Genomic DNA, 56,710 nt, shown 5'->3' on the forward strand with positions numbered 1-56,710 from the left:
CTGGCGCACGAAGCTCGCGGCGGCTACCTGGTAGGTCCGCGCCAGTAGGGCATGGAGCTCTGCGCGCTCGGCTTCGGGACCGTGGCGTACGGCGGCTTCGAGTTGCGGCAGCACCTTGGAGAGCCGGTCGCTCAGTGCCGCGTAGCTCGCCGCATGGGCGAGGTCCCACAGCTCGTCGACGTGCCGGTGGAAGTCGTCGAGCGAGGGCTCCGGGCAAGCCGTGATCTGCCCGAAGAGGCTTCCCAGCGTGGGGTGTCCGGTCAGCGCGACGCGCAGCGGGTCGAGGTCGTTGCTCTGCGGCTCCTGCTCGGGCTCGGGTTCGGGCGCGATCTCGGCTTCCGGGCGTAGTTCACGCACTGGCACGCCGAGGGCATCGGCCAGGGCCTGGAGCACGGACAGGCGCTCGATCGGCTGGATGCCGCGCTCGACTTGGGAGACGCAGCTTTCGGAGCGGCCCATCTCGGCCGCCAGGTCGCGCTGGGACATGGCTCTCTTGCGGCGCAGCTCGGCGACGCGCTGGCCCGCGGTGCGGTTGTCGGCGTCACTCACTGGGGGATCCGGTCGGGTACTTGCCGGCGTACGGGGCCATGAAGTCGACCTCGGTGTGCGCCACGTACTTGTCGCGCTCGGACAGGAAGTGCTTCGTGTGGGCCACCATGGCCCGGGACAAGGTGAAGCGCAACGTCGTGGAGCTGTGCTCGGTGCCCAAGGGACAACCCGGCCGGCCGTCCAAGGCGCTCACCCTCGCCCAGGCCGAGGCGGTGCTGACCGCTGCGGAACACACCTCGATGCACGCCTACATCGTGGTGGCGCTCCTCACTGGAGCGCGTACCGAGGAGATGCGGGCGCTCACCTGGGACCACGTCTTCCTGCGCGGCGACCCCACGACCGACCCGCCGACCCCGCCCTACATGGCGGTGTGGCGCTCGGTACGCTCCGGGGGCGACACGAAGACCAGGAAGTCACGCCGTACGCTCGCACGCCCCGTCCGGTGCGTAGAGGTGCTGTGGCAGCACTGGGAGGACCAAGGGTGGGACCGCCTGGCGGCCGGCGACGCCTGGGAGGAACACGGACTCGTCTTCAGCTCCGCTGTGGGCAAGGAAGCCGATGCCTCCCACGTCCGCCGGGCCTTCCGCGCGGCCCTCAAGAATGCGAACGGCGTGAACGCCGCTGAGTGGACGCCCCGGGAGCTGCGGCACAGCTTCGTCTCGCTGCTGTCGGACCGCGGGGTCCCGCTGGAGGAGATCTCGCGCCTGGTCGGCCACTCCGGTACGGCCGTCACCGAAGAGGTCTACCGGAAGCAGATCCGCCCAGTGATCCAGACGGGGGCGGTCGTGATGGACGGCATCTTCAAGCGCGATCCGAAGCCGTAGACACTCACTTAGACACTCAACAGCAAGCAGGGCCGGTTTCCTCAATAAGGAAACCGGCCCTGACCTGCACTTACGAAGTCGGGGTGGCGGGATTTGAACCCACGGCCTCTTCGTCCCGAACGAAGCGCGCTACCAAGCTGCGCCACACCCCGGTGTTGCGTCGTGGCCCTGCAGCCCGGCGCAACGAGGATTACTCTAGCGGACCGGCCGCTGGAGACGAAATCCGGTTTTCCGGGTGGCTCAGCCGGCCGGGACGAGGGTGAGGAGCGTGGCCTCCGGGGGGCAGGCGAAACGGACCGGGGTGTAGCGGTTCGTGCCGCAGCCGGCGGAGACGTGGAGGTGGGAGCGGTGGCCGCCGGCCTCGTGGGAGGACAGCCCCTTGACGCGTTCCGGGTCGATGTCGCAGTTGGTGACCAGGGCCCCGTAGAAGGGGACGCAGAGCTGCCCGCCGTGGGTGTGGCCGGCGAGGATCAGGGGGTAGCGATCGGCGGTGAAGGCGTCGAGGACCCGCAGGTAGGGCGCGTGGACGACGGCGAGGGAGAGGTCGGCGCCGGTGTCGGGGCCGCCCGCGACCTCGGTGTAGCGGTCGCGCCGGATGTGGGGGTCGTCCAGGCCGGTGAAGGCGATCTCGATGCCGTCGTCGAGCTTGAGGCGCCCGCGGGAGTTGTTGACCCCGACCCAGCCGGCCATGTCGAAGGCGTCGCGGATGTCCTCCCACGGGTTGCGGTCGACGTTGACCGCCGGGTCGGCCTTGCCGTTGAGGCCGTGGACGCCGCGGACCCGCTCGACCAGGTAGCGGGCGGGGTTCCGCAGCTTGGGGGCGTAGTAGTCGTTGGAGCCGAAGACGTAGACGCCGGGGAAGTCCAGCAGCGGGCCGAGGGCGTCGAGGAGCTCGGGGACGCCGTGCGGGTCGGAGAGGTTGTCGCCGGTGTTGACGACGAAGTCCGGCCGCAGCCCGGCCAGCGACTGCAGCCAGCGGCGCTTCTTGTTCTGTCCGCTGACCATGTGGATGTCCGAGAGCTGCAGGACGCGGACGGGCCGCATGCCGGCCGGCAGCACGGGCACCTGCACCCTGCGCAGGCGGAACGACCGTGCCTCGATGCCGGCCGCGTATGCCACGCAGGCGGCGCCGGCGGCGGTGATGCCCAGGGGTACTCCGTATAGCGCGCGCATGCCCCCATGGTGGCAGACGGCTCGTCAGCGATAAATCTCCGGTCCTCCCGGCGGGGACCTGGCAGACTCGACATATGACCACCACGCTCAAGCAGCGTCTGCACGACGACCTCACGGCTGCCATCAAGGGACGGGACGAGCTCGTCACGTCCACCCTGCGCCTGACCCTGACCGCGATCACCAAGGAGGAGGTCGCGGGCAAGGAGGCGCGCGAGCTGTCCGACGACGAGGTGCTCCAGGTGATCGGCCGCGAGGCCAAGAAGCGCCGGGAGGCGGCCGAGGCCTTCGAGCAGGGCGGCCGCAAGGAGTCCGCGGAGCGCGAGCTCGCGGAGGGCGAGGTGCTCGCCGGCTACCTGCCCAAGCAGCTGGACGACGCCGAGCTGGCCGGGATCGTCTCCGCGGCGATCAAGGAGTCGGGCGCCGAGGGGCCGCGGGCCATGGGCGCGGTCATGAAGATCGTCAACCCGAAGGTGACCGGCCTCGCCGAGGGCGGCCGGGTCGCCGCCGAGGTGAAGCGGCAGCTCGCGGCCGGCTGAGCGGCCGGCCGACCTCGCGGGGGTACGCCCGCCGCGCGCACGCCAACAAGGGGCGCCCCGGACCGATGCGGTCCGGGGCGCCCTTCGTGTGCGTGACGTGCGTGACGTCGTGGCCGGGTGGTGTCAGCCCGTGCCGCCGTTGCCGGGGGTGACGGCACCGCCGTCCGTGGTGCCGACGTCGCTGCCGCCGCCCGGGCCTCCGTCGGCCGGGCCGGTGCCGCCGTTGCCGCCGCCGTTGCCGTTCGCCCCGCCGTTGGCGCCGCCGATCAGACCGCCGAAGAAGCCTCCGTCGCCCCCGTTGTCGCCCTGGCCGCCGTTGTCGTTGCCGCCGTTGTCGCCGCCCCGGACATCACCGTGGCCGTCGCCGTCACCGTGGTCGTCGGGCTTGGGCTTCTCCGGCTCGCGGATCGCGACCGTCGGCAGGCTGTCGGAGGTCGTTCCGGAGAGGGCGCCGCTCATGGCGTCCTTCCAGATCGGGCCCGGGGTGTCGGCACCGAAGACCTTGTCGTGCCAGACGCCGCCGATGGTGATCTTGGTCATCTGGCGCTTGTGGGTGGGGTCACCGACCCAGACCGCGCCGGCCAGGTCCGAGGTGTAGCCGACGAACCAGGCCGCGTAGCGGAAGTCGGTCGTACCGGTCTTGCCCGCGCTGTCCCGGTCGGTCAGGCCCGCCTGCTGGCCGGTGCCGTCCTCGACCACGCCCTTGAGGAGGGTGTTGAGAGTGGCGGCCGTCTGCTCGGACATGGCCCGCTTGCACTCGCTCTTCGGCACGGGCAGCTTCTTGCCGGTCGCGTCGGTGATCGACTCGATGGCGACCGGGGAGCAGTAGACGCCCTTGTTGGCGAAGGTCGCGTAGGCGTTCGCCATGGTCAGCGGCGAGACCTCCTGGGTGCCCAGGGTGATGGAGGGCACCTGGTCGAGCGCCTTGCCGTTGGCACGCTCTATCCCCATGGCCTTGGCCATGTCCGTGACCGGGCACACACCGATGTTGCTGATCAGCTGCACGTAGTAGGTGTTGACCGACTTGGCGGTGGCTTCCTTCATCGAGTACGGGCCCTTCTCGGACTCGTTCTCGTTCTCCACCGTCGCGCCCTCGGTGTTGACCCAGTTGCCGCGGCACGTCGTGACCGGGCTCGGGTAGTCCATCTTGTACGGCGCCGGCAGCACGGTGGCCGGGTCGGTGCCCTGCTCGATGGCCGCGGCCGCGGTGATCGCCTTGAACGTGGAGCCGGGCTGGTAGCCGGCGCCGCCGCCCATGGCCTGGTTGACCGAGAGGTTGATCTGCGTCTGGTTCTTCTTGAAGCCGTACGGGCGCGACTGCCCCATCGCGACGATCTTGCCGGTACCGGGCTTGACCAGCGTCACCGCGGAGGCGACCTCGTCGCTCTGGTAGACGTGATCGCTTATCGAGGCCTGGACGGCCTGCTGGGCCTTCGGGTCCAGCGTGGTGCGGACGACGAGGCCGCCCTGGTTCCAGCGCTTGGCGCGGTCGGACTTGGTCTTGCCGAAGGTCGGGTCGGTGAGGAAGACCTCGCGCACGTAGTCGCAGAAGAAGCCGGCGCCGCTGACGGCGGTGATGCAGCCGTTCTTGGGCTGGCTGACCTTGAGGCCGAGCGGCTTCTTCTTCGCGGCGTCGGCCTCCGCCTGCGTGACGTCCTTCAGGTCGGCCATCCGCTGCAGCACGACGTTGCGGCGCTTGGTGGCTTCCTGGGGGTCGTTGACGGGGTCGTAGCGGCTGGGCGACTGGACGATGCCGGCCAGCAGGGCGGACTCGGTCAGCGACAGGTCCTTGGCGGACTTGCTGAAGTAGCGCCTGGCGGCCGACTCGACGCCGTACGCCTGCTCGCCGAAGAAGGTGATGTTGAGATAGTTCTCGAGGATCTTCTGCTTCCCCAGCTCCTCCTCGAGCTGGATGGCGTACTTCATCTCCTTGATCTTGCGACCCACGGTCTGCTGGGTGGCCTGGGCGACCTTGGTCGGGTCGTCGCCGGCCTCCTCGATGAAGACGTTCTTCACGAACTGCTGGGTCAGCGTGGAGGCACCCTCGGAGACTCCGCCGTCCTGGGCGTTCTTGTTGAGGGCGCGCAGGATGCCCTTGACGTCGATCGCTCCGTGCTCGTAGAAGCGGGAGTCCTCGATGGCGACGATGGCCTGCTGCATGGTCTTGCTCATCTGCGTGATGGGCACGACCTTGCGGTCCCGGGAGTAGACGGTCGCGATCAGACCGCCCTTGGAGTCCAGGATCTGGGTGCTCTGCGAGAGCGGCGGACGCTTCAGCTCGCCGGGCAGTGAGTCGAAGCCGGCGGCGGTGCCCTTGGCGCTCAGCCCGAGCGCTCCTGCCGCGGGCAGCGCGATGCCGGCCAGCACGACGCCGGACAGGACACTGATACCCAGGAACTTGGCGGCCTGCTGGGCGGTGCTGATGCCCCCGCCGCGGGTGCCGCCCGATCGCTTGTGACCCATGAGGTGCAGCTTACGTTGCGATTCCTAAGACGTGGGCATGCTTGTTCGCCTAGTCTGTAACAGACAGGCGCCAAAGATGCGCACGCGTCTGTCTTCCAACCTCACTCTTGTGGGTGATGAGAACTGCCCGAAATCCTGTCATATGCCAGCCATATGGCGTGGTTCTCGGGGAACCAGGCGGGCGATCTGACCGTTTATGCGCGGTTCGTCCGTTTTGCCGTCGACTCACTCCCCAGGGTGATCTACCGCTGACCCATAGTCCGTTCGGGCCATTCAAGATTGGGCCTGAAAGGGCTGTTGCGTCGTGCCCACCTTCCGTAACGTCCTCAACTGGCAACGGTGAATATGCCGCTTGCCGCCGTGGGGGAGCCTCGAATCGGGAGAGGACGGCGCCAGCATGAGCAGCTGGGTTACGGACTGGAGTACGCAGGCCGCGTGCCGCACGACGGATCCGGACGAGCTTTTCGTCCAGGGAGCGGCCCAGAACAGGGCCAAGGCGGTGTGCACGGGGTGCCCGGTACGCACGGAGTGCCTGGCCGACGCCTTGGACAACCGGGTGGAGTTCGGTGTCTGGGGCGGGATGACCGAGCGCGAGCGCAGGGCACTGCTGCGCCGGCGCCCCACGGTCACCTCGTGGCGCAGGCTGCTGGAGACCGCGCGTACGGAGTACGAGCAGAGCACCGGCGTGCACCTGGGCGACGACGACTACGACGGTGAGTACGACGACTACGCGGCCGTCGGCTGACCCTGCGCGAGGCGTTCGCCGATCTCGCGCAAGCCCTCCAGGTCGTGCACGTCGCCCGGCAGGGCGGCCACGTCGACCATGGGTACTTCGGGGTGCACGGAGACGAAGCGGTCGCGGGTGCGTCGTTCACGCGCGACCAGCTGCATCCGCTCGGCGTGCAGGCGCAGCAGTCCGGCGGCGAGATGGTCGGCGCTCCACGGATCCGCGTCCGGATCGGTGGGGTCGGAAGTGCTGTGGTCCGTGCTGAGGGTCCCTTCGGTGCCGTCGGCCGTACGGAGTCCAGCCTTCCCGCCGGGCTGATCCACAATGCCGCCGTTTTGAAGATTTTCTGCGGATTCGTCAAACTCCCTGGTCAGCCGGGGAGTTGACGAATGTCCCGGGTCGGAGGGATCCGCCTCGGCGGTCATGGCGCCGCTGTCGGCCGCATGGACGGCTGCTTCATCGGACTCGGCCGCTTCGTCGGCGCTGTCGCCGAGTGCCTCCGCCGCGGCCAGCGCCCGCTCGGCCGTGAGCTGCGCCGCACCGCTGCCGTGCACCCGGTTCAGCACCAGGCCGGCCAGCGGCATGTCCTCCGCGGCCAGCCGCTCCACGAAGTACGACGCCTCGCGCAGCGCGTCCCGCTCCGGCGCCGCGACCACCAGGAACGCGGTGCCGCTGGCCTGGAGCAGCTTGTAGGTCGCGTCCGCCCGGGAGCGGAAGCCGCCGAACATCGAGTCCATGGCCGCCACGAACGTCTGGACGTCCTTGAGCAGATGGGCGCCCATGACCTTGCTGAGCACGCCGGTCATCATCGACATCCCGACGTTCAGGAACTTCACCCCGGCCCTGCCGCCGACCTTCGCCGGGGCCATGAGCAGCCGGATGAAGCGGCCGTCCAGGAAGGACCCGAGCCGTTTGGGCGCGTCCAGGAAGTCCAGCGCGGACCGGCTCGGGGGCGTGTCGACCACGATCAGGTCCCAGGCCTCCAGCGCCCGCAGCTGGCCCAGCTTCTCCATCGCCATGTACTCCTGCGTGCCGGCGAAGCCCGCGGAGAGCGACTGGTAGAAGGGGTTGTCGATGATCGCGCGGGCCCGTTCCGGGTCGCTGTGCTGCACCACGACCTCGTCGAAGGTCCGCTTCATGTCGAGCATCATCGCGTGCAGTTCACCACCCGCGGACTCGTCGATGCCCGCGACCTTGCGAGGGGTGTTGTCCAGCTCCGTGAGCCCCATCGACTGGGCCAGCCGGCGCGCCGGGTCGATGGTCAGCACGACCGCCTTGCGGCCCCGCTCGGCCGCGCGCACGCCCAGGGCGGCGGCGGTGGTGGTCTTGCCGACCCCGCCGGAACCGCAGCAGACGACGATCCGGGTCCTCGCATCGTCCAGCAGCGCGTCGATGTCCAATACCGGACTGTCCAGACTCATGCGACCCCCAGCCCCTGTTTCCGCAGATTTTCTGCCAATCTGTACAACCCGCCGAGATCGACGCCGTCGGCCAGCTGTCCCAGTTCGTAGCTGGGCAGGCCGAGCCCGGCCAGTTCCTCGCGCTGGGCGCGCTCCAGCGCGACCCGTTCGGCGTGCTCGTGCGCCTGCGCCAGCAGCGGGTCGACCAGCCGCTCGGCCAGCCCGCCGCGGCGGGCGCCCCCGAGACCGGCCTGGGACAGCGCCTTGGCGAGCGCGGTGCGCCGTCCGGTGCTCGCGGCGGCGACGGCGTCGGCGTCCATCACCACGGGGCGCACCATGTTGATGATCACGGCGCCGGTGGGCAGACCAGCCGCGTGCAGCTCCGCCACACCGTCCACGGTCTCCTGCACCGGCATCTCCTCCAGGAGGGTGACCAGGTGCACCGCGGTGTCGGGGGACTTCATGACCCGCATCACGGCCTGCGCCTGATTGTGTATCGGACCGAACCGGGCCAGCCCCGCGACCTCGTCGTTGACGTTCAGGAAGCGGGTGATCCGGCCGGTCGGCGGCGCGTCGAGGACGACCGCGTCGTACGTCCGCCAGCCCGCGCGGTCCTTGCGGCGCACGGCCTCGACCACCTTGCCGGTGAGCAGCACGTCCCGCACGCCCGGGGCGACGGTGGTCGCGAAGTCGATGGCGCCGAGCTTCTTCAGGGCCCGGCCGGCGCGGCCGAGCTTGTAGAACATGTCGAGGTAGTCCAGGAGCGCCTGTTCGGCGTCGATGGCCAGCGCGTGCACCTCGCCGCCGCCCGGGGCGACGGCGATCTTCCGCTCCTCGTACGGCAGTGCGTCCGTCTCGAAGAGCTGCGCGATGCCCTGGCGCCCCTCCACCTCGGCCAGCAGGGTGCGCCGTCCCTCGGCGGCCAGTGCCAGCGCCAGCGCGGCGGCGACGGTCGTCTTACCCGTCCCGCCCTTGCCCGTCACGATGTGGAGCCTCACGTCTTCGAGCCTAACCAGTGGAGGGCGGGGCTACTCGGGGGCTGGGCTGTGCGAGGCATTACAGTCCCCTCATGACCAAGTGGGAATACGCGACCGTGCCGCTGCTGGTGCACGCGACGAAGCAGATTCTGGACACCTGGGGCGAGGACGGCTGGGAGCTCGTCCAGGTCGTTCCCGGCCCCAACAACCCCGAGCAGTTGGTGGCGTACCTCAAGCGGGAGAAGGGCGCGTGAGCGCCGTCGAGCAGCGGCTCGTCGACCTCGGGCTGACGCTGCCCGAGGTGGCGGCGCCCCTGGCGGCGTACGTGCCCGCGGTGCTGTCCGGGTCGTACGTCTTCACGGCGGGCCAGCTCCCGCTGGTCGACGGCAAGCTGACGACCTGCGGCAAGGTCGGCGCCGAGGTCACCCCCGAGCAGGCCAGGGAACTCGCGCGCACCTGCGCGCTCAACGCCCTGGCGGCGGTCAAGTCCGTGGCCGGCGACCTCGACCGGGTGAAGCGGGTCGTCAAGGTCGTCGGTTTCGTCGCCTCCGCCCCCGACTTCACCGGGCAGCCCGGGGTCGTCAACGGTGCGAGCGAGCTGCTGGGCCAGGTGCTCGGCGACGCCGGCGTCCACGCGCGCAGCGCGGTCGGCGTGGCGGTGCTCCCGCTGGACGCCCCCGTCGAGGTGGAGATCCAGGTCGAGCTGGAGCCCGCGGGCTGACGGCTCGCGGCCACCTGCCGGCGGTCCAGGGGGAGCGACCCCCCTGGACCCGGGGCGCCCCGGCGGGGGCGCCCTATCGAACATCCCCGCGTGAGCGCATAGCATCCGCCCCATGACCACCACGAACGGCCAGTGGTTCCCGCCGAGCTGGCCCGAGCGGATCCGGGCGCTCACCGAGGGCAGGCTGGAGCCCGTCGAACCCCGCCGGGCGGCCACCGTGCTGCTGCTGCGCGACACGGCGCGCGGCCCCGCGGTCCACATGCTGCGCAGGCGCGCCTCCATGGCGTTCGCCGCCGGCGCGTACGCGTACCCCGGGGGCGGTGTGGACCGGCGCGACGAACGCCCGGTCGCGTGGGCGGGACCGGCGCCGGAGCAGTGGGCGGGACGCCTGGGCGAGGGCCTGGGGCCGGCCGAGGCGCAGGCGATCGTGTGCGCCGCGGTGCGCGAGACGTTCGAGGAGTCGGGCGTGCTGCTGGCCGGCCCGGACGAGGGCTCGGTCGTCGACGACACCACCGGCGAGGAGTGGGAGGCGGACCGCCGCGCCCTGGTCTCCCGCGAGCTGTCCTTCGCGGACTTCCTGGCCCGCCGCTCCCTGGTGCTCCGCTCCGATCTGCTCGGCCCGTGGGCGCGCTGGATCACCCCGGAGTTCGAGGAGCGCCGCTACGACACCTGGTTCTTCCTCACCGCGCTGCCGCCCGGTCAGCGGACCCGCGACGTGTCGGGGGAGGCCGACCGCACGGCATGGCTGCGGCCCGAGGAGGCCGTCGCCGGCTACGACCGGGGCGAGATGGTCATGCTGCCGCCGACGATCGCGACCCTGCGCGGGCTGCTGCCGTACGACTCCGCCGAGGCGGCCCTCGCGGCGGCGGGGGAGGGCCGCCGGGACCTGGCACCGGTGCTGGCGCGGGCCGAACTCGTGGGCGGCGAGATCGTACTGAGCTGGCCCGGCCACGAGGAGTTCACCAAGCGCATGGGAGCGGGCGAATGACCTCGGCGCTGCCTCCGGGCAACCCCCGCGGCGCGGTCGGCGGCCGGGCCACCGAGCGGGCGCTGTGCGTGCTGGCCCCGAACCCCTCGCCGATGACCCTGGACGGCACCAACACCTGGATCGTCGCCGAGCCGGACTCCGACCTCGCCGTCGTCATCGACCCGGGCCCGCTCGACGAGGGGCACCTGAACGCGGTCGTCTCCACGGCCCACTCCCTCGGCAAGCGGATCGGCCTGACCCTGCTCACCCACGGCCACCCGGACCACGCCGAGGGCGCGGCCCGCTTCGCCGAGCTGACCGGCACGGCCGTGCGCGCCCTGGACCCGGCGCTGCGCCTGGGGGACGAGGGCCTGGGCGCGGGGGACGTCGTCACCACCGGCGGCCTGGAACTGCGCGTCGTGCCCACCCCCGGGCACACCGCGGACTCGCTGTCCTTCCACCTGCCGGCCGACCGGGCGGTGCTCACCGGCGACACCGTCCTCGGCCGCGGCACGACCGTCGTCGCCCACCCCGACGGCCGCCTCGGCGACTACCTCGACTCGCTGCGCCGGCTCCAGGCACTGGCCATGGACGGCGGTGTCACCACCGTCCTGCCCGGCCACGGGCCGGTGCTGGCCGACGCGCGCGGCGCGGTCGAGTTCTACCTCGCCCACCGCGCCCACCGCCTCGCCCAGGTCGAGACGGCCGTCGAAGGGGGGCGCACCACCCCGTCCGAGGTCGTCGCGCACGTGTACGCGGACGTGGACCGGGCGCTGTGGCCCGCGGCCGAGCTGTCGGTGCGCGCGCAGATGGACTACCTGCTGGAGCACGGGCTGATCTGACGCCGGTTGCCGCCGCTGCCCCCGCCGGCCCCGGTCAGCGCCAGTCGTACGCCTTGACCGGCGCGGTGGCCGCGGTGCTCGACGTGCTGACCCACAGCAGCCGCCTGCCGTGCACATGCAGCGTGTACGGCTCGTCCGACCCGGTGCGGCGGATGGAGCGGCGTGCCACCTCGCGCCCGGTCGCCGCGTCGAGCACGTAGGCCTGGGAGGAGAAACTCTCGTCGTAGTGGCGCACCATGACCACATGGCCCCGGTGGGGCGCGAGAGCGACGATGCCCCAGTGGTCCGAGGTCCACAGGTGGCGGCCCGTGGACAGGGAGAAGCCGGCGGGCCGGACGAGCGTCTCCTCCGGCGAGGGCTCGACGAACGCCAGCAGCGTGTCGCCGACGGCCGTGAACCGCCGGCGGCCGTCGTTGACGCCCCAGGGGGCCGTCCTGATCGTGCCGTGGCCGCCCGTCATCGGGATCTCGACGGCGGTGCCGCCGTCCTCGTCCAGACGCAGGAGACGGTGCGGGCCTCGGCGGCCCTCGCCCTCGACGGCCAGCAGCAGCGGATCCGCGCCGAGCAGGCCGACGGCGCCGACCGGGCCGTCGACGGGGAGCGGCTTCTTCCACAGCACCGCGCCGTCGGCCAGTGCGACCGTCAGGACGGTCGTGGTGTCCGAGTTCTCCGTCACCACGACGAGCCGCCCCCCTCCGGCCGCGATCCGCACCCCGTGGTCCTCCTCGTGCGGCACCGACCACATGTGCCGGCCCGTACGGGCGTCGTGGGCGACGACCTTCTCGCCCGTGGTGACCAGCGCGCACTCCCCCGACAGGGCGACGGTGCCGACGCGGAGCCCCGAGTCGTGGTGAGAGAGCCCGGAGAGGTTCAGCCGGGCCGACCACAGCCCCTTGCCGGAGGCGGTGTCCAGGGCGGTGACGCCGGCCTTCTCCGGACCTTCGGACGTGTCCGGCCAGTGGGCCAGGAGCACGACACCGCCGGTCGCCTCGTCGGCCACGGCGGACAGCACGTCGCGGCCGGGCACCTCCCAGGCCCAGCGCTGCTCGCCGGTGTCCGCGTCGAAGGCCCGCACCCGGTCGAAGGCGGCCCTGAGGACCAGTCCGCTGCCGCTGTCCAGCAGGCTTGCCAGCGCGCCGGCGTCGGCGCGGCCGTCGTGCGCCGCCTGCCACACCGGTTTCAGCGCGCGCAGTCGTTTCGCGGGCTTCCAGACGGTCTGCGGCGCCCTGTCCTCGTCCATGTGTCTCCCCACCCCGGCAGGCACAGCGGAACCCACCCCGGGGAAGCGTAAGGGGCGCCCACCATGGGTGGGCGCCCCTTACGGATGTACGGGTGTACGCGTCAGCGGGAGCGCTTGGCCAGCCGCTCGACGTCCAGCAGGATGACCGCGCGGGCCTCCAGGCGCAGCCAGCCGCGGCCCGCGAAGTCGGCGAGTGCCTTGTTCACGGTCTCCCGGGAGGCGCCGACCAGTTGGGCCAGCTCTTCCTGCGTCAGGTCGTGGACGACGTGGATGCCCTCCTCGGACTGCACGCCGAAGCGGCGCGACAGGTCCAGCAGCGCCTTGGCCACGCGGCCGGGCACGTCGGAGAAGACCAGGTCCGACATCACGTCGTTGGTGCGGCGCAGGCGGCGCGCGACGGCGCGCAGCAGGGCGGTGGAGACCTCGGGGCGGGCGTTGAGCCAGGGCTGCAGGTCGCCGTGGCCGAGACCCAGCAGCTTGACCTCGGTCAGCGCCGTGGCGGTGGCGGTGCGCGGGCCGGGGTCGAAGAGCGACAGCTCGCCGATCAGCTCGCCGGGGCCCACGACGGCGAGCATGTTCTCGCGGCCGTCGGGGGAGGTGCGGTGCAGCTTCACCTTGCCCTCGGTGACGACGTACAGCCGGTCGCCGGGTTCACCCTCATGGAACAGCGAGTCGCCGCGCGCGAGCGTGACCTCCGCCATCGAGGCGCGCAGTTCAGCGGCCTGCTCATCGTCGAGCGCCGCGAAAAGCGGTGCGCGCCGCAGAACGTCGTCCACGTGCTCTCTCCTTGTCGACATCGCTGGGTCGGTCCCCATCATGCCCGACAGTAAAACAGTGCGATCAATCACAAGTCTGTCTTATGTGCTCGCGGGAGAGCGCCCCGGGGGTCCTTTCGGGGGCCGGATCGCGGCAGTCCGGGGCGATTGTCGGTGCCGAGGCTTAGGCTGGCCGGGTGTCTGATACGCCGAGCGTGCGCAGGAAACAGCAGGGTGGAGGGGCCGGGAGGGTGAAGCCGGGCGTCGATTCAGCTCTGAGCGAACAGGCGCCCGTGAAGCCCGCCGGCGGCCGCGCGCGGGGTGCCCGCAAGCCCGAGTCGCGCCTGGCGATGGTGCGCCGGGCCCGCCGCATCAACCGCGAGCTCGCCGAGCTGTATCCCTACGCCCACCCCGAGCTCGACTTCGAGAACCCGTTCCAGCTCCTGGTGGCCACGGTGCTCTCGGCGCAGACCACCGACCTGAGGGTCAACCAGACCACCCCGCGGCTCTTCGGGACGTACCCGACGCCGGAGGACCTGGCGGCGGCCGACCCGGAGGAACTGGAGCAGCTGATCCGGCCCACAGGGTTCTTCCGTGCCAAGGCACGCTCGCTGCTCGGCCTGTCCGCGGCTCTGCGGGACCGCTTCGGCGGCGAGGTCCCCGGCCGGCTGGAGGACCTGGTCACCCTGCCCGGTGTCGGCCGCAAGACGGCCAACGTCGTCCTGGGCAACGCCTTCGGCGTCCCCGGCCTCACCGTCGACACCCACTTCGGCCGGCTCGCCCGCCGCTTCGGCTGGACCGCCTCCGAGGACCCGGAGAAGGTCGAGCAGGACGTCATGGCGATCTTCCCGAAGAGCGAGTGGACGATGGTGTCCCACCGGCTGATCTTCCACGGCCGCCGGATGTGCCACGCCCGCCGCCCGGCCTGCGGGGCCTGCCCGATCGCCCCGCTGTGCCCGTCGTACGGGGAGGGCGAGACCGACCCGGAGAAGGCGAAGAAGCTGCTGAAGTACGAGATGGGCGGTGCCCCGGGCCAGCGGCTGAAGCCGCCCCCCGGTTTCCCGGGCAAGGCGGCGCCCCCGCTGGAGGTGGAGTGACCGGAGCACGGCACGGCGTGAACGGCAGGGACGGGGTCGAGGACACCAGCGGCGTCAGCGGCGTCAACGGCGTAGAGGTGCGGCGCGACGGCCTGCCCGAGTGGCTGCAGCCGGTGGCCCGCGCGGCCGACGCGGTGCGGCCGGAGCAACTGAGCCGCTTCCTGCCGCCGGCCACCGGTGGCCGGGCCTCCGCCGTCCTCGTGCTCTTCGGCGAGGGGGCCGCGGGGGGACGCCCCGAACTGCTCCTGATGGAACGCGCCGCCTCCCTGCGCTCGCACGCCGGGCAGCCGTCCTTCCCCGGCGGTGCGCTCGACCCCGAGGACGGCGACCCGGAGGGCGCGGGACCGCTGCGGGCCGCGCTGCGCGAGGCGTGGGAGGAGACCGGCCTCGACCCGTCCGGAGTGCAGCTGTTCGGCGTGCTGCCGCGCCTGTACATCCCGGTGAGCGGCTTCGTGGTGACACCGGTGCTGGGCTGGTGGCACACCCCCAGCCCGGTGGGCGCGGTCGACCTGGCGGAGACCGCGCGGGTGTTCGCGGTGCCGGTCGACGAGCTGACCGACCCCGGCAACCGCGTCACGGTCAGGCACCCCAGCGGGTACCGCGGTCCGGCGTTCCAGGTCGGGGGCGCCCTGGTGTGGGGCTTCACGGCGGGCCTGATCGACCGGATTCTCCACTTCGCGGGCTGGGAGCGGCCTTGGGATCGGGCAAAGACGGTCCCGCTGGGTTGAGTGGCCATGAGACGGTGTGCGGGTGAATGTGCTGGACATCGTGCTGTTGCTGGCCGCCGTGTGGTTCGCGATCGTGGGCTACCGCCAGGGATTCATCGTCGGCGTGATGTCGGTGATCGGCTTCCTCGGCGGTGGACTGGTCGCGATCTACGTGCTGCCCGCGATCTGGAACGAGGTCACCGACAATTCCGCCCCGGGCACGGTCGCGGTGGTCGCCGCGGTGGTCCTGGTCATCGTGTGCGCCTCGGTCGGCCAGGCGTTCACCACACACCTGGGCAACAAGGTCCGCACCCACGTCAGCTGGTCCCCGGCGCGCGCCGTCGACGCCGTCGGCGGGGCCCTGGTCAACGTCCTGGCCATGCTGCTGGTCGCCTGGCTCATCGGCTCCGCCCTGGCCACGACCACCACGCTGCCGACCCTGGGCCGCGAGGTCCGCTCGTCCAAGGTGCTGCTGGGAGTGGCGCGGATCGTGCCGCAGGAGGCCAACACCTGGTTCGCCGACTTCAGTTCCGCCCTCGCGCAGAACGGACTCCCCCAGGTCTTCTCGCCGTTCGGCACCGAACCGATCACCGACGTTCCCGCGCCGGATCCCGCCCTCGCCGGGAGCCGGGTCGTCGGCGAGGCCCGGCGCAGCATCGTGAAGGTCGTGGGCACCGCGCCCAGCTGCGGCAAGGTACTGGAGGGCACCGGCTTCGTCTTCGCGCCGCACCGGGTGATGACCAACGCCCATGTCGTCGGCGGCGTCGACAACCCCACCGTGCAGATCGGCGGCGAGGGCCGGGTGTACGACGGAAAGGTCGTGCTCTACGACTGGCAGCGCGACATCGCCGTCATCGACGTCCCCGGGCTGGCGGCGCCTCCGCTCACCTTCACCGGCGGCGACGCCAAGTCCCGCGACGGCGCGATCGTGGCCGGCTTCCCGGAGAACGGCGGCTTCGACGTCCGGGCCGCCCGGGTGCGCGGCCGTATCTCGGCGACCGGCCCGGACATCTACCACCGCGGCACGGTCCACCGCGATGTCTACTCGCTGTTCACCCTCGTCCGGCAGGGCAACTCCGGTGGACCGCTGCTGACTCCCGACGGGCGGGTGTACGGCGTCGTGTTCGCCAAGTCGCTGGACGACGCGGACACCGGCTACGCCCTGACGGCCGACGAGGTCCGTGCCGACGTCCAGGCCGGACGTACGGCGGACCGGCAGGTCGACACGCAGGCGTGTGCCCTGTGAGAGTCCGTGCGGGCGGGGTGCGTCCGCCGGCGGCGGGGGAGTTCGTCAGCCGCTGCGGGTGTGCCGCAGGCGGGCGCCGACCCACCGGGCCCGTCGCCTGAGGATGTGGGGGATGCCGAGCCCCGAGTGGCCCGGCCGGTGGTCCGGGGCCGTGGTCCCGGTGATGATGCGCGCTCCGTTGGCGCGGCGATCGCGTGACACGTCACGGTAGTCGTGCGTCCAGCCCATACCGAGCTGTCTGCCCGGGGTCCAAGGTCCGTAATCGCCCGTGGGTCCATCAATTGGCCTATGCGCCCGGCATTTGGCTGATGGTCATATGGGATTAACGGTCGTGGATCAACGGTGCCGGATCAACGCTGCGGGATCAACGATCGGGCTCGGGGTCCTTGAGCCAGTTGATGAGCTCCGCGGAGAACGCCGCCGGGTCCTCCTCGTGCGGGAAGTGCCCGAGGCCGTCGAACAGCCGCCAGCGGTAGGGCGCCTCGACGTACTCGCCGCTGCCGGCGGCGTGCCGCGCGCGCATCGCCGGGTCGAGCGAGCCGTGCAGATGCAGTGTGGGCACCCGTACCGGGCGCTTCATCCGGCGGTTGAACTGGAAGCCGTCCACCCGGGCCAGCGAGCGCACCATCCAGCGGTAGGGCTCGATCGAGCAGTGCGCCGTGGACGGGATGCTCATCGCGCGCCGGTAGACCTCGACGACCTCGTCGTCCGGCACCCGCGGCCCGGACCAGTCCCTCAGCAACTGCCCCACGAGCGCGGCGTCGTCCGCGACCAGCCGGCGCTCGGGGATCCACGGCCGCTGGAAGCCCCACACGTACGCCCCCGCCGCGCTGTGCCGCAGGTCCGACAGCATCGCCGTGCGCCAGCGCCGCGGATGGGGCATCGAGCTGACGGCCAGTCGGCGCACCAGCTTGGGCCGCATCGCCGCCGCCGTCCACGCCAGGTAACCGCCGAGGTCGTGGCCGACCAGCGCGGCGTCCGGCTCGCCGAGCGAGCGGATCACGCCGGTCACGTCGAGCGCCAGGTTCGCCGGGTCGTAGCCGCGCGGGGTGCGGTCGCTGCCGCCCACTCCGCGCAGGTCCATCGCGACCGCGCGGAAACCCGCGTCGGCCAGGGCGGTCAACTGGTCCCGCCAGGTCCACCAGAACTGCGGGAAGCCGTGCAGGAGCAGCACCAGCGGTCCGTCGCCGGCCTCGGCGATGTGGAAGCGCGCTCCGTTCGCCGCGACATCCCGGTGGGTCCAGGGCCCGTCGATCCGTACCACCGAGGAACTGTCAGCGACCGTCATGCCCTGAGCGTGTCATACCTTGACCGCCGGCGTGTCCTCCGTTTCCGAAGGCCGCGGGTGCGGCTTGACGTTCTGGAGCACGGCCGCGGTCTCCTTGGCGGAGGCGATGCTGCGTTCCGGCTTCTTGATCTTCTTGAACTTCTGCATCGCCAGCAGGCCCAGCAGCCCGGCCAGCACCAGGAAGGCGCCGCCGACGATCAGGAACGACCAGGCGAGGCCCAGGCCCAGGTTGTGGATGCCGTAGGCGGCCGCGAAGCTCAGCACGGGCAGCGCGAACAGCGCGAGGACGCCGGCGGCCCCGACGGCGCCGCCGCCGATGCCGGCGCGCTTGGCGTCCTGCCGGAGTTCGGCCTTGGCGAGGGCGATCTCCTCGTGGATCAGCTCCGAGAGATCCGCCGTGGCCGCGGCGAAGAGCTGGCCGAGACTGCGGCCGCCGTTCGCGGTCACCGTCACCGCCACGGGCTTGTCCACGTCCGCTGGGCTCATCGCGTCCTCCGTCGTTCGTCGCTTTGTCGTGAAGTCATAACGGGCAACTGGGTTACACGGCTACCCCCTGATCATGCCCGACTCATCCTCGTCCGTGCCGCCGGAGCGCGCCACTTCCGCGAGCCTGCGGTGCTCGGCCGCCTTCGCCTCGTGGATCGCCGCCATGCGCAGATGGAACTCCGGGTTGCCCCATTCGTAGATGTCGGGGATGCCGTCCAGGTCGGTGTCGCGCTCCTCGTCCTCGCACATGCGGCGGTACTTGTTGTCGCGCAGCTTCAGCAGGACGGCGGCGGACGCGGCCGCTGTGCACGAGCCCACCAGGACCGCCGCCTTGACCTCCGGCATCAGCACCTCGTTGCCCGCGAAGGCCAGCTCGCCGATGAGCAGCGAGACCGTGAAGCCGATCCCGGCGAGCGCGGCCACGGCCAGCACGTCGGCCCATGCGAGGTCGGGATTGAGCTCGGCTCTCGTGAAACGCGCCGCCAGCCAGGTGCCGCCGAAGACGCCCACGGTCTTGCCGACGACCAGGCCGAGCACCACCCCCAGCGTCTCCGGACGGGTGAAGACCTGCCCGAGCGCTCCCCCGGTGACCGGCACCCCGGCCGAGAAGAGCGCGAACAGCGGCACCGCGAGCCCGGCCGACACCGGCCGCACCAGGTGCTCGATCCGCTCTCCCGGCGACACCTTCTCGCCCTCGCGGTGGTGGCAGCGCAGCATCAGGCCCATCGCCACGCCCGCGACGGTGGCGTGCACCCCACTGGCGTGCATCAGCCCCCAGTTGACCAGGGCCAGCGGTACGTAGACGTACCAGCCGCGGACCTCCTTGCGCAGCAGCAGCCAGAACAGGACAAGACCGGCGAAGGCCAGGCCCAGCGCCGCGAAGTCGATGCCGCTGGTGAAGAAGACCGCGATGATCAGGATCGCGAGGAGGTCGTCCACGACGGCGAGCGTGAGCAGGAAGGCGCGCAGCGCCGAGGGCAGCGAGGTGCCGAGCACCGCCAGCACGGCGAGCGCGAAGGCGATGTCCGTCGCCGTCGGCACCGCCCAGCCCTGCAGCGAGCCCCCGCCCGCCGTGTTGACCACGGCGTACACGGCCGCGGGCACCGCCATCCCGCAGACGGCGGCGATCACGGGCAGCGCCGCGGCGGAAGGGGTCCGCAGCTCACCCACGACCAGTTCGCGCTTGAGCTCGATGCCCGCGACGAAGAAGAAGACCGCCAGCAGCCCGTCCGCCGCCCAGTGGGATACCGACAGGTCCAGGTGCAGCGCGGCGGGGCCGAAGTGGTGGCCGACGGTTGCGGTGTACGAGGCGCTCACCGGGCTGTTCGCCCAGACCAGTGCCGCCACGGCGGCCAGGAGCAGCAGCATGCCGCCGACGGTCTCCGCGCGCAGCGCGTCGGCGACGTAGTTCCGCTCCAGGAGCGGCACACGCCCCAGGAAGACGGAGCGGCGGCGGGTGGACGCGTTCACGGGTGGACCTCCGGTCGGGTGCGGCAACGGCTGTTCACCTCGCCGACCAGACTTCCCGGCACGCCCTGTTCTCTGTCGCGGTTCCAACGCCCTCCACCGTAACGGGCGGGGCGGCCGGGTCGTTCGGGCCCTTTTCACCTTACGGACACAGCGGCGGGGGCGCAGGACGCGCCCGGACGGACGAAAGGCCCCCGAAGGGGCCCGTCGTCCGTGCCGCGGGGTGTGCTCAGTCCTCGCCGGGGGCGGAGGGGAGCTTGGCCTGGATGAGGTCCATGACCGTGGAGTCCGTCAGCGTCGTCACGTCCCCGAGCCGGCGGTTCTCGGCGACGTCCCGCAGCAGACGGCGCATGATCTTGCCGGAGCGGGTCTTCGGCAGCTCCGCCACCGTGAGGATCCGCTTCGGCTTGGCGATAGGGCCGAGCGTCCTGGCCACGTGGTCGCGCAGCTGGGCGATCAGCTCGTCGCCGTCGTCGCCCAGGGCGGCGCCGCGCAGGATCACGAACGCGACGATCGCCTGGCCGGTGGTGTCGTCGGCGGCGCCGACGACGGCGGCCTCGGCGACCTTCGGGTGCGAGACGAGCGCCGACTCGACCTCGGTGGTGGAGATGTTGTGGCCGGACACCAGCATCACGTCGTCGACCCGGCCCAGCAGCCAGATGTCGCCGTCGTCGTCCTTCTTGGCGCCGTCGCCGGCGAAGTAGCGGCCCTCGAAGCGGGACCAGTAGGTGTCCAGGTAGCGCTGGTCGTCACCCCAGATGGTGCGGAGCATCGACGGCCACGGCTCGGTCAGGACGAGGTAGCCGCCGGAGCCGTTGGGCACCTCGTTGGCCTCGTCGTCCACGACGGTGGCGGAGATGCCGGGCAGGGCGCGCTGCGCGGAGCCGGGCTTGGTCTCGGTCACGCCGGGGAGCGGGGAGATCATCATGGCGCCGGTCTCGGTCTGCCACCAGGTGTCCACGATCGGGCAGCGGCCGCCGCCGATGTGCTCGCGGTACCAGATCCACGCCTCGGGGTTGATCGGCTCGCCGACGCTGCCCAGCACCCGCAGCGACGACAGGTCGAACTTGGCGGGGATGTCGTCGCCCCACTTCATGAAGGTGCGGATCGCGGTGGGCGCCGTGTAGAGGATCGACACCCCGTACTTCTGGACGATCTCCCAGAAGCGGCCCTGGTGCGGCGTGTCGGGGGTGCCCTCGTACAGCACCTGGGTGGCGCCGTTGGCCAGCGGCCCGTACACGATGTACGAGTGGCCGGTCACCCAGCCGACATCGGCCGTGCACCAGTAGACGTCGGTCTCCGGCTTGAGGTCGAACACCGCGTGGTGGGTGTAGGCGGCCTGGGTCAGGTAGCCGCCGGAGGTGTGCAGGATGCCCTTCGGCTTCCCGGTCGTGCCGGAGGTGTAGAGGATGAACAGCGGGTGCTCGGCCTCGAAGGCCTCCGGGGTGTGCTCGGTGCTCTGCGCCTCCAGGGCCTCGTGCCACCACACGTCGCGGCCCTCGTTCCAGGCCACCTCCTGGCCGGTGCGGCGCACGACCAGCACCTTGCTCACGCTCTCGGTGCGGTCGACGGCGTCGTCCACGGCGGGCTTGAGCGCCGAGGGCTTGCCGCGGCGGTAACCGCCGTCGGCGGTGATGACCAGCTTCGCGTCCGCGTCCTGGATACGGGCGGCCAGGGCGTCGGCCGAGAAGCCGCCGAAGACCACCGAGTGCGCGGCGCCGATGCGGGCGCACGCCAGCATCGCCACGACGGTCTCGGGGATCATCGGCATGTAGACCGCCACCCGGTCGCCGGACCGGACGCCGAGCTCGGTGAGGGCGTTGGCCGCCCGGCTGACCTCGTCCTTCAGTTCGGCGTAGGTGACGGCCCGGGTGTCGCCGGGCTCGCCCTCGAAGTGGAGGGCGACGCGGTCGCCGTTGCCGGCCTCCACGTGCCGGTCGACGCAGTTGTACGCCACGTTCAGCGTGCCGTCGGCGAACCACTTGGCGAACGGCGGGTTCGACCAGTCCAGCGTCTCGGTCGGCTCCTTCGCCCAGGCCAGCCGGCGGGCCTGCGCCGCCCAGAAGCCGAGCCGGTCCTCGCCCGCCTGCCGGTAGGCCTCCGCGGTGACATTGGCGCCGGCCGCCAGGCCGGCGGGCGGAGCGAACCGGCGCTCCTCCTTCAAAAGGTTGGCCAGGCTCTCGTTGCTCACGCCGTGCTCCTTCGCAGGGGTCCTCGTGTGTCCCAGGCCATAGCTCACCAGCACAGGGGCGGGATGACAAGGGTTCGCGGCGAATATTGGTTTAGACCTGTCATCGCGACGGCTCGACGGCCGGCACGGTCCGCGCGCACCCCGGCCCGCCGGCGGGCGGCCGGCGGGCCGGGGGACAGTGGGTGCGGCGGGGTCAGCGGACCGGGGCCGGTTCCTCCGGCCGTACGGCGGCGAACGTGCCGGTCCCGGCGTCGAGGACGTACGCCTGGGCCTCCGCGACGTGGAAGTACATCCCGTGCAGCTGCAGCGACCCCTCGGCCACCCTGCGGGCGACGCAGGCGTGCGCCATCAGGTGGTCGAGCTGCTGGACGACATTGACCAGGGAGAGCCGTTCGAGGTCGTCCGTCACCGGGCGGTCGGCGACCGCGACCTCGCCGCGCCCCAGCCGGCCGATCCGTTCCATCCGGGCCAGGCTCGGCCGTCCGTGCCGCAGCCAGCGCGCCAGCGGGGTCTGCGCGCCCGGATCCCGGCCCGCCCCGCCGAGCAGCGCCTGCATCGCGCCGCAGCCGGAGTGGCCGCACACGGTGATGCTGCCGACCTTCAGCACCTCCACCGCATATTCGATGGCCGCGCCGACCGAGTCGCACGAGGCGTCGTCACCGGGCGGCGGCATGAGGTTGCCCACGTTGCGCACGGTGAACAGGTCGCCGGGGCCACTGGAGGTGATCATGCTGGTGACCAGGCGGGAGTCGGCACAGGTGAGGAAGAGCTGGGTGGGCCGCTGCCCCTCCCGGGCGAGCCGCGCCAGCTCCTCCCTGACCAGCGGGGCCGTGTTGCGCTGGAAGGCGCTGAGCCCGCCGACCAGCTGCCCGGCCCCTCCCGTCCCGGCGCCCGGCTTGGTGCAGTGGTGGTTGCGCCACGGGGTCCACGGGCGGCACGCGTGCGTCGTCGCCGGGACCGTGATCGGCGCGCCGGTGCGGCCGGTCAGCGTCGCCCAACCGCCGCGTGCCCGGTGCGCCTCGCACCAGTGGTGCAGGCTCTCGTACGCGGCGTGGTCCATGAAGGAGCCGTCCAGCGTGACCACCGCGTTTGCCCCGTCCGGCACCTCCGCCAGCGCCCGGGTCAGCCGGGGCACCGCCAGGAACGTCAACTGACCCCGTACGTGGACCCGGTGGATACCGGACTCCTCCAGGACCGTGATCCGGGTGTGGGTCAGCCGCCGCAGCGACAGGAAGACCGCCACCACGATGCCGGTCGTGACGCCCGCGAGGACGCCGAAGGCGACGACCGCGACCAGCGTGGCCGCGTACGCCGGGAACTCCCGGTGCCGCTGCACATGCCTGATGTGCGCGAAGCTCACCATCTTCACGCCGACCACCATCACCAGCGCGGCGAGCGCGGCCAGCGGGATCAGCTCCAGCACCCCGGCCAGCAGACCGGCGCACACCAGGACCCACACGCCGTGCAGCACCGTGGCCCGGCGGGTGCGCGCGCCCGCGGCGACGTTCGCCGAGCCGCGGATCGCCCCGCCGGCGATCGGCAGCCCGCCGAGCAGTCCGGAGACGACGTTCGAGGCGCCCTGACCGAGCAGTTCGCGGTTCAGGTCGGCGCGGCCGCCGGTGCCGTCGCCCGGTTCGCCGCGGCCCGTGCGCAGCTTGTCGATCGCCACGGCGGACAGCAGCGACTCCATGCTGGCCACCAGCGTGACCGTCAGGACGGCGGCGGCGATGCCGGCGACGGGCCCGTGCGGGAGGCCCGGCAGTGCCACCGCGTGCAGCGCGGGGAGCTCCACCCGCGGCAGCGCGATCGGCACGCCGACCGCCGTCGCCGCCGCGATGGCGGCCAGCGGCGCCGGAAGGGCCGAACGCAGCGCCCGTCCCGGCCTGCCCGGCAGCCGTGGCCACAGGACGAGGACGGCCACGGTCACCGCCCCGACGAGCAGCGCCCCGAGGTGCGGCGCGGCCAACTGCCGTGGAAGCGCGGCCAGATTGGCCAGGGCCGAGCTGTCCGGTTGCCCGCCGAGGGCGACATGGAGCTGGGCGATGGCGATGGCGGCGCCGATGCCGGCCAGCATCCCGTGCACGATCGCGGGGCTGACGGCGAGTGCCGCGCGGGCCACGCGCACCGCCCCGAGAGCGAGTTGGCAGACGCCGGCGAGCACGGTGATGGCGCAGGTGGTGCGCCAGCCGTAGCGGTGGACGAGGTCGGCGGTGACCACGACCAGGCTGGTGGCGGCGCCACTGACCTGGAGCGGGGCGCCGCCGAGCAGGCCGGCGACGATGCCGCCCACCGCCGCCGCGACCAGTCCGGCCTGGAGCGGGGCGCCGGTGGCCAGGGCGATGCCCAGCGACAGCGGGACGGCGATCAGGAAGACGGCGACCGAGGCGGACAGATCGTGCCGCCACGCGGCGGGACCGCCGTCACGGCCCCCCGGCGGCTGGGGGTGCGGCCCGGGGGCTCGCGGTGGTTCCTTCCCGGAGCCCTGCGGGCGGCGGGGACGGCCGGGCGGCTGGGCTTTCGGCTGGTGTGTGGGGTGCATGTTCCCGTCTCCTCCGGGGCGGCGCGGCTGCGTGCGGCATGCGCGTACGCGGTCGTGGTCACGGCTGTGCGGCGGGTGCTGCGCACTGTGGTGCGCGGTGGTCCTGCTGCCGAACCCCGGGGTAACGGTGTCGACGGAATGTGACGGTCTCGTTACTCCCAAGAGTCGGTAAATGGAGAGTAATCCACACAAAAGGGCTTTGGATGAAGATTCGCCCGCATGGGTGAGCGATTACCTCGTGAGGGTGAGCCGTTCGTCCAGGACGAAGGCCGGGTCGACCTGCGCGGCCAGGTCGGTGCCGGTGCGCTCGTTGCCCCAGCTCTCGGCGTTCTTCAGGTGGAAGTGCACCATCTGGCGGGTGTAGCGCTCCCAGTCCCGCGACGCGTACGCGGCGTCCGCGGCCTCGTGCATGACCCTCAACGCGCGGCGGTTGGGCTCCTCCAGCGCCGCGAAGTACGGCGGACGGCCCTTCTCCAGGGCGCGCACCCAGTCGGAGTGGCCCACCGTCACCAGCAGGTCGTCGCCGGTCTCCGCCCGCAGGAACTCCAGGTCGTCCGGCCCCTGCACCTTGTTGCCGACGACCCGCAGCGCGACGCCGAAGTCGCGGGCGTACTCCTTGTACTGGCGGTAGACGGCGACGCCCTTGCGGGTCGGTTCGGCCACCAGGAAGGTCATGTCGAAGCGGGTGAACATCCCGGAGGCGAAGGAGTCGCTGCCGGCCGTCATGTCGACGACCACGTACTCGTCGCGGCCGTCCACCAGGTGGTTGAGGAACAGCTCCACCGCGCCGACCTTGGAGTGGTAGCAGGCCACGCCGAGGTCGGACTCGCTGAACGGGCCGGTGACCATCAGGCGCGCCTCGCCGCCTTCCAGTGACAGCGGGCGGGCGCAGGCGCCGTAGACCGGGTTGTCCTCGGTGACCCGCAGGAGACGCGAGCCGTGCCCCGGCGGCGTGGTCTTGATCATCGTCTGCGCGGAGGCGATCCGCGGATTGGCGCCGCGCAGGTACTCCTTGATCTCCGGCAGGTGCGCGCCCATCGCGGGGAAGGCGGCGGCCTCCTCCTCGTCGAGCCCGAGCGCCGGGCCGAGGTGCTGGTTGATGTCCGCGTCGACGGCGACCACGGGGACGCCGGCGGCGGAGAGGTGGCGGATGAAGAGGGAGGACAGGGTCGTCTTGCCACTGCCGCCCTTTCCGACGAAAGCGATCTTCATGTTCGATAAGCGTAGTGGCGGCCCTGCCGCGTTCCCGTGCGTTTCCCGTGTGTCACGCCGGGAGTTCACCCGTCGGTGGACGTGGCGGTTCCATGGAGGGGCCCCTCCGGGGACGCTCCGCGCATCCTTCGCATCCGCCGGGAGGCCTCCTGGCGATCTCCCGGCGGTCTCTCGGCGGTCTCTCGGCGGCCTCTGGGCGCCTCTCCCGGCGCGGGTGACGAACCCCACTCGCGCGCCGGTGCGCCGACCGGGGTGCGTAGGGTCGTACTCATGGGTACGACAGCTGATCCGCTCGCCGTTCTCGGCTCGCTCCCCGGAGTCGCCGATTCCGTGGCCCTCGTGCGCAAGGCCGTGGACCAGGCCTACGGGCACCGGGTGATGCGCCGCCGCTCCGACGAGGTGGCCTCCGAGGCCGCACTGCGCGGGGCCCGCGGCTCGGCCGCGCTCGCCGGTGCCGACTGGGCGCTGGAAGAGGTCCGCCGGCGCAGCGACTTCTCGATCGACGGCGAATCGCGCACCGTCGGCGCCGCGCTGCGGCTGACCGCCGAGTCCGGCCAACTGCTCGGCGTCTGGCGGCAGTCGCCGCTGCAGGCGCTGGCCCGGCTGCACCTCGTCGCGGCCGGAGGCGCCGTCCCGGACGAGACCGTCGGCAGGCCGCGGCTGGCCGGGGAACCGGTCGACGAGCCCCTGCTGCAGGCGGCGGAGTTCCCGTTGCCCGATTCCTCCGAGGTCGTGGCCCGGCTCGACGGCCTCGCCGAACTGCTGCTCGCGGGCAGCGAGGCGCCCGCGCTCGTCGTCGCGGCCGTCGTGCACGGCGAGCTGCTCTGCCTGCGCCCCTTCGGCACCTGCAACGGGCCGCTGGCGCGCGCCGCACAGCGCGTCGTGCTGGTCGGCAGCGGTCTCGACCCCAAGTCGATCTGCCCCGCCGAGGTCGGCCACGCCGAGCTGGGCCGCGCCGAGTACCTCAAGGCGCTGCGCGGCTACCTCTCCGGCACCCCCGACGGCATGGCCGCGTGGATCGCGCACTGCGGCCAGGCGCTGGGGCTGGGTGTCCGGGAGAGCGTGGCCGTCTGCGAGGCGCTGCAGCGCGGCGCGGCCTGACCGGGACGCCGAGAACGAAGTTGCGGCGGCACCCTGAGGTGCCGCCGCTGGCATGATCGTCGAGTTACCAAGCGTGCACGATGTCTGCCCATCAGGTCGGGGTCTTTGCCCGTCACCTGGTGCGGCCGGCCCGGTCAGCGGGTCTGCGTCGCGTGGGTACCCGGTGGTCATGCTCGGTCCGTGGGGCCTGATACGACGGGGTTCCTCTCGGATGTCCGTGGTCACGCGGGCCTTACGACCTTTTTACTGCACCCGCGGAGGAACCGGAAGTCCTCACCGCACTTCTTTGCATACCGGGACGACCGGGGTGATCCATGCCAAACGGGCAGGTGGTGGGGGTGGGGCCGCGGGGCTCGGTGGTGCGCGGGCGCGGGCGGTGCCCGCATGTCGGCGTGGCTGCTCGGCGGCGTGCCGACGGGCGGGGGTCAGGCCGTACGGCGGCGCCGGGTGGCGTACCAGACCAGGCCGGCGGTCGCCGCGGCCGCGCCCACCGCGGCGAGCGCCAGGGCGGGGCCGGTCGGGATCGCCAGCGACGGCACCCTCTGGTGCAGGCGCACCGGGCGGCTGAAGGTGAGGACCGGCCACTCGCGCGACACCGCCTCGCGGCGCAGACCGCGGTCGGGGTTGACGGCGTAGGGGTGCCCCACCGTCTCCAGCATGGGGATGTCGGTGACGGAGTCGCTGTAGGCGAAGGACCGCTCCAGGTCGTAACCCTCGGACTCGGCCAGCCGGGCGATCGCCTCCGCCTTGGCCGGGCCGTAGACGTAGTGGTCGATCCGGCCGGTGTAGCGGCCGTCCTCCACCGTCATCCGGGTCGCGACCACGTGGTCGGCGCCCAGCATCTCGCCGATCGGTTCGACGACCTCGGCGCCCGAGGCGCTGACGATGACGACGTCGCGGCCGGCGAGGTGGTGCTCCTCGATGAGGGAGGCCGCCTCGTCGTAGATGATCGGGTCGATGAGGTCGTGGAGGGTTTCGGCCACGATCTCCCGGACCTGCTGCACATTCCAGCCACGGCAGAGGTCGGAGAGGTACTTTCGCATCCCCTCCATCTGGTCGTGGTCCGCGCCGCCGAGCAGATACACGAACTGGGCGTACGCGGTCCGCAGCACGGCGCGCCGGTTGATGAGGCCGCCTTGATAGAAGGGCCTGCTGAACGCCAAGGTGCTCGACTTGGCGATCACCGTCTTGTCGAGGTCGAAGAACGCGGCGGTACGCGGCGACAGGTGGTTTTCCACGAGGACGAGCATAGGGACCCACCATTCGGCGTAAGCTCGAGCGCGTGGGTTTGCCTGAGAAGGCCTTCGGGTACACCATGGAAGTCACGGATCGTTCGCGACCGTGCTAACCCGGTCTGGCTCCTCCCCCCCCCGAGTCGGACCGTGGGGACGACCCCCGCTCTCCCCCCCGGCGGGGGTCGTCGCATGTCCGGGGACACTTTCAGCGCTGAGGCCCGGGTGGCCCCGCTCCGTTTTCCGCACTCCACCGCCGTCGGCGGGCGGATCCCTTCATGCTGCGTGATCGTCACTTTGCGTGACGCATTGTCATCGCTGCGAATCCGGTGCGCCGTCCAGGGGAAGTGGCCGAACTCACCCGCACGGGTGGCGGAGATATCCACAACCCCTGAGTTATCCACCGATTCCGATCAAGATCAACAACTTTCGCCAACTCGCGCGACTCTGGCCGTAAATGGTGCGCCGGAGATGTGCTCGGCGCTTATGCCCGGTGCCGTTGAGGCGGGCCGGAACGAGCGAGGAGTGCGGGTAGGTCATGGTCGATTCAATCAAAGCTGGGACAAAGGGAACGCGGGACGATAATCGGGCGAACGGAAGGCTGTCAGCAAGGCCACCCGGAGCGCCTCCGGGCCCGGCGCCCGGAACGCGACGGGGGGCGAGGGCGGGCGGCGCGCCTCCCGGTGAGCCGGGGCACGGCAGCCCTCGGCCGCCCACCGGGCCGGGCGACGGCACAGGGCCGCTGATCGTCACCGAGGACGGCGAGCTGCTGGACGACCTGCTGCGGCTGTGCGCGGCGGCGGGCGCCGAGCCCGAGGTGGTCTTCGGCGCGCCGCCGGGGCCGCGGAGCTGGGAGCGTGCTCCGCTGGTGCTGGTGGGTACCGCCGACACCCGGCGGCTGTCGGGCACGGTCCGGCGTCGCGGTGTGCTCCTGGTGGGACGCGATCTCGACGACCCCGATGTCTGGCGGCGCGCGGTGGACGTGGGCGCCGACCACGTCGCCTTCCTGCCCGACGCCGAGTCCTGGCTGACCGACCGGATCGCCGACGCGGCGGAGGGCGTCGGCGACCCGGCCCTCACGATCGGGGTCGTCGGCGGCAGCGGAGGCGCCGGAGCCAGCACGCTGGCGTGCGCGATGGCCGTCACGGCGGCGCGCACCGGGCGGCGCACGGTGCTCGTCGACGCCGACCCGCTCGGCGGCGGTCTGGACGTGCTGCTCGGTGCGGAGAGGGTGGCCGGTCTGCGCTGGCCGGACCTCGCCGAGTCCCGGGGCCGGGTCAACAGCGGCGCTCTGGAGGAGGCACTGCCGCGGGCGCACGCCCTGAGCGTGCTGAGCTGGGACCGCGGGGACACGGTGGTCGTTCCGCCGCAGGCGATGCGGTCGGTCATGGGCGCCGCCCGGCGGCGTGGCGGAGTGGTCGTGGTGGATCTGCCGCGGCGCATGGACGAGGCCGTGACCGAGGCGCTGGCGCAGACGGACGTGGGCCTGCTGGTCGTGCCCGCGGAGCTGCGGGCCGTGGCGGCGGCGGGCCGGGTCGCCTCCCGGACGGGCATGGTGCTGCGGGACCTGAGGGTCGTCGTCCGCGGACCGTTCTCCTCCGGGCTGACCGACGAGGCCGTCGCCGACCTGGTGGGCCTGCCCCTGGCGGGTGAGCTGCCGGCCGAGCCCGGGCTGCCCGCGTCCCTGGACGGGGGCGAACCGCCCGGGGGCGGCGTGCGCGGACCGCTCGCCCGTTTCTGCACCGCGTTCCTCGCGGCCGCCCTGCCGAGCGGCGGGAGTGTGACCGCGTGAGCGCCGGGATGATGGCCCCCGGACTGCTGGACGCCGTGCGGCTGCGGCTCGCCGCCGCCGGGGACGAACCGACCCCGGCAGGCGTGGCCGCCGCCCTGCGGGCGCAGGGCCGGTTGCTCGGGGACACCGAAGTCCTCGACGTGGTGGCCGCGTTGCGCTCGGAGATGGTCGGGGCCGGTCCGCTGGAGTCACTGCTCGCCGAGCCCGATGTCACCGATGTGCTGGTCAACGGACCGGACGAGGTCTGGGTCGACCGCGGCGCGGGACTGGAGCGCACGGGCGTGCGTTTCGCGGACGCGCTCGCGGTGCGCCGGCTGGCGCAGCGCCTCGCCACCGCCGCGGGGCGCCGGCTGGACGACGCCCGCCCCTGGGTGGACGCCCGGCTGCCGGACGGCACCCGGCTGCACGCCGTACTGCCGCCGGTGGTGGTCGGTGCTCCCTGTCTGTCGCTGCGCGTCGTGCGCACCCGCGCCTTCGCCCTGGAGGAACTCGTGGCCGCGGGCAGCATGGACCGCGGCACGGCGGCACTGCTGCGGGCGGTGCTCGACGCCCGCCTGTCCTTCCTCGTCTCCGGGGGCACCGGTTCGGGCAAGACGACTCTGCTGAGCTGCCTGCTCGGCCTGGTCGACCCGGCTGAACGCGTCGTCCTCGCCGAGGACTCGGCCGAGCTGCGGCCACGGCATCCGCACGTCGTACGGCTGGAGACCAGGCCCGCCAACCAGGAGGGCGCCGGGCTGGTCACGCTGCGGGACCTGGTTCGGCAGGCCCTGCGGATGCGGCCGGACCGGCTGGTCGTGGGTGAGGTGCGCGGGCCCGAAGTGCTCGATCTGCTCAGCGCGTTGAACACCGGGCACGAAGGAGGCTGCGGCACAGTCCACGCCAACGCCGCCTGCGACGTCCCGGCGCGGCTGGAGGCGCTGGGCGCCGTGGCCGGACTGGACCGGGCCGCGCTGCACAGCCAGTTGGCCGCCGCCTTGTCGGTGGTCGTGCATCTGGTCCGGGACCGCTCGGGGCGGCGCAGGGTCGCCGAGGTCCATGTGCTGGAGCGCGGCGCGGACGGCATCGTCGGCACCGTTCCCGCCCTCCGGGACGGCGAACGAGGCCCCGGCTGGGCGCGGTTGGCGACGCTGTGCGAGCGGGGTGCGGCATGAACGCCGTGGTGTTCGGCGCCGTGCTGTGCGCGGGCGTGGCGGCGTGGGTGCTCTGCGCGCGGGACGAGGCGGTGCGCCGGGCGCGAACGCTCCTGGTGGGCCCCTGGGGGCCGCCGGGGCCGGGGTGCGGGGTTCCGGGGCTGCGGAGGCTGGACGTGCGCGTCCAGGCCCTTCTGGAGCCGTTCCGGGTCCGTTTCGGATGGCGGCTCGGGCGTGAACTGCTGTGCCTACCAGCGGGGTTGGTGCTCTCGGTGCCCGCCCACTCGGCGGTGCCCGCGGTGCTGGCGGCCGGCGCGGTGCCTCTCGTGGGGCGGTGGTTGCGCGGGCGGGAGTCGCGGGCGTTGGCGGAGGAGCGGGCGCTGGCCGCAGGGGCGTTGTGCTCGGCCGTCGCCGGCGATCTGCGGGCCGGGCTGGCGCCGCAGGGCGCGCTGGCCGGGGCGCTGCTGCGGGAGGGCTGGCCGGGCAGGCCCGCCCTCGCCGACGCCGCGTTGCCGTTGCTGGCCGCCGCGCGCTTCGGTGGTGATGTGCCGGCGGCACTGCGGACGGCCGCCCGTCTCGACGGCGCACAGGGGCTGGCCGGGGTGGCCGCGTGCTGGCAGGTCGCGGTGGACGGCGGCGCGGGCCTCGCGGACGGCTTGGACCGGATTGCCGCGGCCCTGCGCTCGGAGCGCGACCAACGGGAGGATCTGCGAACCCAGTTGGCCGCGCCCCGCTCCACGGTGCTGATGCTCGCGCTGCTGCCGTTGTTCGGGCTGGTGCTGGGCGCCGGGCTGGGCGCGGACCCGGTGGGAACGCTGCTGCGCACCCCGTTCGGGCTGGGCTGCCTCGCCGCGGGCGGATTGCTGGAGTGGGCCGGGCTGGCCTGGACCGCGCGGATCGTGCGGACGGCGGAGGCGTCATGAACGGCGAGCTCGTCCACAGGCTGGGGATCGTCGGGGCGCTCGTGGCCGCCGCCCTGTGCACGGCGGGGGCACTGGCCGCGTCCCGCCGCGAGAGAGCGGCCCGGCGCCGGGGCCGGCAGCTCCTGGGCGCCCCTGCCCGCCATGCCCGCACCCGGGCACGGCCGCGGCTGAGCGCCGTGCGTGCGTGGGGGCCGGTCGCCGGTGTCGCCTTGGGCTCCTTCGCACTGGTCGGCGGCCTGCCTGGCTGCCTTGCCGGGCTCGCCGCGGCGTACGGGATGCGGCGGTGGCAGCGCCGGCCGCGTGCCGGCGGCGACGCGGACCCGCGCCGTGCGGAACGGCAGCTTCCGCTGGCCGCCGATCTGCTCGCCGCCTGCGTGGCGGCCGGGGCCGGTCCACGCGAGGCCGCCGAGGCGGTCGGGCCGTCCCTGGGCGGACCCCTCGGCGAGGCCTTGACCCGGGCCGCCGCCGAACTCCGGCTGGGCGGCGACCCGGCCGAGTGCTGGGCCCGGCTGGACCGGCTCGGCTGCCGGGAACTGGCGCGCTGCATGGAGCGTGCCGCGACGACGGGCGTGCCTCCGGTCGAGGAGATCTCGCGGCTCGCCGCCGGCTGCCGCGCCGCGCACGCCCGCTCGGGGCTCGCCCGGGCACGGCGCGCCGGAGTGCTGATCACAGCCCCGCTGGGGCTGTGCTTCCTGCCGGCCTTCCTCCTCGTGGGGGTCGCGCCGGTGGTCATGGGACTGGCGGGGGCGATCCTCGCCGACGCAACGATCTGAGGGGGAGTCATGCGACTTCTGAGGAAGCTGGCAGGCCGGTGCAGGACCGGCGAGAGCGGGATGACGACAGCCGAGTACGCGGTCGGCACCCTGGCCGCGTGCGGCTTCGCCGCCGTGCTCTACAAGGTGGTCACCTCCGGCGCGGTGAGCTCCGCGCTCGGCGGCCTGATCAAGCGGGCCCTCGATGTGGCGTTCTAGGCGGCCCCGGGACGGCGGTTATGTCACCGCCGAGGCCGCCGTCGTCATCCCGTCGCTGGTGCTCCTGACGGCGATGCTGCTGTGGGGGCTCGCGGCCGCCGCCGCGCAGATCCGGTGCGTGGACGCCGCGCGGGCCGGGGCCCGCGCGGCGGCCCGCGACGAACCGGAGGGCGCCGTGCTGGCGGCCGTCCGCTCCGCGGCACCCGCCGGGGCCGGCGTCGCGGTCCGGCGAGTCGACGGCCTGGTCCGGGTGACCGTCGAGGCCCGTTCGCTCTCCCTGACCCTCCACGGCGAGGCGGTCGCCGCCGTGGAGGGTCAGGGAGAGCAGGAAGGCCAGGAGGGGCAGCAGGAGACCGCCCCGCGGCCGGGGGAGGCGTCGTGAGTCCCCGGGGCGACCGGGGCTCGGCCACGGTGTGGGCGGCGCTGCTGGGCGCCGTCCTGGTCCTCGCGGCCTGCGCGGTGCTCGCCGTCGGGGCCGCGATCACCGCCCGGCACCGTGCCGGGGCCGCCGCGGACCTCGCCGCCCTCGCCGCGGCCGACCACGCCCTGCACGGCGGCGAGGCGGCCTGCGCGCTGGCCGGGAAGGTGGCCGCGGCGCAGCACGCCCGGCTGGTGCGCTGCGCGGTGACCGGCGAGATCGCCGACGTCACGGCGGCCGTGGGGCCCGCCGAGGTCCGTTCCCGGGCCGGGCCTCAGGACCCGGCGGGCGGCTCTTCGCCGGCGTCGCGGCCGTCGTCGGGGGCGGTGGCCAGGAGCACGTCCAGGACGCGCACCGCGGCCGCCTTGTCCAGGGGCTCGTTGCCGTTGCCGCATTTAGGTGACTGCACGCACGAGGGGCAGCCGAACTCGCACTCGCAGGACGCGATCGCCTCACGGGTCGCGGTCAGCCAGGTCCGGGCGGTGTGGAAGGCGCGTTCGGCGAAGCCCGCGCCGCCGGGGTGGCCGTCGTAGACGAAGACGGTGGGCAGCCCGGTGTCCGGGTGCAGCGGTACGGAGACACCCCCGATGTCCCAGCGGTCGCAGGTGGCGAAGAGCGGCAGCAGACCGATCGAGGCGTGCTCGGCGGCGTGCAGGGCGCCGGGCAGCTCCTCGGGGTGGACGGCGGCCGCGTCCAGCTGATCGTCGGTGAGGGTCCACCACACGGCGCGGGTGCGCAGTGTCCGGGGCGGCAGGTCGAGCTTGTTCTCGCCCATGACCTCGCCGGTGATCAGCCGGCGGCGGAGGAAGGAGACCACCTGATGGGTGACCTCGACGGAGCCGAAGTGGAGGCGGGCCTCGCCCCACTCCTCCACCAGGTCCTCGTCGAGCACGGAGATCGAGGTGGTGTCACGGGCCATCGTCGAATAAGGCGGGTCGGCCTGCTGCACCAGCGCGACCGACTCCTCCAGGTCCAGTTCGCGGACCAGGTAGGTGCGGCCCTGGTGCAGGTGCACCGCGCCCTGGTGGACGGTGGTGTGCGCGGCGCCCGCGTCGACCGTGCCCAGCAGGCGCCCGGTGCCGTCCTCGACGACCTGGACGGGCTTGCCGCCCTCGCCCCGGATGTCGGTGAGGTCCACGGCCCGCTCCCGGCGCGTCCAGTACCACCCGCCGGCCCGGCGCCGCAGCAGCCCGCGGCGCTCCAGCTGGGGCAGCAGCACGGCCGCCTCGGGGCCGAAGAGTTCCAGGTCGGCCTCGGTCAGCGGGAGCTCCGCGGCGGCGGCGCACAGGTGCGGGGCCAGGACGTAGGGGTTGTCCGGGTCGAGCACGGTCGATTCCACCGGACGGCGGAAGAGGGCGTCCGGGTGGTGGACCAGATACGTGTCCAGGGGGTCGTCACGGGCGATCAGCACCGCCAGGGCGCCCTGGCCGGCGCGCCCCGCCCGGCCCGCCTGCTGCCACAGGGACGCCCGCGTACCGGGGTACCCGGCCAGGAGCACGGCGTCGAGCCCGGAGACGTCCACACCCAGCTCCAGGGCCGAGGTGGACGCCAGTCCGAGCAGCCGTCCGGAGTGCAGCTCGCGTTCCAGGGCGCGCCGCTCGTGCGGCAGATATCCGCCGCGGTAGGCCGCGACACGCCGGGGCAGGGCGCGGTCGATCTCGGCGAGCCGTTCCTGGGCGATCACGGCGATCAGCTCGGCGGCGCGCCGGGAGCGGACGAAGGCCACCGTGCGCGTGCCGTCCAGCACGAGGTCGGTCAGCAGGTCGGCGGCCTCGGCGGTCGCCGTGCGCCGCACCGGCGCGCCGTGCTCGCCGCTCAGTTCGGTGAGCGGCGGCTCCCACAGCGCGAAGGCCAGTTCGCCGCGCGGTGACGCGTCCTCGGTGACCTCGGCCACCGGGACGCCGGTCAGCCGGGTGGCGGTCGCCCCGGGGTCGGCGGCGGTCGCCGACGCCAGGAGGAAGACCGGATCCGCCCCGTAGCGGGCGCAGACACGCCGGAGCCGGCGTATGACCTGGGCGACGTGCGAACCGAAGACGCCGCGGTAGGTGTGGCACTCGTCGATCACCACGTAGCGCAGCTGCTTGAGGAAGGAGGCCCAGCGGGAGTGGCCCGGGAGTATCCCCAGATGGAGCATGTCGGGGTTGGTCAGTACGTAGGTCGCGTACTGGCGGACCCACTCGCGTTCCTCGAAGGGCGTGTCGCCGTCGTAGACGGCCGCCCGGACGGCCTTGCTCAGCGGGGCCGCCAGATCGGCCACGGCGCGCCGCTGATCGGCCGCGAGGGCCTTGGTGGGGGCCAGGTAGAGCGCGGTGGCCCCGCGACCGTTCGGCGCCTCGGAGCCGTCCAGGAGGGCGCTGAGGACCGGCACGAGGTACGCCAGCGACTTCCCGGAGGCGGTCCCGGTGGACACCACGGCCGACCTGCCCGCGAGGGCGTGCGCGGCGACCTGGGCCTGGTGCTCCCAGGGCCGGGCGATGCCGGCCAGACGCACGGCGTCGATCACTTCCCCGCGGATCTGATCAGGCCAATCGGCATGGCGACCGACCCGCGGGGGCAAGTGCTCCGTATGGGTGATGCGCGCGGCTCTGCCCACCCCCGAGGCCAACCGCTCCAGGAGGGCGTGGGGGGAGGTCCGGCCGTGCGCCGACTGCGGAAGATGATCCTGAGCCATCGGCACTCAGTGTGTCACTGGCATGACGGACAATCGCCGTAAGGCGTCGTGCATGCCCGCTGGTAAGTGATTGAATGCCATCGCGGCTGCCGATCCATGGGGGGCGACCGCTCGATGCAAGGTGCTGGAGGATCCGTGGACCTGTCCCTGTCGACTCGAACCGTCGGCGACCGTACGGTCGTCGAGGTCGGCGGCGAGATTGATGTGTACACCGCACCCAAGCTGCGCGAGCAGCTGGTGGAACTCGTGAACGACGGTAGCTACCACCTGGTCGTGGACATGGAAGGCGTGGACTTCCTGGACTCGACCGGACTCGGTGTACTCGTCGGCGGGCTCAAGCGGGTTCGCGCGCATGAAGGCTCGCTGCGCCTGGTGTGCAACCAGGAGCGCATTCTCAAGATTTTCCGTATCACCGGTCTGACCAAGGTGTTTCCCATCCACACCTCGGTCGACGAGGCCGTCGCGGCCACCGATTGACGGCCGACGCCGGACCGCGGGGCACCGGGCGACGCCGACGCCCGGGCCCCAGTGTTGCTTGCCCACAGGCACGAGGGGGAGGCCATGCCCACCGTTGAACTGCTCTTCAGCGCACTGCCGGAGCACGTCCGCACCGCACGACTGGTGGCGGCTGCGGTGGCCCGCAGGGCAGGGGTGGACGAGGCCGTCCTCGACGAGGTCCGGCTCGCCGTCGGTGAGGCGTGCAGCCGGGCCGTCGGCCTGCACCGCAGCAGCGGTGAGGACCGGCCCGTGCACGTGCGGCTGACCGAGGAGGAGAAGAAGTTCACCATCGAGGTCGGTGACAACGGTCCCGATCCCTCGGCCACCGGTAAGGACGCCTCCGGCGCCTCCGTTCCCGCGGCCCGCACCGACGGGCCCGCCGAACACCCGGCGCCGCATCCGGACGCCGCCGATTCCTCCGAGACGTCGGAGGCCGACGACGAGAGCCAGATGGGTCTCGCCGTCATCAGCGGCCTCGTCGACGACGTCGAGGTCGTCTCCGGCGAGTACGGCGACGTCATTCGGATGAGCTGGCCGCTCAATCCCGTCGCGCTCTAGCGTCCCTGCCGCGGGCCGCCCCGACGCGGGCCCCACGGCATTCCGGCACCGCCGTACATGTGTTCCGAACGGGCGTTCCGTGTCGCATCCGGAAACGCCGGCCCATGACTGCCCGAACGCCTCCGCCGCAGGTCAGTGCGGCGAGCTCGGCACGGCCCCGGTTCACTCTTCCTGTTGATCCACTTACACGCGGACTGTTCACCTTTTCCGGTGATATCTGCAGGTGGAGTGCTTTGCTATTCCCTGATGGCGGCGAAATTCGGTTCCTGCGCCCTGTTTTGATCTAGTTGCGCTCCCTACAATCCGTCCATCTTTGCTCAGCTCACAAGCCTGAGCGTCGCGGCTGCGAAGTCGCCCGAGCCGCGCGCCCACGTGCCAAACGTCAAGGAGGACGAATGGCGGGGCCACTTACCCCTCACCTGCAGGACATCGCTCAACCACTGGCCGCAACGCCCGTACTGACCGACGGCAACCGCAATCTGGTGCTCGTCATCGCGGTGGTCGCCCTGGCCGCACTGGGCCTCGCCGTGGTGCTGGTCCGTCAAGTGCTCAGTGCCGACGAGGGCACCGACAGCATGAAGAAGATCGCCGCAGCCGTGCAGGAGGGGGCCAACGCCTATCTCGCACGGCAGTTCCGCACCCTGGGCGTCTTCGCGGTCGCCGCGTTCTTCCTGCTGATGCTGCTGCCCGCGGACAACCTGTCGCAGCGCATCGGACGCAGTGTGTTCTTCCTGGTGGGCGCCGTGTTCTCGGCGATCACCGGCTACATCGGCATGTGGCTCGCGGTACGCAGCAACGTCCGTGTGGCGGCGGCCGCCCGCGCCGCCACCCCGGCGGAGGGTGAGCCCGCGGCTGATCTGACGACGGTCTCCCACCGCGCCATGAAGATCGCCTTCCGCACCGGTGGTGTGGTCGGCATGTTCACGGTGGGCCTCGGCCTGCTGGGCGCCTCCGCCGTCGTGCTGCTCTACAAGGCCGACGCCCCCAAGGTGCTGGAGGGCTTCGGCTTCGGCGCCGCGCTGCTCGCGATGTTCATGCGGGTCGGCGGCGGCATCTTCACCAAGGCCGCGGACGTCGGCGCCGACCTGGTCGGCAAGGTGGAGCAGGGCATCCCCGAGGACGACCCCCGCAACGCCGCGACCATCGCGGACAACGTCGGCGACAACGTCGGCGACTGCGCCGGCATGGCCGCCGACCTGTTCGAGTCGTACGCCGTCACCCTGGTGGCCGCGCTCATCCTCGGCAAGGTCGCCTTCGGTGACTCGGGCCTGGCCTTCCCGCTGCTGATCCCGGCGATCGGTGTGCTCACCGCCATGATCGGCATCTTCGCGGTGGCCCCCCGCCGCAAGGACCGCAGCGGCATGACCGCCATCAACCGCGGCTTCTTCGTGTCCGCCGTCATCTCGCTGGTGATGGTGGCCGTGGCGGCGTTCGCGTACCTGCCCTCGACGTACGCGGACCTGAAGAACGTGCCCGGCGACATCGCCTCGCACTCCGGTGACCCGCGCATCCTCGCGCTGGTCGCGGTCGCCATCGGCATCGTGCTGGCCGCGCTCATCCAGCAGCTGACGGGCTACTTCACCGAGACCAGCCGGCGGCCCGTGCGCGACATCGTCAAGACCTCGCTCACCGGCCCGGCCACCGTCGTCCTGTCCGGCATCTCGGTCGGTCTCGAGTCGGCGGTCTACTCCGCCGTGCTCATCGGCCTGTCGGTGTACGGCGCCTTCCTGCTGGGCGGCGCCTCGGTGTGGCTGGCGCTGTTCGCGGTGGCGCTGGCCGGTACCGGCCTGCTGACCACTGTCGGCGTCATCGTGGCGATGGACACCTTCGGTCCGGTCTCGGACAACGCCCAGGGCATCGCCGAGATGTCCGGTGACGTCCACGGCGCGGGCGCTCAGGTCCTCACCGACCTCGACGCGGTGGGCAACACCACCAAGGCCATCACCAAGGGAATCGCGATCGCGACCGCCGTCCTCGCGGCGACCGCGCTCTTCGGTTCCTTCAAGGAGGCCGTGGACACCGCCGTCCGGGACGCCAACATCTCCGCCGGCGACCTGCGGTGGCTGGACCTGGACATCTCCCAGCCGAACAACCTGGTCGGGCTGCTGCTCGGCGCGGCCGTCGTCTTCCTCTTCTCCGGACTGGCCATCAACGCCGTGTCCCGGTCGGCGGGTTCGGTGGTATTCGAGGTGCGCCGGCAGTTCCGGGAGCGGCCCGGGATCATGGACTACACCGAGCAGCCCGAGTACGGGCGCGTGGTCGACATCTGCACCAAGGACGCGCTGCGCGAGCTGGCCACGCCGGGTCTGCTCGCGGTGCTCGCCCCGGTCGCGGTCGGCTTCTGCTTCGGCGTGGGCTCGCTCGGCGCGTACCTGGCCGGTGCGATCGCGGCCGGCACCTTGATGGCGGTGTTCCTCGCCAACTCCGGTGGTGCCTGGGACAACGCCAAGAAGATGGTCGAGGACGGCCACTACGGCGGCAAGGGCAGCGAGGCCCATGCCGCGACCGTCATCGGCGACACCGTCGGCGACCCCTTCAAGGACACCGCGGGCCCGGCGATCAACCCGCTGCTCAAGGTCATGAACCTGGTGGCGCTGCTGATCGCCCCGGCCGTCGTCAAGTTCTCCTACGGCGACGACGCCAACCTCGGCGTGCGCATCGGCGTCGCCGCGGTGTCGCTGCTGGTCATCGTCGGCGCCGTCTACATGTCCAAGCGCCGCGGTATCGCGGTCGGGGACGACGACGGCGACGACAAAGGCGGAGATTCCGGGGCCGACAAGCGATCAGCCGACCCGTCGGCAACGGCGGTCGTCTGACGCCGGGTGAGCTGAATCCGGCACGAACCGTGCGGGCGCGGCGGGCGTCATCCACAAGGATGGCGCCCGCCGCCCGCGTTTGCGTCAGATCCCTCACCCTCTTTTTGGTTCATATGGGGTATTGATCTCCATATCGTGCGGAGCGGATATGGCCGTCGGGCACCGGCCGTGTAGGTTCCGGGGCCGTGAAGAAGAAACTCGCGACCGCACTGCCCGCTACGGCTCTGATCCTGGCGACGGGGACGCTGACGGGCTGCGGGGACAACGGCAACGAAGAGCTCGACAGCTGGGCGAAGACGGTCTGCACCCAGGCCGCCGCCCAGGTGAAGCAGATCAACGGCGCGAACACGAAGATCAGCAACACCCCGAGCAACGGCAAGCCGATCGAGGTCAGGCGGGCCGACTCCAGCGCGTTCCAGCAGATCTCGGACGCGTACCGGCAGCTCGCCCAGATCGTGGACAAGGCGGGGGACCCGCCGGTCGACAACGGCGCCCAGCTCAAGAAGGACGCGGTGAACGACCTCGACTCGCTGTCCACCTCGTACGCGAACCTGCGCCGGCAGATCGACAAGATCCCGGTGAACGACCAGGCGAAGTTCGCCGACGGCCTCAAGGGCGTCTCCGACAACCTCGCGAAGGTCAGCAAGAGCGGCGAGCAGGCCCTCGACACGCTCCGCAAGGGCGAGGTCGGCCAGGCCATGGCGAAGCAGCCCGGCTGCCAGGAGTCCGGCGCCGCCCCGGCGAAGTCCTGAGCGCGCGAGGGCGGGTGACGGACCCGCCGGGGGTGACAATGGCTCCGTGAGTACGCAGCCGACCCCGCCGCCCCTGCCCGCCCCCGACAGCGCCGACCGCCTCAGGGATGCCCTGCGCGCCGCCGCGTTCACGGCCGACGGCTGCCTGGACCTGCTCGGCGCGACCGCCTACGCGGCCCTGTCGCGGGCCGAGACCGTGCCCGCCCTGCGCGCCACGCGCGGCGGCAGCCCGCTGGAGAGCCTGGTGCGGCTCTTCCTGCTGCAGCAGCCGGTTCCGTACGGCCGGCTGCGCGACGTGCTCCCGGTCGACGCCGCCGTCGCCGGCGGCTGGCTGGTGCGGGACGGCGACGAGCTGCGCGCCACGGTGGACGTGCGTCCGTACGGGGGCGACGACGGCGAGGACTGGTGGATCGTCTCCGACCTCGGCTGCGCCGTGGGCGGATCGCGCGGTGTGCGCGGCATCGGGACGGCCCCCGGCGTGGACCGGGCGGACCTGGTGCTCGGGGTCGGTGGTGCCTCCACCACCCTGGCCGGGATCACCGTGCGCACGCCCGTGGCGAGCGCCCTGGACCTCGGCACCGGTTCCGGCATCCAGGCGCTGCACGCCTCCCGGCACGCCACCCGGGTCACCGCGACGGACCTCAACCCGCGCGCCCTGCACTTCACCCGGCTCACGCTCGCCCTGTCCGGGGCCCCCGAGCCCGACGTGCGGCAGGGCAGCCTCTTCGAGCCGGTCGGCGATCAGCGCTTCGACCTGATCGTGTCCAACCCGCCGTTCGTCATCTCGCCCGGCGGCCGCTTCACCTACCGCGACGGCGGCATGGCCGGCGACGACCTGTGCCGCACGCTCGTCCAGCAGGCCGGTGACCACCTCACCGAGGGCGGCCGGCTCCAACTGCTCGCCAACTGGGAGCACACCGAGGGCGAGGACTGGCGGGACCGGGTCGCCTCCTGGGTGCCGCGGGACTGCGACGCGTGGATCGTGCAGCGCGAGGTGCAGGACACCGCCCAGTACGCCGAGTTGTGGCTGCGCGACGGCGGCGACCACCTGGCCGGCTCGGAGGAGTACACGGCCCGCTACGACGCATGGCTGGACGCCTTCGAGCAGCGCAAGACCAAGGGGGTCGGCTTCGGCTGGATCACTGTGCGCAGGACCGGCTCCGACCGGCCCGTGGTGGTCGCGGAGGAGTGGCCGCATCCCGTGGAGCAGCCGCTCGGCCCGCACATCGACGCCTGGTTCGACCGTCAGGACTTCCTGCGGGACCACGACGACGCGGCCCTGCTGGACGCCCGTTTCCGGCTCGCGGACGAGGTGGTGCAGGAGCAGGTGGGCATGCCCGGCGCCGAGGACCCCGAGCACGTCGTGCTCCGCTCGCAGCGCGGCATGCGCCGGGCGACCCGGGTCGACACCGTGGGCGCGGGCTTCGCGGGCGTCTGCGACGGTACGCTCTCGGCCGGCCGGATCCTGGACGCCATCGCCCAGTTGCTCGGCGAGGACCCGGTGGTGCTGCGGGACCGCACGCCGGAGGCGATCCGGCTGCTGGTGGAGCAGGGCTTCATCGAGCCGGTGTGACAACGCGAACGGCCCGCGTCCGCTGCGGAGAGGCGGACGCGGGCCGGACGGCGGCGGGTGATCAGCCGCGCAGGACGCGGCCCTTGGCGTCCGTGCGGTCGTTGCTGGTGAAGAAGAGGATCGCGTCGATCAGGGCCCAGATGCCACAGCCGCCGAGGGTGACGAGCTGGCCGATGGCCATGCCCGTGTGGCCGGTGTAGAAGCGGCCGATGCCCAGACCGCCCAGGAACAGCTGCAGCAGACCGGCGGTCACCTTGGACTTGTCGGACAGCGGCCGACCAGCCGGGTCGTAACCGAACGGGGCGTCAGGGGTGGGCGTTGCCATGGATCGTGCTCCTTGTGCCGTGGGGACGTACCGGCAGGAGCGCACACACCATCAGATCCGGCCCCCCGCCGTGGATGGCCCACATCTAAGCATCGAATACGTACATCTGTCCCACTGGTTAACAGACGTCACAAAGATGTGATCATGGCGTTGTCAAACCGCGTTCCGTGCGATTCCCCAGGCCAGGGCCGTGGCGAGCACCGCCACCTGGCCGTACTTGTGAAGTCTGGGGTGGTACGCCCGCCCCCGCAGGCCCTCGAACACCCAGCGTCCGTAGAGATAGAGGCCGACGGGGCTCGCCAGGAGCAGCAGGCGGTTGTCGTGGAAGGCCGCCGTGAGGTCCCCGTGCATCAGGTCGTAGACCATGCGCGTCGCCCCGCAGGCCGGACAGAGCAGTCCGGTCGCCCAGTTGAGGGGGCAGCGGGGCAGCCAGTGACCGTGTTCGTGCGGATCGGTTCCCCACAGGTAGGCGGCGCCGACCGCGCCGGCCACCAGGGACGCCAGTGGAGCCGCGGCCGGTCGCCCGGCCACGGCTCTGAGGCGGTGGAACGTGAGGGAGGTCATCGTCGTCCTCAGCTGCGCAGGAGGCGGCCCTGGGAGTCGGTGCGGTCGTTGCTCGTCAGGAAGAGGATGCCGTCGATCAACGACCAGATGCCGAACCCGCCGCAGGTGAGGAGCTGGGCTATGCCTATGCCGACGTCGCCCACGTAGAAGCGGCCGATGCCCAGACCGCCCAGCAGCAACTGCAGCACACCCGCGACGATCTTGGACTTGTCCGACAGCGGGCGGCCGTACGGGTCGTAGCCGTAGGGCGCGTTGGGGTCGCCGGTGTAGCCGCCCTGCGGGGGGTAGCCGTAGCCGCCCTGCGGGTAGGCCCCCTGCTGCGGGTAGCCGTACCCGGGCTGCTGGCCGTAGGACCCGCCGCCGGCCGGCGGCTGCTGCGGATAGCCGTAACCCTCCTGCTTGGGCGGGCCGTACGGGTTGTTCGGGTCGGACATCTTCGGGCTCCCCCTACGAGAAGACGGTCTGTGATTCCGCCATCTTGTCAGGCGCGTCAAGAAAGTCGGGGCGGGATGCGGGCGGCTGCGGGCCGCACGGGGAGTGCGCGGCAGCGGACCGGGAGCGAAAGGATCCGGCCAGTTCGCCCGCCGCGGTGTTCACCGGGGATTGGCCCTGCGGACCCCGTGCCGTGCGATTCTCCGGACGACGGCGGGCGTCCGGCCGCCGGGCGGACGCAGGGGGTGTGAGGAGTCATGGACATGGAAACCGTGCCGGGGACCTTCGCCGGAACGGTGTTCGCGCTCTTCGGCGGCGCCCTTCTGCTGTGGACGGTCACCCGTGCCGTGCGCAGCGAGCCGGTGACGCCGGGAGGCGGGACGCTGGGGACGGCCGTGGCCGGTTTTTTCGGGATCGTCTCGCTGCTCGTCGGGGTCTGGCTGTTCCTGACCCTCTGAGCTGGACAAAACAGGCATGACTGGCAGTCCGTGCGGCAGACAGGACGCTTGTCGGGTTACCGTTCGAGTGGCGTTGCGGACTTTTCCCGTTTGACACGGGACCGGGATGTACGGTCACACTCCGCAGCGAGACCACCTTCGACCCGGAGAGAAGAGCGAAGTTGTCCCCGACCCGCGACACCGCAGAGGGCGGCGGCCGCCGACTCGTCATCGTCGAGTCGCCTGCCAAGGCGAAGACGATCAAGGGCTACCTCGGCCCTGGCTATGTCGTCGAGGCCAGCGTCGGGCACATCCGCGACCTCCCGAACGGGGCCGCCGAAGTGCCGGCGGAGTACAAGGGCCAGCCGTGGGCGCGGCTCGGCGTCAACGTCGACAGCGAGTTCCAGCCGATCTACGTTGTCAACGCCGACAAGAAGGCCCAGGTCAAGAAGCTCAAGGACCTGCTGAAGGAGTCCGACGAACTCCTGCTCGCCACCGATGAGGACCGCGAGGGCGAGGCCATCGCGTGGCATCTGCAGGAAGTCCTCAAGCCAAAGGTCCCGGTCCGCCGGATGGTCTTCCACGAGATCACCAAGGACGCCATCCAGGAAGCCGTCCGCAACCCGCGCGAGCTGAACCAGACCCTCGTGGACGCCCAGGAGACCCGCCGCATCCTCGACCGCCTCTACGGCTACGAGGTCTCGCCGGTCCTGTGGAAGAAGGTCATGCCGCGCCTGTCGGCCGGCCGCGTCCAGTCCGTCGCCACCCGGCTCGTCGTGCAGCGCGAGCGCGAGCGCATCGCCTTCCGCTCCGCCGAGTACTGGGACCTGTCGGCCACCTTCGCGACCGGCCGGACCGGTGACGCCACCGACCCCGGCAGCTTCGGCGCCAAGCTCAGCGCCGTCGACGGCAAGCGCGTCGCCCAGGGCCGGGACTTCGGCTCGACCGGGCAGCTCAGGGAGGGCTCGGGCGTCCTCCACCTGGACGAGGCCGCCGCCCGCGCGCTCGCCGCCGCCCTGGAGGGCGCCGCCTTCTCGGTCCGTTCGGTCGAGTCCAAGCCCTACCGCCGCTCGCCGTACGCGCCCTTCCGCACCACGACCCTGCAGCAGGAGGCCAGCCGCAAGCTCGGCTTCGGCGCCAAGGCCACCATGCAGGTCGCCCAGAAGCTGTACGAGAACGGCTTCATCACCTACATGCGTACGGACTCCACCACGCTGTCGGAGACCGCGATCACCGCCGCCCGCGCCCAGGTCACCCAGCTCTACGGCGCCGACTACCTGCCGGACAAGCCCCGCGTCTACGCGGGCAAGGTCAAGAACGCCCAGGAGGCGCACGAGGCGATCCGCCCCTCGGGTGATCGTTTCCGCACCCCGGCCGAGACCGGCCTGACCGGCGACCAGTACCGCCTGTACGAGCTGATCTGGATGCGCACCGTCGCCTCCCAGATGAAGGACGCGGTCGGCCAGTCCGTGACCGTCAAGGTCGGCGGCCGTGCCGGCGACGGCCGCGACGCCGAGTTCTCCGCGTCCGGCAAGATCATCACCTTCCACGGCTTCATGAAGGCCTACGTCGAAGGCGCCGACGACCCGAACGCGGAGCTCGACAGCAGCGAGCGCCGGCTGCCCGCGGTCACCGAGGGTGACGTGCTCACCGCCCGGGACATCACCGCCGACGGCCATGCGACCAAGCCCCCGGCCCGCTACACCGAGGCTTCGCTGGTCAAGGAGCTGGAAGAGCGCGAGATCGGCCGTCCGTCGACCTACGCCTCGATCATCGGCACCATCCTCGACCGCGGCTATGTGTTCAAGAAGGGCACGGCCCTGGTGCCGTCCTTCCTCTCCTTCGCCGTCGTCGGCCTCCTGGAGAAGCACTTCGGCCGGCTCGTCGACTACGACTTCACCGCCCGGATGGAGGACGACCTCGACCGCATCGCCCGCGGTGAGGCCCAGGCCGTGCCGTGGCTGCGCCGCTTCTACTTCGGCGAGGGCGACACTCCCGAGGCGGTCGGCGGCGCCGCGGACGCCGGCAACGGCGACGGGGACCACCTCGGCGGCCTGAAGGAACTCGTCGAGGACCTCGGCGCCATCGACGCCCGCGAGGTCTCCTCCTTCCCCGTCGGCAACGGCATCGTGCTGCGCGTCGGCCGCTACGGCCCGTACGTGGAGAAGCCCAGCGAGGTCGAGGGCGAGACCGGGCAGCGCGCCGACGTCCCCGACGACATGCCGCCGGACGAGCTGACCGTCGAACTCGCCGAGGAACTGCTGGCCAAGCCCAGCGGCGACTTCGAGCTGGGCGCGGACCCGGAGACCGGCCGCCAGATCGTCGCCAAGGACGGCCGCTACGGCCCGTACGTCACCGAGATCCTCCCCGAGGGCACCCCGAAGACCGGCAAGAACGCGGTCAAGCCGCGCACCGCCTCCCTCTTCAAGTCGATGTCCCTCGACACGGTGACGCTGCAGGACGCGCTCAAGCTGATGTCGCTGCCGCGCGTCGTCGGCGCCGACCCCGAGGGCGTCGAGATCACCGCGCAGAACGGCCGCTACGGCCCGTACCTGAAGAAGGGCACCGACTCGCGCTCCCTGGAGACCGAGGACCAGCTCTTCACGATCACCCTCGACGAAGCCCTCGCGATCTACGCCCAGCCCAAGGCACGCGGCCGCGCCGCCGCCAAGCCCCCGCTGAAGGAACTGGGCACCGACCCGGTCAGCGAGCGTCCCGTCGTCGTCAAGGACGGCCGCTTCGGCCCGTACGTCACCGACGGCGAGACCAACGCCACGCTGCGCCGTGACGACGACGTCGAGACGATCACGCCCGAGCGCGGCTACGAACTGCTCGCCGAGAAGCGGGCCAAGGCCCCTGCCAAGAAGACGGCGAAGAAGGCCCCCGCGAAGAAGGCCACCGCGGCGAAGAAGACGACGACGGCGAAGAAGACCGCCGCCGCGAAGACCACGACGGCCGCGAAGAAGACCGTGGCCAAGAAGACCGTGGCCAAGAAGACCGCCGCCAAGAAGACGACGGCCGCGGCGAAGAAAACGGCGGAATAGCCCCACGGGAACCGGCGGCGGCGGAATCCGGCCCGCCGCCGGTTGTCACGGCCTCTCAACGGTCGTGACGGGCGCCCGTCACGACCGCGGCCGCTGCCGATAGGCTGGCGGGATGACGCGATCCGAGCTGCCAACGGACACGTTCGCCGACGACCTCGCGGCCGACTCGCGCGAACGCGCGGTCGGAGCGCTGCTGAAGATCCCACCGCTGCGCAAGCTGTGGGGCGCCCAGCTGACCGGTGCCGTCGCCGACCGTCTCGCCCTGCTGGTGCTGGTGGTGCTGACCGTGCAGGCCTGCGTCGCCGCCCAGACCTTCGGCGACGGGTACCGCGGAGCGGCCTTCGCCGTGGCCGCGGTCTTCGGCGCCCGGCTGCTGGCCACGCTGCTGTTCGGCGCGGTCCTGCTGGGCCCGCTGGGCGGACTCACCGGGCCGCAGGGGCCGCTCGACCGGCGCTGGACCATGATCGGATCCGACGTCCTGCGCGTCGCCCTCCTCATCGTGGCCCCGCTGTGGATCACCTGGGTGCCCGGCAAGGCCGGCGCGTGGCTGCTCGTCACCGTCTTCGTCGCCGGTGTGGCCGAACGCCTGTGGACGGTCGCCAAGGACGGCGCCGCTCCGGCCCTGCTGCCCGCCCCGGCGCCGGGCGCAGGAACGGTACGGCCGCTGCCCGACCACCTCGACGCGCTGCGCCGCCTCGACCTGCGGACCGGTTTCGTCGCCTTCCCGCTGGCCGCCGCGGGCCTCGTCGTCGTCACCCTGGTCGGCAATCTCCTCGCGGTCGGCGTCGACTGGTTCTCCCTGCACCAGGTCGCCCTCGGCTCGTACGTCGCCGCCGGGCTGTTCGCCGCGTCCCTCGCCGTCGTGTACTTCCTGGAGCTGCCCGGCGGCCGGACCGCCCCGCTCCACTCCCCGCTGCAGGGGCTGCGGCTCGCGGACCGCGGGCGCACCGGTGCCGTCCCGGTGCTCGTCCTCGGCACCGCCACCGTCGCAGGGGCCGTCGCGGCCGCCGTCGGCCTCGCCGTCCTGCACGCCTCCGACCTCGGCGGCGGGCCGGTCGGCTACGGCCTGCTGGTGCTCGCCCTCACCGCGGGTCCCGTGATCGGCATCCGCGTGGCGCCGCGCATCCTGCCCGGTCTGTCCCGGCGCCGCCTGCTGGCGATCGCCGTCGCCGTCACGGGCCTCGCGCTGCTGCTGGCCGGCATCGTCCCGGACCCGACGACCGTGCTGCTGCTGGCCCTGCTCGCAGGCCTCGCGGCCGGTGTCGTCGCCAACACCGGCCACACCCTGATCGACCAGGAGACCGAGGAGTCCCGCCGGGCCCGGGCCACCGACCACCTCCACGCCGTCACCCGGCTCCTCATGGCGGTCGGCGTCATCGGAGCGCCTCTGCTCGCCGCCGGCATCGGCCCGCACCGCGTCGAAGGCGGCCACTTCACGTTCGACCACGGCGGCGCCGCGTACACCCTCATGCTCGTCGGTGCGCTGCTGCTGCCCGTCGCCGCCCTCGTCCTCGGCAAGGCCGACGACCGGCAGGGCGTCCCGCTGCGCCGTGACCTCCGCGAGGCGCTGCGCGGCGGCGACCCGGCCCAGGCCCCCGCGCCCACCGGCTTCTTCATCGCCGTCGAGGGCGGCGACGGCGCGGGCAAGTCGACCCAGGTAGAGGCGCTCGCCGACTGGATCCGGGCCAAGGGCCACGAGGTCGTCGTCACCCGCGAGCCGGGCGCCACGGCCGTCGGCAAGCGCCTGCGGTCGATCCTGCTGGACGTCTCCAGCGCCGGCCTCTCGCACCGCGCCGAGGCCCTGCTCTACGCCGCCGACCGGGCCGAGCACGTCGACACCGTCGTGCGCCCCGCCCTGGAGCGCGGCGCCGTGGTCGTCTCCGACCGCTACATCGACTCCTCCGTCGCCTACCAGGGCGCCGGACGCGACCTCGCGCCGACCGAGATCGCCCGCATCTCGCGCTGGGCGACCGACGGCCTGGTCCCGCACCTCACCGTGCTGCTCGACGTCTCCCCGGAGGCCGCCCGCGAGCGCTTCACCGAGGCACCCGACCGGCTGGAGTCCGAGCCCGCGGAGTTCCACGAGCGGGTGCGCGCCGGATTCCTCACGCTCGCCGCCGCCGACCCGGCCCGCTACCTGGTGATCGACGCCGCACAGGAGCCCGACGCCGTCACCACGGTGATACGCCACCGGCTCGACCAGGTCCTGCCCCTGTCGGAGAAGGAGATCGAGGCCCGCGAGAAGGCCCGCATCGCCGCCGAGGAGGAGGCCCGTCGCCTCGCCGAGGAGGAGGCCGCCCGCAAGGCCGAAGAGGAGCGGCTCGAGCGCGAACGCCAGGCCCAGCTGGAGAAGCTCCGCCAGGAAGAGGAGGAGCGCCGCCGCCTCGACGAGGAGACCGCCCGCCGCGAGGCCGAGGAGGCCGCCGCGGAAGCGGCGCGCCGCCGCGCGGAGGAGGCCCGGCGCCTCGCCGAGGAGGAGCGGGTGCGCCGCGAGGCCGAGGAGCGCGCCCTCCACGAGGAGCAGGAACGCCGTCGCCGCCAGGCCGACGAGGAGGCCCGGCTCCGCGCCGAGGCGGAGGAACGACGCCTCGAGCGCCAGCGCAAGGCCGAGGAGGCGCTGCTCCGGGCCGAGGAGGCGCGGCTCGCGGCCGAGGCGGAGGCCGAGGACGCGACGGTCACGGTCGAGACGCCCAAGCCGGCGGTGCCGGCCGCGGACGACGAGACCGCGGTGCTGCCGGCGGTGCCGGCTGCGCCGGCAGCCGAGGAGGAGACGGCGGTGCTGCGGCCCGTCCCCGCCGACCCGGACGTCGCGGAGACCGCGGTCCTGCGGCCCGTCCGCGCGGACGACGAAACGGCGGTCATCCCGCCCGTTCGCCCGGACGAGCGTTTTCCCTCCGATTTCTTCCGCAAGGAGGAACCCGAGTCGGGGAACGAGCGGACGCGTGAGCTGCCCTCCGTCCCCGAGGCGGAGGCGAAGCCGAGGCGGCCGAGGCCGTCGTGGGCGGAGGAGACGCCGCTGGACGATCTGCCCACGTTGGCGGACGAGCTGCTGGGTCCGCGGGACCCCGAGGACCCCCGTCCCTGAGGGACCCCGGACCGGGGAGGCTTTTTCCCCCGCCCGCCCTCCCCCAGCCTTCGGCCGGGGGTGCCCCCAGCCCGGCGCGGTAAGTGCGGTCCTGCGCTGCGTGGGTGTGGGGGTCGGTGCCGCGCCGGGGTGCGCCCCCCGCTGCCGCTGGGAGGTGCCCCCACCTCGGCGCTCGCCGGTTACCCCAACATCGTCCGGCATCGGACCACGCGGTCGCCGCTTGTCGCTCCCGCAGCTACCGCTGGGGGAGGACCCCGCCACAACCCCCTCCCGGGCCGGTGGGGGTGCTGTAGGCGGTGACGGCTGCGCCCTTGGACTGCGCTGCGCCAACGGTGGCCCCGGGCACGGTGCCGCTTCTACCCCCCTCCGGGGATCAGGCGCGATACGAAACGGAGGGGGCGGGGGAGTTGGGGGCACCCCCGGCCGGAGGCTGGGGGAGGGTGGGTGTTCTGGACTGTGGAGCATATGTGGGTGCATGACCCGGGGTGATCAACGGCAGGTGCCGGAGGCACCGAAATGTGCTGTCCAGAATGGCCGGCCCCGGAGGCCCCGCACCCGGCCCACCCCGCACGCGCGTCGGGGCGCCCTGACTTCACAGGGCTGGGGGCAGCCCCGGCCGAAGGTTGGGGGAGGGCGGGAGGGCGGGGAAGAAACCTCACCCGGGAACGGCGGAGCCAAACGTCAGGAGAATGGCCTCGTGCGGTACCTGATACTCGGCCCCACAGACGCGCGCAGCGCAACCGGCGCCCCCGTGCCCTTGGGCACCGGCAAGCGCCTGCGCGCCCTCCTTGCCGCCCTGGCGCTGCACGCGCCGCACCCCGTCTCGCCGGAGGCGCTGATCGCGGAGGTGTGGGGCGGAGAGGGCGACGACCCTCCCCAGGACGCCGCAGGCGCCCTGCAGGCGCTGGTGTCGCGGCTGCGCCGCGCCCTCGGGGACGGCAGGGAGGCCGTCGCGTCGGGTCCGGGCGGTTACCGCCTGGTGATCGCGTCCCCGGACGACGTGGACCTCAACGTGTTCGAGCGCCTGGCCCGCGAGGGGGCCGCCGCTCTGGACGCCGGTGACGCCGAACGCGCCGCGGACATCCTCGGCCGGGCGCTCGCGCTGTGGCGCGGCCCCGCGCTGGCGGACCTGCCGGACCGGAGCGCGGCCGCCGCCCGGCTGGGGGCGCTGCGGCTGACCGCGACGTACCACCGCATCGAGGCGTACCTGGCACTGGGCCGGGCGGTGGAGGTGCTGCCGCAGGTGCGGGGCCTGGTGGCCGAGCACCCGCTGCACGAGCCGTTCCGGGCGCAGTGGATCCGCGCGCTGCGCGCGACGGGCCGTTCGGCGGACGCGCTGGGGGCGTACGAGGAGTCCCGGCGCACGCTCGCCGACCGGCTGGGCACCGATCCGGGCCCCGAACTGCGCGCGCTGCACGCTGAGTTGCTGTTCGCAGCCGGACCCGCAGCCGGACCCGCAGCCGGACCCGGACCCGGACCCGGACCCGGACCCGGACCGGGACCCGTACCGGACCCGGCGCGGGCGCCCCGTACGGGGAACCTGCGGGCCCGGCTGACCAGTTTCGTGGGCCGGGAGACGGAACTGGTCGCGCTCCGCAGGAGCCTGGCGGACGGCCGGCGGCGCCTGGTGACCCTGACGGGGCCGGGCGGCTCGGGCAAGACCCGGCTGTCGCAGGAGGCCGCCCAGTCGGCCGAGGCGGCCGACGCCTACCCGGACGGGGTGTGGCTGGCCGAGCTCGCGGCCCTGGACCATCCCGCGGCCGTGCCGGACGCGGTGCTCAGCGCGGTCGGGCGCCGCGACACCGCGGTACTGGCGGCGGCCCGGGAGGTGCGCGGCGTCGCCGACGCCGATCCCACGGCGCGGTTGCTGGAGTTCTGCGCGCAGCGCCGCCTTCTGCTGATTCTGGACAACTGCGAGCACGTCGTCGACGCCGCCGCCGCGCTCACCGACCGGTTGCTGGCCGCCTGCCCGGGGGTGACGGTGCTGGCCACCAGCCGGGAGCCGCTGGGCCTGCCGGGCGAGACGGTGCGCCCGGTGGAACCGCTGCCGCTGCCGACCGCGCGCCGGTTGTTCGTGGAGCGCGCGGCGGCGGTGCGTCCCGGGTTCGACGCCTCCCGCGACCACACCGGGGCGGTGGACGAGATCTGCCGCCGCCTGGACGGCCTGCCGCTGGCGATCGAATTGGCCGCGGCACGCCTGCGGGTGCTGTCGCCGCGCCAGATCGCCGACCGGCTCGACGACCGCTTCCGGCTGCTGACCGGCGGCAGCCGTACCGCGCTGCCGCGCCAGCAGACGCTGCGGGCCGTCGTCGACTGGAGCTGGGACCTGCTGAGCGGGGCCGAGCGCACCGCGCTGCGCCGGCTGAGCGTCTTCGCGGGCGGCTGCACTTTGCCGGCGGCCGAGGCGGTGTGCGGCGAGGACGCGCTGGAGCTGATCGGGCAACTGGCCGACAAGTCGCTGATCGTGGTGGAGCACAGCGCGGAGGAGGTGCGCTACCGGCTCCTGGAGACCATCCACGAGTACGCCGTGGAGCGCGCCGCCGCGGACCCCGAGGACCGGGCGGCGGCCGCCGCCCGGCACACCGCGTACTGGCTGGAGTTCGCCGGTGCCGCGGATGCCGGCATGCGCGGTCCTGACCAGCTGGTGTGGGCCGCGCGCATGGAGGCGGATCTCGACAACGTCCGCGCCGCCCTGGACCGCACGATCGGGGCGGCGGAGTACGACGACGCGATCGCGCTCGTCCTGCACATGGGCTGGTTCTGGTGGCTGCGCAACTATCGCGACGAGGCGACGGCGTGGATCGAGCGGCTGGTCGAGGCCACCGATCTCCCCGAGGACCGTGAGGCTCCCGGCTTCTGGCCGCGCATGAACCTGCGGCTGCTGCACCTCTTCGTCGTGAGCGACACCGTGGCGCGCGAGGTGATCCAGGGCCCGGCGATGCTGGAGCTCGCGTCCCGCGTCATCGCCGCCTACGAGGAGCCGAGCCCGCACTCCGCACGCTTCCCCGGCATGCTCTGGCCGTTCTCCGACTACATCCTGGGCCGCCACGGCAGGATCCGGGAGCACGCGGATGCGATGGTGGAGAGCTGCCGCCGGTACGGGGGCGACTGGGAGCTGGCGGCCGCGCTGATGTTCCGTACCCACATCACCATCGACCTGCCGGGCGGACTGGCCCGGGCCGACGACGACTGGCCGGAGCTGCTGGAGCTCAGCGAGCGGATCGGCGACCGGTGGATGCGCGCCCAGGTGTGCGAGGCCGGCGCCGAGATGGCCCTCGCCTACGGCGACTACGAGGCGGCGCAGGCGGATCTGGAGGAGGCGCTGCGGTACGGCTCGGAACTGGGCGCGCACGTGGAGGGCATCTTCGTCCGTTCCCGGATGGGTGAGCTGGCGTACCGCTCCGGGGACGACGAGCGGGCCGAGAAGCTGCTGATCCAGGCGGCCGAGGAGGCCGAGCAGTACGGGGTGTGGGACGCCCGCGCCTACATCCGGGTGCTGCTGGCGCAGATCCTGCTGCGGCGCGACGACGTGCCGCGTGCCCGGGAGTTGAGCGAGCTGGCACGGGGCGAGGGCAGCATGGGCACGCCGCCGCCGGACTTCGAGCTGCTCTGCGAGAGCCTCGCGGCCCGGATCCTGGCCGCCGAGGGCGATCCGGCCGGTGCCCTGGCCGGGCTGGCGAACGCGGTCCGCGCGGGCGTCGGCGGCTACTGCGCGGAGATCCGGCTCGCGGCCGTGGTCGAGTACGGCGCCGAAGTGCTGCTGGCCCTCGGCGACCCGGCCCGTGCCGCCCTGTTGCACGGCGCGGCGGACGGACTGCGGTCCGGGCTGCCGCGCCCGGTCCCCGAGGAGGAGGGCGTCCGGGCCGTCGAGGGGGCGGCTCGCGCCGCGTTGGGCGACACCGCGTACGAGGCGGCCCGCGCGCGGGGGAACCAACTGGGCGGGACGGGGGCGTACGACGTGATGGCGGAGGCGATCGCGGCCTGGCCGACGGGATTGCGGCGGTCCCGCGGCGCGTTGCATCTTTGAGCTTTCAACCGATGATGGAGTGCGCATGAAGGTCGAGATCTACAGCGACATCGCCTGCCCGTGGTGCTACGTGGGCAAGCGCCGTTTCGAGCGTGCGCTGGCCGCGTTCCCGCAGGCCGGCCAGGTCGAGGTGGTCTACCGGCCGTTCCAGCTCTCCCCGGAGAAGTCCGAGACGCCCGAACCGCACCGCGCCTACCTGAGCAAGCGCTTCGGACCGCAGGCGACCGCCATGGACGCCCGGCTGGAGGAGCTCGGCCGCGCCGAGGGCCTGGCCTTCGACTTCGACCGCGCCATCGAGAACAACACCCTCCTCGGCCACCGGCTGCTCTGGCACGCCCTCACCGACTACGGCCCGGCTGTGCAGGCCGCGCTCAAGGACCGTCTGCTCGTTGCGCACTTCGCCGAGGGCGCCGATGTCGGCGACCGCGAGACGCTGGCGTCGCTGGCCGCCGAGGCCGGGCTCGACCGCGACCGGGCGGCGGCGTTCCTCGCCGGCGACGAGGGACACGAGGAGGTGCTCGCCGAGATCGACGAGGCCCGCGCGATCGGTGTGAACGCCGTCCCCACCTTCGTCTTCGAGGGCAAGTGGGCCGTCCAGGGCGGTCAGGAGACGTCCACCTTCCTGCGCGTGCTGGAGCAGGTGGCGCAGGAGACGGGCACCGCCCCCGTCGCGGGCGACGCCGCCGCCTGCACCGATGACGCCTGCGAGGTACCGGCCCCGTAGCTCCTAGTCGCAGCTGAGGCGGGCGCCCGCCCAGTCGGCGACGTTCGCCAGGTGCAGCCGGCGGCTCGGCTCGACGACCAGGCGGACGGTCTTGGAGCCCGCGATCGGCACATGGACGGGCACGCCCGGGTCACCGCCGTGGATCACATCGGAGCGCCACAGGCGTGTGCCGTCGCCGTAGACGGAGAAGCGCGCGGCGCCGAGGCCGAGGGAGAGGTCGTCGATGCCGGCGACCGCGTCGAACGCGCTGCAGGAGCGGTTGAGCACGATCGTCACGGAGGACGGCGCGGCGACGGTGACGCCGCCCGCGTACCGGGTGCCGTCGATGGCGAGGCTCCAGCGCTGCCACATCCAGTCGCCGATGCGGATCACCGGACGGTCCGACGTGCCCGGGCCGCCGTAGCCCAACTGGTTGAGCGCGAAGACCCGGTGCTCCGGCGGCGGGGTCGGCTCGACGGTGGGGCTGGGCGTCGGCGAGGGCGGGGGCGTGGGCGTCGGCGCGGGTGTCACGGTCGGCGGCTGGGTCGGGGTGGGCTTGGGTGCCGCCGCGGGGGTGACGCTCGGCTCTGCCACCGGCTTCGGGGTGGGGAGCGGGGCCTGCCTGTGCGGCGGCCGCGAGACCGGCGGGGCGGGTGCCGGCGATGCCTTCGAGGGTGCCGGCGTCGGTGCCGGCCGGGGCACCGCCGGGGCGGCCGACGGCTTCCTGTGTGCCTGCGGCCGCGGCGGTGTGTCGTTGCCGGACAGGGCGAGCGCGACGGCCACCCCGGCGGCGGCGACGACCACGCCCGTCACGACGGCGATCTTCAGCGGCGCGCCGACGCCCTCGGCCGCCGCGGCGCCACTGGCTCCCGCGCCGGCGCCGCCCGCCGAACCTCCGGCCGCGGCACCCGCACCCGCACCCGCGGCCGCCGCCGCTCCCGCGGCGGCGGCACCGGCGGCCTTGACGGCGTACGAGGCGGCGAACCACCCGATGACCGCCACCGGCAGCAGGCCCTTGAGCGCCGCGTTCACGTCCGCCAACTCGGCCGCCGCGAGGCGGCACTTGGCGCACTCCTCCAAGTGCTTGCGCAGTTCCCGGTCGGCCCGCATCCGCAGACCGCCGCGGGCGTGCGCGCCCAGCCGGTCGGCGTACTGGGCGCAGCCGCCCTCGGCGGTGAGGGACGCGGAGACGTGCGCCTGCAGATAGGCCTGGCGCAGTCCTTCGCGCGCCCGGTGGGCCAGCACCGCCGTCGCGTTCGCGGTCAGTCCGAGCAGGGGCGCGACCTGGCTGGGCGACTCCTCCTCGACGGCGGTGTGCCACAGCACCGCCTGCCAGCGTTCCGGCAGCGTGCGGAACGCCTGCATGGCCAGCGACCGCTCGGCCACCTGCATGGCGCGTACGTCCGCGCCGAGGTCCGTGGTCTCGCCCGCCGTGCCGGAACCGGCCGCCGACACCGCGAACACCGCGAAGTCGTCGACCAGTTGCTCACGCTTGGCGCTGCCCGTCCAGGAGGCGGCGACCCGGCGCACCGTGGTCAGCAGATAGGCGCGCACCGCCGCGTCGGGACCGCTGCCCCCGCGGATCGCCTGCAGCGTGCGGGCGAAGACCTCGCCGGTCAGGTCCTCGGCGGTGTGCGTGTCGCGGCAGCAACCGCGCGCGTAGCGGCGCACGGCGGCGGCGTGGCGGCGGTACAGCTCCTCGTACGCGCTGTCGTCCCCGCCGCGCACCCGCGCGACGAGGTCGGCGTCGGACACGGGCGCGTCCGCGGTGGCCGGCTCCGCCGCCTTCGCGGAGGGCATCTCCACGGTCGGCCGGTCGTCCGACGGCCGACTGCCCGGGACGGGGGCCTCACGACGTTCGGCCAGCGGCTCCCGCTGGCCCGGCACGCGACCGGAGGACTGCTCCTCGCCGGAGTCCGATCCCGCCTCGGGGGCGGGCTCCGGCTCCCCGTTTCCTTCATCCACGGGCGTAAGCGTGGCACAAGCGTCGCTTCCGATGACCTGCCAAACATCGGAACCACTCGTCCGGGGAGTTTTCACTCCCCGGACCGAGCACCATCACCCGGACGGGGCAGCGTCACGCCCCCGGACGGGACCGCAGGCCGTCGAGCAGGATGTCCAGCAGCCGTGCGGAGGCGGCCGCCTGGTGCGCCGGGTCGGGCAGCGAGGGCGCCGCCGTGGCTATCACCAGCAGCACGTCGGCCACGGACACGTCCGCCCGCAGCTCACCTGCCGTACGCGCCCTCTCCAC

Annotated in this window: 47 protein-coding genes, 1 tRNA gene and 2 pseudogenes (2 of these 50 running past the window's edge); 28 read left to right on the top strand and 22 right to left on the bottom strand. The window is 72.8% G+C overall.

All coding sequences use genetic code 11. The features are described from left to right. Positions 1-549, bottom strand: partial view of a helix-turn-helix domain-containing protein gene (locus ACIP98_RS16790; RefSeq protein WP_401976510.1) — the start only. The gene continues 687 nt to the left of window position 1, outside the view; the window shows 549 of its 1,236 coding nt (coding positions 1-549); its start codon is at positions 547-549; its stop codon lies off the left edge, out of view. A 107-nt stretch (positions 550-656) separates the two neighbouring features. On the opposite strand from ACIP98_RS16790, the pseudogene ACIP98_RS16795 reads away from it, so the two are divergent. Further along, positions 657-1,373: pseudogene (locus ACIP98_RS16795) on the top strand (site-specific integrase); the annotation flags it as partial. 78 nt (positions 1,374-1,451) lie between these two features. Here ACIP98_RS16795 and ACIP98_RS16800 read toward each other — a convergent pair. After that, positions 1,452-1,525 (bottom strand) — tRNA-Pro (locus ACIP98_RS16800). A gap of 88 nt (positions 1,526-1,613) precedes the next feature. Further along, entirely contained in the window at positions 1,614-2,546 is a 933-nt protein-coding gene (locus ACIP98_RS16805; protein WP_319665427.1) for a metallophosphoesterase, read from the bottom strand. A 74-nt stretch (positions 2,547-2,620) separates the two neighbouring features. Between ACIP98_RS16805 and ACIP98_RS16810 the strand changes: the two genes are divergently transcribed. Continuing rightward, positions 2,621-3,082 carry a GatB/YqeY domain-containing protein gene (locus tag ACIP98_RS16810; protein ID WP_319665426.1) on the top strand — a complete coding sequence of 154 codons (462 nt, stop codon included), beginning with the start codon at positions 2,621-2,623 and terminating at the stop codon, positions 3,080-3,082. A 123-nt stretch (positions 3,083-3,205) separates the two neighbouring features. On the opposite strand, the gene ACIP98_RS16815 is transcribed toward ACIP98_RS16810, so the two are convergent. Further along, on the bottom strand, positions 3,206-5,545 hold the full coding sequence (locus ACIP98_RS16815) for a transglycosylase domain-containing protein (RefSeq protein WP_401976512.1): 2,340 nt from the start codon (positions 5,543-5,545) through the stop codon (positions 3,206-3,208). Positions 5,546-5,942: 397 nt separating this feature from the next. Here ACIP98_RS16815 and ACIP98_RS16820 point away from each other — a divergent pair, with 397 nt between their 5' ends. Continuing rightward, the gene (locus tag ACIP98_RS16820; RefSeq protein WP_319665424.1) at positions 5,943-6,290 is read left to right on the top strand and encodes a WhiB family transcriptional regulator; all 348 of its coding nucleotides are present in this window, start codon (positions 5,943-5,945) and stop codon (positions 6,288-6,290) included. Here ACIP98_RS16820 and ACIP98_RS16825 read toward each other — a convergent pair. Further along, positions 6,272-7,693 carry an ArsA family ATPase gene (locus ACIP98_RS16825; RefSeq protein WP_401976513.1) on the bottom strand — a complete coding sequence of 474 codons (1,422 nt, stop codon included), beginning with the start codon at positions 7,691-7,693 and terminating at the stop codon, positions 6,272-6,274. The two genes, ACIP98_RS16820 and ACIP98_RS16825, sit on opposite strands and share 19 nt — an antisense overlap. Beyond that, positions 7,690-8,670 (bottom strand): ArsA-related P-loop ATPase, encoded by a 981-nt coding sequence (locus ACIP98_RS16830; protein ID WP_319665422.1) that lies wholly within the window; start codon positions 8,668-8,670, stop codon positions 7,690-7,692. The genes ACIP98_RS16825 and ACIP98_RS16830 overlap by 4 nt, the downstream gene beginning before the upstream one ends. A 71-nt stretch (positions 8,671-8,741) precedes the next feature. On the opposite strand from ACIP98_RS16830, the gene ACIP98_RS16835 reads away from it, so the two are divergent. From ACIP98_RS16835 to ACIP98_RS16850, 4 genes are all read left to right on the top strand, one after another. Next, complete coding sequence (locus ACIP98_RS16835; RefSeq protein WP_106965770.1) at positions 8,742-8,903, top strand: DUF4177 domain-containing protein; 162 nt, start codon at positions 8,742-8,744, stop codon at positions 8,901-8,903. After that, complete coding sequence (locus ACIP98_RS16840; protein ID WP_319665421.1) at positions 8,900-9,370, top strand: RidA family protein; 471 nt, start codon at positions 8,900-8,902, stop codon at positions 9,368-9,370. The genes ACIP98_RS16835 and ACIP98_RS16840 overlap by 4 nt, the downstream gene beginning before the upstream one ends. Before the next feature lie 112 nt (positions 9,371-9,482). Next, a complete protein-coding gene (locus tag ACIP98_RS16845; protein ID WP_319665420.1) occupies positions 9,483-10,358 on the top strand; it encodes an NUDIX hydrolase in 876 nt (291 codons plus the stop codon). Further along, on the top strand, positions 10,355-11,179 hold the full coding sequence (locus ACIP98_RS16850; RefSeq protein WP_319665419.1) for an MBL fold metallo-hydrolase: 825 nt from the start codon (positions 10,355-10,357) through the stop codon (positions 11,177-11,179). Before ACIP98_RS16845 ends, ACIP98_RS16850 begins: the two co-directional genes overlap by 4 nt. Positions 11,180-11,213: 34 nt before the next feature. On the opposite strand, the gene ACIP98_RS16855 is transcribed toward ACIP98_RS16850, so the two are convergent. Then, the gene (locus tag ACIP98_RS16855; protein ID WP_401976518.1) at positions 11,214-12,419 is read right to left on the bottom strand and encodes a PQQ-binding-like beta-propeller repeat protein; all 1,206 of its coding nucleotides are present in this window, start codon (positions 12,417-12,419) and stop codon (positions 11,214-11,216) included. Positions 12,420-12,520: 101 nt separating this feature from the next. Continuing rightward, a complete protein-coding gene (locus tag ACIP98_RS16860) occupies positions 12,521-13,195 on the bottom strand; it encodes a Crp/Fnr family transcriptional regulator (RefSeq protein ID WP_319665417.1) in 675 nt (224 codons plus the stop codon). 254 nt (positions 13,196-13,449) lie between these two features. On the opposite strand from ACIP98_RS16860, the gene nth reads away from it, so the two are divergent. From nth to ACIP98_RS16875, 3 genes are all read left to right on the top strand, one after another. After that, the gene (gene nth / locus ACIP98_RS16865; protein WP_401976590.1) at positions 13,450-14,271 is read left to right on the top strand and encodes an endonuclease III; all 822 of its coding nucleotides are present in this window, start codon (positions 13,450-13,452) and stop codon (positions 14,269-14,271) included. A 77-nt stretch (positions 14,272-14,348) separates the two neighbouring features. Beyond that, on the top strand, positions 14,349-14,999 hold the full coding sequence (locus ACIP98_RS16870) for a CoA pyrophosphatase (RefSeq protein ID WP_319665433.1): 651 nt from the start codon (positions 14,349-14,351) through the stop codon (positions 14,997-14,999). Positions 15,000-15,021: 22 nt separating this feature from the next. Then, entirely contained in the window at positions 15,022-16,224 is a 1,203-nt protein-coding gene (locus tag ACIP98_RS16875; RefSeq protein ID WP_319665416.1) for a MarP family serine protease, read from the top strand. Positions 16,225-16,269: 45 nt separating this feature from the next. Here the strand turns inward: ACIP98_RS16875 and ACIP98_RS16880 are convergent, their stop codons facing one another. The 7 genes from ACIP98_RS16880 to ACIP98_RS16910 form a co-directional block, all read right to left on the bottom strand. Then, on the bottom strand, positions 16,270-16,452 hold the full coding sequence (locus ACIP98_RS16880; RefSeq protein ID WP_401976520.1) for a hypothetical protein: 183 nt from the start codon (positions 16,450-16,452) through the stop codon (positions 16,270-16,272). 136 nt (positions 16,453-16,588) lie between these two features. Further along, entirely contained in the window at positions 16,589-17,512 is a 924-nt protein-coding gene (locus ACIP98_RS16885; RefSeq protein ID WP_319665414.1) for an alpha/beta hydrolase, read from the bottom strand. A 12-nt stretch (positions 17,513-17,524) separates the two neighbouring features. Then, entirely contained in the window at positions 17,525-17,998 is a 474-nt protein-coding gene (locus tag ACIP98_RS16890) for a phage holin family protein (protein ID WP_319665413.1), read from the bottom strand. Positions 17,999-18,058: 60 nt separating this feature from the next. Further along, positions 18,059-19,468, bottom strand: a complete 1,410-nt coding sequence (gene nhaA, locus ACIP98_RS16895; protein WP_319665412.1) for a Na+/H+ antiporter NhaA — start codon at positions 19,466-19,468, stop codon at positions 18,059-18,061. A 226-nt stretch (positions 19,469-19,694) separates the two neighbouring features. Next, entirely contained in the window at positions 19,695-21,656 is a 1,962-nt protein-coding gene (gene acs, locus ACIP98_RS16900; protein WP_401976524.1) for an acetate--CoA ligase, read from the bottom strand. Between the two features lie 193 nt (positions 21,657-21,849). Continuing rightward, positions 21,850-24,195: a SulP family inorganic anion transporter gene (locus ACIP98_RS16905; RefSeq protein ID WP_401976526.1), complete on the bottom strand. Its 2,346-nt coding sequence runs from the start codon at positions 24,193-24,195 to the stop codon at positions 21,850-21,852. 231 nt (positions 24,196-24,426) lie between these two features. Then, positions 24,427-25,407: an ATP-binding protein gene (locus ACIP98_RS16910; protein WP_401976528.1), complete on the bottom strand. Its 981-nt coding sequence runs from the start codon at positions 25,405-25,407 to the stop codon at positions 24,427-24,429. A 270-nt stretch (positions 25,408-25,677) separates the two neighbouring features. On the opposite strand from ACIP98_RS16910, the gene ACIP98_RS16915 reads away from it, so the two are divergent. Then, a complete protein-coding gene (locus ACIP98_RS16915) occupies positions 25,678-26,508 on the top strand; it encodes an oxidoreductase (protein WP_319665408.1) in 831 nt (276 codons plus the stop codon). Between the two features lie 425 nt (positions 26,509-26,933). Here ACIP98_RS16915 and ACIP98_RS16920 read toward each other — a convergent pair whose 3' ends face one another. Continuing rightward, positions 26,934-27,758 carry an HAD-IB family hydrolase gene (locus tag ACIP98_RS16920; protein WP_319665407.1) on the bottom strand — a complete coding sequence of 275 codons (825 nt, stop codon included), beginning with the start codon at positions 27,756-27,758 and terminating at the stop codon, positions 26,934-26,936. Between the two features lie 520 nt (positions 27,759-28,278). On the opposite strand from ACIP98_RS16920, the gene ssd reads away from it, so the two are divergent. From ssd to ACIP98_RS16955, 7 genes and pseudogenes are all read left to right on the top strand, one after another. Further along, on the top strand, positions 28,279-29,532 hold the full coding sequence (ssd, locus tag ACIP98_RS16925) for a septum site-determining protein Ssd (RefSeq protein WP_401976532.1): 1,254 nt from the start codon (positions 28,279-28,281) through the stop codon (positions 29,530-29,532). An 11-nt stretch (positions 29,533-29,543) separates the two neighbouring features. Then, entirely contained in the window at positions 29,544-30,683 is a 1,140-nt protein-coding gene (locus tag ACIP98_RS16930; RefSeq protein ID WP_401976592.1) for a TadA family conjugal transfer-associated ATPase, read from the top strand. Next, the gene (locus tag ACIP98_RS16935; protein ID WP_401976534.1) at positions 30,680-31,585 is read left to right on the top strand and encodes a type II secretion system F family protein; all 906 of its coding nucleotides are present in this window, start codon (positions 30,680-30,682) and stop codon (positions 31,583-31,585) included. The genes ACIP98_RS16930 and ACIP98_RS16935 overlap by 4 nt, the downstream gene beginning before the upstream one ends. Further along, the gene (locus ACIP98_RS16940) at positions 31,582-32,358 is read left to right on the top strand and encodes a type II secretion system F family protein (protein ID WP_401976535.1); all 777 of its coding nucleotides are present in this window, start codon (positions 31,582-31,584) and stop codon (positions 32,356-32,358) included. Before ACIP98_RS16935 ends, ACIP98_RS16940 begins: the two co-directional genes overlap by 4 nt. 60 nt (positions 32,359-32,418) lie before the next feature. After that, positions 32,419-32,556 carry a DUF4244 domain-containing protein gene (locus tag ACIP98_RS16945; protein ID WP_319134743.1) on the top strand — a complete coding sequence of 46 codons (138 nt, stop codon included), beginning with the start codon at positions 32,419-32,421 and terminating at the stop codon, positions 32,554-32,556. Then, positions 32,543-32,938 carry a TadE family type IV pilus minor pilin gene (locus ACIP98_RS16950; protein ID WP_319665403.1) on the top strand — a complete coding sequence of 132 codons (396 nt, stop codon included), beginning with the start codon at positions 32,543-32,545 and terminating at the stop codon, positions 32,936-32,938. The genes ACIP98_RS16945 and ACIP98_RS16950 overlap by 14 nt, the downstream gene beginning before the upstream one ends. Before the next feature lie 29 nt (positions 32,939-32,967). Further along, positions 32,968-33,183: pseudogene (locus tag ACIP98_RS16955) on the top strand (Rv3654c family TadE-like protein); the annotation flags it as partial. 65 nt (positions 33,184-33,248) lie between these two features. Here ACIP98_RS16955 and ACIP98_RS16960 read toward each other — a convergent pair. Then, positions 33,249-35,645, bottom strand: coding sequence for a DEAD/DEAH box helicase (locus ACIP98_RS16960; protein WP_401976538.1), 2,397 nt, complete (start codon positions 35,643-35,645; stop codon positions 33,249-33,251). A 135-nt stretch (positions 35,646-35,780) separates the two neighbouring features. Between ACIP98_RS16960 and bldG the strand changes: the two genes are divergently transcribed. The 5 genes from bldG (at position 35,781) to ACIP98_RS16985 (ending at position 41,842) form a co-directional block, all read left to right on the top strand. Further along, a complete protein-coding gene (bldG, locus tag ACIP98_RS16965) occupies positions 35,781-36,122 on the top strand; it encodes an anti-sigma factor antagonist BldG (protein ID WP_018562186.1) in 342 nt (113 codons plus the stop codon). Positions 36,123-36,206: 84 nt separating this feature from the next. After that, a complete protein-coding gene (locus ACIP98_RS16970; RefSeq protein ID WP_319665401.1) occupies positions 36,207-36,701 on the top strand; it encodes an ATP-binding protein in 495 nt (164 codons plus the stop codon). A gap of 395 nt (positions 36,702-37,096) precedes the next feature. Then, the gene (locus tag ACIP98_RS16975; protein WP_319665400.1) at positions 37,097-39,517 is read left to right on the top strand and encodes a sodium-translocating pyrophosphatase; all 2,421 of its coding nucleotides are present in this window, start codon (positions 37,097-37,099) and stop codon (positions 39,515-39,517) included. Between the two features lie 185 nt (positions 39,518-39,702). Continuing rightward, entirely contained in the window at positions 39,703-40,269 is a 567-nt protein-coding gene (locus ACIP98_RS16980) for a small secreted protein (protein ID WP_319665399.1), read from the top strand. A gap of 46 nt (positions 40,270-40,315) precedes the next feature. Beyond that, a complete protein-coding gene (locus tag ACIP98_RS16985; RefSeq protein WP_401976542.1) occupies positions 40,316-41,842 on the top strand; it encodes a methyltransferase in 1,527 nt (508 codons plus the stop codon). 61 nt (positions 41,843-41,903) lie between these two features. Here the strand turns inward: ACIP98_RS16985 and ACIP98_RS16990 are convergent, their stop codons facing one another. The 3 genes from ACIP98_RS16990 to ACIP98_RS17000 form a co-directional block, all read right to left on the bottom strand. Beyond that, positions 41,904-42,167, bottom strand: coding sequence for a TM2 domain-containing protein (locus tag ACIP98_RS16990; protein WP_319665397.1), 264 nt, complete (start codon positions 42,165-42,167; stop codon positions 41,904-41,906). A gap of 153 nt (positions 42,168-42,320) precedes the next feature. Further along, positions 42,321-42,731: a DUF2752 domain-containing protein gene (locus ACIP98_RS16995; protein WP_401976545.1), complete on the bottom strand. Its 411-nt coding sequence runs from the start codon at positions 42,729-42,731 to the stop codon at positions 42,321-42,323. A gap of 8 nt (positions 42,732-42,739) precedes the next feature. Then, positions 42,740-43,165, bottom strand: a complete 426-nt coding sequence (locus tag ACIP98_RS17000) for a TM2 domain-containing protein (protein ID WP_319665395.1) — start codon at positions 43,163-43,165, stop codon at positions 42,740-42,742. A 255-nt stretch (positions 43,166-43,420) separates the two neighbouring features. On the opposite strand from ACIP98_RS17000, the gene ACIP98_RS17005 reads away from it, so the two are divergent. The 5 genes from ACIP98_RS17005 to ACIP98_RS17025 all read left to right on the top strand — a co-directional run bounded on the left by ACIP98_RS17005 (position 43,421) and on the right by ACIP98_RS17025 (position 54,480). Further along, positions 43,421-43,621: a hypothetical protein gene (locus ACIP98_RS17005; RefSeq protein ID WP_401976548.1), complete on the top strand. Its 201-nt coding sequence runs from the start codon at positions 43,421-43,423 to the stop codon at positions 43,619-43,621. A gap of 161 nt (positions 43,622-43,782) precedes the next feature. Beyond that, positions 43,783-46,644, top strand: a complete 2,862-nt coding sequence (topA, locus tag ACIP98_RS17010; RefSeq protein ID WP_401976551.1) for a type I DNA topoisomerase — start codon at positions 43,783-43,785, stop codon at positions 46,642-46,644. A 112-nt stretch (positions 46,645-46,756) separates the two neighbouring features. Beyond that, entirely contained in the window at positions 46,757-49,729 is a 2,973-nt protein-coding gene (tmk, locus tag ACIP98_RS17015; protein ID WP_401976554.1) for a dTMP kinase, read from the top strand. A 697-nt stretch (positions 49,730-50,426) separates the two neighbouring features. After that, positions 50,427-53,756 (top strand): AfsR/SARP family transcriptional regulator, encoded by a 3,330-nt coding sequence (locus tag ACIP98_RS17020; protein WP_401976557.1) that lies wholly within the window; start codon positions 50,427-50,429, stop codon positions 53,754-53,756. Positions 53,757-53,781: 25 nt separating this feature from the next. Beyond that, the gene (locus tag ACIP98_RS17025) at positions 53,782-54,480 is read left to right on the top strand and encodes a DsbA family oxidoreductase (RefSeq protein WP_319665391.1); all 699 of its coding nucleotides are present in this window, start codon (positions 53,782-53,784) and stop codon (positions 54,478-54,480) included. A gap of 3 nt (positions 54,481-54,483) precedes the next feature. Here the strand turns inward: ACIP98_RS17025 and ACIP98_RS17030 are convergent, their stop codons facing one another. Further along, positions 54,484-56,259: a sigma-70 family RNA polymerase sigma factor gene (locus tag ACIP98_RS17030; protein ID WP_401976594.1), complete on the bottom strand. Its 1,776-nt coding sequence runs from the start codon at positions 56,257-56,259 to the stop codon at positions 54,484-54,486. A 277-nt stretch (positions 56,260-56,536) separates the two neighbouring features. Continuing rightward, a protein-coding gene (locus ACIP98_RS17035) for a helix-turn-helix domain-containing protein (protein WP_319665390.1) crosses the window boundary here: on the bottom strand, positions 56,537-56,710 show its 3' end. It continues 552 nt past the right edge of the window; 174 of the gene's 726 nt are visible here — the last part of the coding sequence; its start codon lies off the right edge, out of view — the gene reads right to left on this strand; its stop codon occupies positions 56,537-56,539.

Origin of the sequence: Streptomyces sp. NPDC088354 (assembly GCF_044753585.1) — a bacterium.
In the GTDB taxonomy this organism is placed as follows: Bacteria; Actinomycetota; Actinomycetes; order Streptomycetales; family Streptomycetaceae; genus Actinacidiphila.

Bases quoted from the DNA above. Each gene is read 5' to 3' on its own strand.
- ACIP98_RS16805 (WP_319665427.1), bottom strand. From the start codon at position 2,546: ATGCGCGCGCTATACGGAGTACCCCTGGGCATCACCGCCGCCGGCGCC.
- ACIP98_RS16810 (WP_319665426.1), top strand. From the start codon at position 2,621: ATGACCACCACGCTCAAGCAGCGTCTGCACGACGACCTCACGGCTGCC.
- ACIP98_RS16815 (WP_401976512.1), bottom strand. From the start codon at position 5,545: ATGGGTCACAAGCGATCGGGCGGCACCCGCGGCGGGGGCATCAGCACC.
- ACIP98_RS16820 (WP_319665424.1), top strand. From the start codon at position 5,943: ATGAGCAGCTGGGTTACGGACTGGAGTACGCAGGCCGCGTGCCGCACG.
- ACIP98_RS16825 (WP_401976513.1), bottom strand. From the start codon at position 7,693: ATGAGTCTGGACAGTCCGGTATTGGACATCGACGCGCTGCTGGACGAT.
- ACIP98_RS16835 (WP_106965770.1), top strand. From the start codon at position 8,742: ATGACCAAGTGGGAATACGCGACCGTGCCGCTGCTGGTGCACGCGACG.
- ACIP98_RS16845 (WP_319665420.1), top strand. From the start codon at position 9,483: ATGACCACCACGAACGGCCAGTGGTTCCCGCCGAGCTGGCCCGAGCGG.
- ACIP98_RS16850 (WP_319665419.1), top strand. From the start codon at position 10,355: ATGACCTCGGCGCTGCCTCCGGGCAACCCCCGCGGCGCGGTCGGCGGC.
- ACIP98_RS16855 (WP_401976518.1), bottom strand. From the start codon at position 12,419: ATGGACGAGGACAGGGCGCCGCAGACCGTCTGGAAGCCCGCGAAACGA.
- ACIP98_RS16880 (WP_401976520.1), bottom strand. From the start codon at position 16,452: ATGGGCTGGACGCACGACTACCGTGACGTGTCACGCGATCGCCGCGCC.
- ACIP98_RS16885 (WP_319665414.1), bottom strand. From the start codon at position 17,512: ATGACGGTCGCTGACAGTTCCTCGGTGGTACGGATCGACGGGCCCTGG.
- ACIP98_RS16890 (WP_319665413.1), bottom strand. From the start codon at position 17,998: ATGAGCCCAGCGGACGTGGACAAGCCCGTGGCGGTGACGGTGACCGCG.
- ACIP98_RS16905 (WP_401976526.1), bottom strand. From the start codon at position 24,195: ATGCACCCCACACACCAGCCGAAAGCCCAGCCGCCCGGCCGTCCCCGC.
- ACIP98_RS16910 (WP_401976528.1), bottom strand. From the start codon at position 25,407: ATGAAGATCGCTTTCGTCGGAAAGGGCGGCAGTGGCAAGACGACCCTG.
- ACIP98_RS16915 (WP_319665408.1), top strand. From the start codon at position 25,678: ATGGGTACGACAGCTGATCCGCTCGCCGTTCTCGGCTCGCTCCCCGGA.
- ACIP98_RS16920 (WP_319665407.1), bottom strand. From the start codon at position 27,758: ATGCTCGTCCTCGTGGAAAACCACCTGTCGCCGCGTACCGCCGCGTTC.
- ssd (WP_401976532.1), top strand. From the start codon at position 28,279: ATGGTCGATTCAATCAAAGCTGGGACAAAGGGAACGCGGGACGATAAT.
- ACIP98_RS16930 (WP_401976592.1), top strand. From the start codon at position 29,544: ATGGCCCCCGGACTGCTGGACGCCGTGCGGCTGCGGCTCGCCGCCGCC.
- ACIP98_RS16935 (WP_401976534.1), top strand. From the start codon at position 30,680: ATGAACGCCGTGGTGTTCGGCGCCGTGCTGTGCGCGGGCGTGGCGGCG.
- ACIP98_RS16940 (WP_401976535.1), top strand. From the start codon at position 31,582: ATGAACGGCGAGCTCGTCCACAGGCTGGGGATCGTCGGGGCGCTCGTG.
- ACIP98_RS16945 (WP_319134743.1), top strand. From the start codon at position 32,419: ATGACGACAGCCGAGTACGCGGTCGGCACCCTGGCCGCGTGCGGCTTC.
- ACIP98_RS16950 (WP_319665403.1), top strand. From the start codon at position 32,543: ATGTGGCGTTCTAGGCGGCCCCGGGACGGCGGTTATGTCACCGCCGAG.
- ACIP98_RS16960 (WP_401976538.1), bottom strand. From the start codon at position 35,645: ATGGCTCAGGATCATCTTCCGCAGTCGGCGCACGGCCGGACCTCCCCC.
- ACIP98_RS16970 (WP_319665401.1), top strand. From the start codon at position 36,207: ATGCCCACCGTTGAACTGCTCTTCAGCGCACTGCCGGAGCACGTCCGC.
- ACIP98_RS16975 (WP_319665400.1), top strand. From the start codon at position 37,097: ATGGCGGGGCCACTTACCCCTCACCTGCAGGACATCGCTCAACCACTG.
- ACIP98_RS16990 (WP_319665397.1), bottom strand. From the start codon at position 42,167: ATGGCAACGCCCACCCCTGACGCCCCGTTCGGTTACGACCCGGCTGGT.
- ACIP98_RS16995 (WP_401976545.1), bottom strand. From the start codon at position 42,731: ATGACCTCCCTCACGTTCCACCGCCTCAGAGCCGTGGCCGGGCGACCG.
- ACIP98_RS17000 (WP_319665395.1), bottom strand. From the start codon at position 43,165: ATGTCCGACCCGAACAACCCGTACGGCCCGCCCAAGCAGGAGGGTTAC.
- ACIP98_RS17005 (WP_401976548.1), top strand. From the start codon at position 43,421: ATGGACATGGAAACCGTGCCGGGGACCTTCGCCGGAACGGTGTTCGCG.
- tmk (WP_401976554.1), top strand. From the start codon at position 46,757: ATGACGCGATCCGAGCTGCCAACGGACACGTTCGCCGACGACCTCGCG.
- ACIP98_RS17025 (WP_319665391.1), top strand. From the start codon at position 53,782: ATGAAGGTCGAGATCTACAGCGACATCGCCTGCCCGTGGTGCTACGTG.
- ACIP98_RS17030 (WP_401976594.1), bottom strand. From the start codon at position 56,259: ATGCCCTCCGCGAAGGCGGCGGAGCCGGCCACCGCGGACGCGCCCGTG.